The 57671-nt window shown below is 34.3% G+C and carries 54 protein-coding genes (1 of these 54 only partly in view); 21 read left to right on the top strand and 33 right to left on the bottom strand.

Annotation, left to right across the window (positions count from 1 at the left end; translation table 11 throughout):
* Nucleotides 1-284 precede the first annotated feature (284 nt).
* Both AC2CGN_RS15660 and AC2CGN_RS15665 read left to right on the top strand, forming a co-directional pair.
* Entirely contained in the window at nucleotides 285-2234 is a 1950-nt protein-coding gene (locus AC2CGN_RS15660; RefSeq protein ID WP_484514796.1) for a methyl-accepting chemotaxis protein, read from the top strand.
* A 624-nt stretch (nucleotides 2235-2858) separates the two neighbouring features.
* Entirely contained in the window at nucleotides 2859-3287 is a 429-nt protein-coding gene (locus AC2CGN_RS15665) for a hypothetical protein (protein ID WP_484514798.1), read from the top strand.
* Between the two features lie 264 nt (nucleotides 3288-3551).
* Here the strand turns inward: AC2CGN_RS15665 and AC2CGN_RS15670 are convergent, their stop codons facing one another.
* The gene (locus tag AC2CGN_RS15670) at nucleotides 3552-3971 is read right to left on the bottom strand and encodes a VOC family protein (RefSeq protein WP_054772434.1); all 420 of its coding nucleotides are present in this window, start codon (nucleotides 3969-3971) and stop codon (nucleotides 3552-3554) included.
* A gap of 256 nt (nucleotides 3972-4227) precedes the next feature.
* Between AC2CGN_RS15670 and guaC the strand changes: the two genes are divergently transcribed.
* Nucleotides 4228-5211 (top strand): GMP reductase, encoded by a 984-nt coding sequence (gene guaC / locus AC2CGN_RS15675; protein WP_429983509.1) that lies wholly within the window; start codon nucleotides 4228-4230, stop codon nucleotides 5209-5211.
* A 51-nt stretch (nucleotides 5212-5262) separates the two neighbouring features.
* Here guaC and AC2CGN_RS15680 read toward each other — a convergent pair whose 3' ends face one another.
* Nucleotides 5263-5664, bottom strand: coding sequence for a hypothetical protein (locus tag AC2CGN_RS15680; RefSeq protein ID WP_484514800.1), 402 nt, complete (start codon nucleotides 5662-5664; stop codon nucleotides 5263-5265).
* A gap of 623 nt (nucleotides 5665-6287) precedes the next feature.
* Here AC2CGN_RS15680 and AC2CGN_RS15685 point away from each other — a divergent pair.
* On the top strand, nucleotides 6288-8021 hold the full coding sequence (locus AC2CGN_RS15685; RefSeq protein ID WP_484514802.1) for a methyl-accepting chemotaxis protein: 1734 nt from the start codon (nucleotides 6288-6290) through the stop codon (nucleotides 8019-8021).
* A 77-nt stretch (nucleotides 8022-8098) separates the two neighbouring features.
* On the opposite strand, the gene AC2CGN_RS15690 is transcribed toward AC2CGN_RS15685, so the two are convergent.
* Complete coding sequence (locus AC2CGN_RS15690) at nucleotides 8099-8323, bottom strand: hypothetical protein (protein ID WP_054771635.1); 225 nt, start codon at nucleotides 8321-8323, stop codon at nucleotides 8099-8101.
* Between the two features lie 212 nt (nucleotides 8324-8535).
* On the opposite strand from AC2CGN_RS15690, the gene psiE reads away from it, so the two are divergent.
* Nucleotides 8536-8991 carry a phosphate-starvation-inducible protein PsiE gene (psiE, locus tag AC2CGN_RS15695; RefSeq protein WP_286925494.1) on the top strand — a complete coding sequence of 152 codons (456 nt, stop codon included), beginning with the start codon at nucleotides 8536-8538 and terminating at the stop codon, nucleotides 8989-8991.
* Between the two features lie 29 nt (nucleotides 8992-9020).
* Here psiE and AC2CGN_RS15700 read toward each other — a convergent pair whose 3' ends face one another.
* On the bottom strand, nucleotides 9021-10268 hold the full coding sequence (locus tag AC2CGN_RS15700) for a GNAT family N-acetyltransferase (RefSeq protein ID WP_484514804.1): 1248 nt from the start codon (nucleotides 10266-10268) through the stop codon (nucleotides 9021-9023).
* Between the two features lie 381 nt (nucleotides 10269-10649).
* Between AC2CGN_RS15700 and AC2CGN_RS15705 the strand changes: the two genes are divergently transcribed.
* Nucleotides 10650-11663: an HAAS signaling domain-containing protein gene (locus AC2CGN_RS15705; protein ID WP_484514806.1), complete on the top strand. Its 1014-nt coding sequence runs from the start codon at nucleotides 10650-10652 to the stop codon at nucleotides 11661-11663.
* 233 nt (nucleotides 11664-11896) lie between these two features.
* On the top strand, nucleotides 11897-13036 hold the full coding sequence (locus AC2CGN_RS15710) for a PP2C family protein-serine/threonine phosphatase (RefSeq protein WP_484514808.1): 1140 nt from the start codon (nucleotides 11897-11899) through the stop codon (nucleotides 13034-13036).
* Nucleotides 13037-13089: 53 nt separating this feature from the next.
* Here the strand turns inward: AC2CGN_RS15710 and AC2CGN_RS15715 are convergent, their stop codons facing one another.
* Both AC2CGN_RS15715 and AC2CGN_RS15720 read right to left on the bottom strand, forming a co-directional pair.
* Nucleotides 13090-13941 carry a CheR family methyltransferase gene (locus AC2CGN_RS15715; RefSeq protein WP_484514810.1) on the bottom strand — a complete coding sequence of 284 codons (852 nt, stop codon included), beginning with the start codon at nucleotides 13939-13941 and terminating at the stop codon, nucleotides 13090-13092.
* 2 nt (nucleotides 13942-13943) lie between these two features.
* Nucleotides 13944-16670 (bottom strand): ATP-binding protein, encoded by a 2727-nt coding sequence (locus AC2CGN_RS15720; protein WP_484514812.1) that lies wholly within the window; start codon nucleotides 16668-16670, stop codon nucleotides 13944-13946.
* Between the two features lie 248 nt (nucleotides 16671-16918).
* On the opposite strand from AC2CGN_RS15720, the gene AC2CGN_RS15725 reads away from it, so the two are divergent.
* Nucleotides 16919-18109 carry a M14 family metallopeptidase gene (locus AC2CGN_RS15725; RefSeq protein WP_484514814.1) on the top strand — a complete coding sequence of 397 codons (1191 nt, stop codon included), beginning with the start codon at nucleotides 16919-16921 and terminating at the stop codon, nucleotides 18107-18109.
* A gap of 648 nt (nucleotides 18110-18757) precedes the next feature.
* Here AC2CGN_RS15725 and AC2CGN_RS15730 read toward each other — a convergent pair.
* Entirely contained in the window at nucleotides 18758-19744 is a 987-nt protein-coding gene (locus AC2CGN_RS15730) for a hypothetical protein (protein ID WP_484514816.1), read from the bottom strand.
* A 173-nt stretch (nucleotides 19745-19917) separates the two neighbouring features.
* Between AC2CGN_RS15730 and AC2CGN_RS15735 the strand changes: the two genes are divergently transcribed.
* The 7 genes from AC2CGN_RS15735 (at nucleotide 19918) to rpoN (ending at nucleotide 25128) form a co-directional block, all read left to right on the top strand.
* Nucleotides 19918-20310, top strand: a complete 393-nt coding sequence (locus AC2CGN_RS15735; protein ID WP_484514818.1) for a helix-turn-helix domain-containing protein — start codon at nucleotides 19918-19920, stop codon at nucleotides 20308-20310.
* Between the two features lie 144 nt (nucleotides 20311-20454).
* Nucleotides 20455-20859 (top strand): hypothetical protein, encoded by a 405-nt coding sequence (locus AC2CGN_RS15740; protein WP_484514820.1) that lies wholly within the window; start codon nucleotides 20455-20457, stop codon nucleotides 20857-20859.
* 515 nt (nucleotides 20860-21374) lie between these two features.
* Nucleotides 21375-21704, top strand: coding sequence for a PadR family transcriptional regulator (locus AC2CGN_RS15745; protein ID WP_054771633.1), 330 nt, complete (start codon nucleotides 21375-21377; stop codon nucleotides 21702-21704).
* Nucleotides 21701-22108 (top strand): permease prefix domain 1-containing protein, encoded by a 408-nt coding sequence (locus tag AC2CGN_RS15750; protein WP_286923151.1) that lies wholly within the window; start codon nucleotides 21701-21703, stop codon nucleotides 22106-22108. Before AC2CGN_RS15745 ends, AC2CGN_RS15750 begins: the two co-directional genes overlap by 4 nt.
* A 2-nt stretch (nucleotides 22109-22110) precedes the next feature.
* Entirely contained in the window at nucleotides 22111-22770 is a 660-nt protein-coding gene (locus tag AC2CGN_RS15755; protein ID WP_484514822.1) for a hypothetical protein, read from the top strand.
* A 459-nt stretch (nucleotides 22771-23229) separates the two neighbouring features.
* Nucleotides 23230-23643: a MarR family winged helix-turn-helix transcriptional regulator gene (locus tag AC2CGN_RS15760; protein WP_484514824.1), complete on the top strand. Its 414-nt coding sequence runs from the start codon at nucleotides 23230-23232 to the stop codon at nucleotides 23641-23643.
* A 237-nt stretch (nucleotides 23644-23880) separates the two neighbouring features.
* Nucleotides 23881-25128 (top strand): RNA polymerase factor sigma-54, encoded by a 1248-nt coding sequence (gene rpoN, locus AC2CGN_RS15765; RefSeq protein ID WP_484514826.1) that lies wholly within the window; start codon nucleotides 23881-23883, stop codon nucleotides 25126-25128.
* Between the two features lie 79 nt (nucleotides 25129-25207).
* Here rpoN and aroE read toward each other — a convergent pair whose 3' ends face one another.
* Genes aroE through AC2CGN_RS15800 form a run of 7 tightly spaced genes read right to left on the bottom strand, consistent with a single transcriptional unit; the run spans nucleotide 25208 to nucleotide 32892 of the window.
* Nucleotides 25208-26053 (bottom strand): shikimate dehydrogenase, encoded by an 846-nt coding sequence (gene aroE, locus AC2CGN_RS15770; protein ID WP_484514828.1) that lies wholly within the window; start codon nucleotides 26051-26053, stop codon nucleotides 25208-25210.
* The gene (locus tag AC2CGN_RS15775) at nucleotides 26041-27459 is read right to left on the bottom strand and encodes an aldehyde dehydrogenase family protein (RefSeq protein WP_283870148.1); all 1419 of its coding nucleotides are present in this window, start codon (nucleotides 27457-27459) and stop codon (nucleotides 26041-26043) included. Before AC2CGN_RS15775 ends, aroE begins: the two co-directional genes overlap by 13 nt.
* Nucleotides 27456-28208, bottom strand: coding sequence for an SDR family oxidoreductase (locus AC2CGN_RS15780; RefSeq protein WP_484514830.1), 753 nt, complete (start codon nucleotides 28206-28208; stop codon nucleotides 27456-27458). Before AC2CGN_RS15780 ends, AC2CGN_RS15775 begins: the two co-directional genes overlap by 4 nt.
* 1 nt (nucleotide 28209) lies before the next feature.
* Nucleotides 28210-29589 carry a dihydrolipoyl dehydrogenase gene (lpdA, locus tag AC2CGN_RS15785; RefSeq protein WP_484514832.1) on the bottom strand — a complete coding sequence of 460 codons (1380 nt, stop codon included), beginning with the start codon at nucleotides 29587-29589 and terminating at the stop codon, nucleotides 28210-28212.
* Between the two features lie 14 nt (nucleotides 29590-29603).
* Nucleotides 29604-30890 (bottom strand): dihydrolipoamide acetyltransferase family protein, encoded by a 1287-nt coding sequence (locus AC2CGN_RS15790; protein ID WP_484514834.1) that lies wholly within the window; start codon nucleotides 30888-30890, stop codon nucleotides 29604-29606.
* A 12-nt stretch (nucleotides 30891-30902) separates the two neighbouring features.
* Complete coding sequence (locus AC2CGN_RS15795) at nucleotides 30903-31883, bottom strand: alpha-ketoacid dehydrogenase subunit beta (protein ID WP_429983519.1); 981 nt, start codon at nucleotides 31881-31883, stop codon at nucleotides 30903-30905.
* 19 nt (nucleotides 31884-31902) lie between these two features.
* Nucleotides 31903-32892 carry a thiamine pyrophosphate-dependent dehydrogenase E1 component subunit alpha gene (locus tag AC2CGN_RS15800; protein ID WP_429983520.1) on the bottom strand — a complete coding sequence of 330 codons (990 nt, stop codon included), beginning with the start codon at nucleotides 32890-32892 and terminating at the stop codon, nucleotides 31903-31905.
* Nucleotides 32893-33060: 168 nt separating this feature from the next.
* Between AC2CGN_RS15800 and AC2CGN_RS15805 the strand changes: the two genes are divergently transcribed.
* Nucleotides 33061-34722, top strand: coding sequence for a sigma-54 interaction domain-containing protein (locus AC2CGN_RS15805; protein ID WP_429983521.1), 1662 nt, complete (start codon nucleotides 33061-33063; stop codon nucleotides 34720-34722).
* 130 nt (nucleotides 34723-34852) lie between these two features.
* Here the strand turns inward: AC2CGN_RS15805 and AC2CGN_RS15810 are convergent, their stop codons facing one another.
* The 6 genes from AC2CGN_RS15810 to AC2CGN_RS15835 all read right to left on the bottom strand — a co-directional run bounded on the left by AC2CGN_RS15810 (nucleotide 34853) and on the right by AC2CGN_RS15835 (nucleotide 39874).
* Nucleotides 34853-36145 carry a TRAP transporter large permease gene (locus tag AC2CGN_RS15810; RefSeq protein WP_286923163.1) on the bottom strand — a complete coding sequence of 431 codons (1293 nt, stop codon included), beginning with the start codon at nucleotides 36143-36145 and terminating at the stop codon, nucleotides 34853-34855.
* Nucleotides 36145-36627, bottom strand: coding sequence for a TRAP transporter small permease (locus AC2CGN_RS15815; protein WP_429983522.1), 483 nt, complete (start codon nucleotides 36625-36627; stop codon nucleotides 36145-36147). Before AC2CGN_RS15815 ends, AC2CGN_RS15810 begins: the two co-directional genes overlap by 1 nt.
* Before the next feature lie 83 nt (nucleotides 36628-36710).
* The gene (locus AC2CGN_RS15820) at nucleotides 36711-37760 is read right to left on the bottom strand and encodes a TRAP transporter substrate-binding protein (RefSeq protein WP_484514837.1); all 1050 of its coding nucleotides are present in this window, start codon (nucleotides 37758-37760) and stop codon (nucleotides 36711-36713) included.
* A gap of 69 nt (nucleotides 37761-37829) precedes the next feature.
* The gene (locus AC2CGN_RS15825; RefSeq protein ID WP_286923167.1) at nucleotides 37830-38588 is read right to left on the bottom strand and encodes an SDR family NAD(P)-dependent oxidoreductase; all 759 of its coding nucleotides are present in this window, start codon (nucleotides 38586-38588) and stop codon (nucleotides 37830-37832) included.
* A gap of 44 nt (nucleotides 38589-38632) precedes the next feature.
* Nucleotides 38633-39385, bottom strand: a complete 753-nt coding sequence (locus tag AC2CGN_RS15830) for an SDR family NAD(P)-dependent oxidoreductase (protein ID WP_286923168.1) — start codon at nucleotides 39383-39385, stop codon at nucleotides 38633-38635.
* A gap of 30 nt (nucleotides 39386-39415) precedes the next feature.
* A complete protein-coding gene (locus tag AC2CGN_RS15835) occupies nucleotides 39416-39874 on the bottom strand; it encodes a VOC family protein (RefSeq protein ID WP_484514839.1) in 459 nt (152 codons plus the stop codon).
* Nucleotides 39875-40195: 321 nt separating this feature from the next.
* Here AC2CGN_RS15835 and AC2CGN_RS15840 point away from each other — a divergent pair, with 321 nt between their 5' ends.
* Nucleotides 40196-40855: a hypothetical protein gene (locus AC2CGN_RS15840; RefSeq protein ID WP_484514841.1), complete on the top strand. Its 660-nt coding sequence runs from the start codon at nucleotides 40196-40198 to the stop codon at nucleotides 40853-40855.
* Nucleotides 40852-41133 (top strand): hypothetical protein, encoded by a 282-nt coding sequence (locus AC2CGN_RS15845; RefSeq protein ID WP_429983527.1) that lies wholly within the window; start codon nucleotides 40852-40854, stop codon nucleotides 41131-41133. Before AC2CGN_RS15840 ends, AC2CGN_RS15845 begins: the two co-directional genes overlap by 4 nt.
* 59 nt (nucleotides 41134-41192) lie before the next feature.
* Here AC2CGN_RS15845 and AC2CGN_RS15850 read toward each other — a convergent pair whose 3' ends face one another.
* From AC2CGN_RS15850 to AC2CGN_RS15860, 3 genes are all read right to left on the bottom strand, one after another.
* Nucleotides 41193-42269 (bottom strand): ankyrin repeat domain-containing protein, encoded by a 1077-nt coding sequence (locus AC2CGN_RS15850; RefSeq protein WP_484514843.1) that lies wholly within the window; start codon nucleotides 42267-42269, stop codon nucleotides 41193-41195.
* 355 nt (nucleotides 42270-42624) lie between these two features.
* Complete coding sequence (locus AC2CGN_RS15855) at nucleotides 42625-44106, bottom strand: malate:quinone oxidoreductase (protein WP_283870163.1); 1482 nt, start codon at nucleotides 44104-44106, stop codon at nucleotides 42625-42627.
* A gap of 441 nt (nucleotides 44107-44547) precedes the next feature.
* Nucleotides 44548-44706, bottom strand: a complete 159-nt coding sequence (locus AC2CGN_RS15860) for a hypothetical protein (RefSeq protein WP_429983531.1) — start codon at nucleotides 44704-44706, stop codon at nucleotides 44548-44550.
* A 143-nt stretch (nucleotides 44707-44849) separates the two neighbouring features.
* Between AC2CGN_RS15860 and AC2CGN_RS15865 the strand changes: the two genes are divergently transcribed.
* Entirely contained in the window at nucleotides 44850-45341 is a 492-nt protein-coding gene (locus tag AC2CGN_RS15865) for a hypothetical protein (RefSeq protein ID WP_484514846.1), read from the top strand.
* 84 nt (nucleotides 45342-45425) lie between these two features.
* Here AC2CGN_RS15865 and AC2CGN_RS15870 read toward each other — a convergent pair whose 3' ends face one another.
* The 3 genes from AC2CGN_RS15870 to AC2CGN_RS15880 form a co-directional block, all read right to left on the bottom strand.
* Nucleotides 45426-45704, bottom strand: a complete 279-nt coding sequence (locus AC2CGN_RS15870) for a hypothetical protein (protein WP_283870165.1) — start codon at nucleotides 45702-45704, stop codon at nucleotides 45426-45428.
* A gap of 110 nt (nucleotides 45705-45814) precedes the next feature.
* On the bottom strand, nucleotides 45815-46480 hold the full coding sequence (locus tag AC2CGN_RS15875; protein WP_484514848.1) for a zf-HC2 domain-containing protein: 666 nt from the start codon (nucleotides 46478-46480) through the stop codon (nucleotides 45815-45817).
* Nucleotides 46467-46961: an RNA polymerase sigma factor gene (locus AC2CGN_RS15880; protein WP_484514850.1), complete on the bottom strand. Its 495-nt coding sequence runs from the start codon at nucleotides 46959-46961 to the stop codon at nucleotides 46467-46469. Before AC2CGN_RS15880 ends, AC2CGN_RS15875 begins: the two co-directional genes overlap by 14 nt.
* Nucleotides 46962-47121: 160 nt before the next feature.
* Here AC2CGN_RS15880 and AC2CGN_RS15885 point away from each other — a divergent pair, with 160 nt between their 5' ends.
* Together AC2CGN_RS15885 and AC2CGN_RS15890 are read left to right on the top strand one after the other, a co-directional pair.
* Nucleotides 47122-47676 (top strand): sigma-70 family RNA polymerase sigma factor, encoded by a 555-nt coding sequence (locus AC2CGN_RS15885; RefSeq protein WP_484514852.1) that lies wholly within the window; start codon nucleotides 47122-47124, stop codon nucleotides 47674-47676.
* Nucleotides 47669-49240 (top strand): hypothetical protein, encoded by a 1572-nt coding sequence (locus AC2CGN_RS15890; RefSeq protein ID WP_484514854.1) that lies wholly within the window; start codon nucleotides 47669-47671, stop codon nucleotides 49238-49240. Before AC2CGN_RS15885 ends, AC2CGN_RS15890 begins: the two co-directional genes overlap by 8 nt.
* 84 nt (nucleotides 49241-49324) lie before the next feature.
* Here AC2CGN_RS15890 and AC2CGN_RS15895 read toward each other — a convergent pair whose 3' ends face one another.
* From AC2CGN_RS15895 to AC2CGN_RS15925, 7 genes are all read right to left on the bottom strand, one after another.
* Nucleotides 49325-49516: a hypothetical protein gene (locus tag AC2CGN_RS15895; protein WP_286923182.1), complete on the bottom strand. Its 192-nt coding sequence runs from the start codon at nucleotides 49514-49516 to the stop codon at nucleotides 49325-49327.
* A gap of 288 nt (nucleotides 49517-49804) precedes the next feature.
* Nucleotides 49805-51673, bottom strand: a complete 1869-nt coding sequence (locus AC2CGN_RS15900; RefSeq protein ID WP_484514856.1) for a leucine-rich repeat domain-containing protein — start codon at nucleotides 51671-51673, stop codon at nucleotides 49805-49807.
* A 101-nt stretch (nucleotides 51674-51774) separates the two neighbouring features.
* Entirely contained in the window at nucleotides 51775-53025 is a 1251-nt protein-coding gene (locus AC2CGN_RS15905; RefSeq protein WP_484514858.1) for a vWA domain-containing protein, read from the bottom strand.
* Nucleotides 53026-53432: 407 nt separating this feature from the next.
* A complete protein-coding gene (locus AC2CGN_RS15910; protein WP_484514860.1) occupies nucleotides 53433-53771 on the bottom strand; it encodes a cupin domain-containing protein in 339 nt (112 codons plus the stop codon).
* A 37-nt stretch (nucleotides 53772-53808) separates the two neighbouring features.
* A complete protein-coding gene (locus AC2CGN_RS15915; RefSeq protein ID WP_484514862.1) occupies nucleotides 53809-54777 on the bottom strand; it encodes an iron-siderophore ABC transporter substrate-binding protein in 969 nt (322 codons plus the stop codon).
* An 86-nt stretch (nucleotides 54778-54863) separates the two neighbouring features.
* Complete coding sequence (locus AC2CGN_RS15920; RefSeq protein ID WP_484514864.1) at nucleotides 54864-55691, bottom strand: helix-turn-helix transcriptional regulator; 828 nt, start codon at nucleotides 55689-55691, stop codon at nucleotides 54864-54866.
* 913 nt (nucleotides 55692-56604) lie between these two features.
* Nucleotides 56605-57671, bottom strand: partial view of a nitrous oxide reductase accessory protein NosL gene (locus AC2CGN_RS15925; RefSeq protein ID WP_484514866.1) — the 3' portion only. 340 nt of this gene lie beyond the right edge of the window; 1067 of the gene's 1407 nt are visible here — the last part of the coding sequence; its start codon lies off the right edge, out of view; its stop codon occupies nucleotides 56605-56607.

Genomic DNA, 57671 nt, shown 5'->3' on the forward strand with positions numbered 1-57671 from the left:
CGATTGAGCTCAGATTTTTATTTTTGTATAGCCTACATTAATTTACACAGGAGTTTAAATTTTCTGATATTTTAGATAATTTCATTGATTTAAATTCATTTTACTTTTAGAATCAGATTAAAACATTTGAACTATCAGTGAAGCAATTTATAAGTGGAAAAACATTAACAAATTCCAATTTATTACATACAATTATACATTTTTCTGATAAAATAAGACAAATAACATTTTGGTAGTCCAATTTATTCATATATATAAATATTGTTATAAGGGGGAATTTATCTATGAAACGAATCAGCTTACGAAAAAAATTAATTTTTGCATTTTTAGCCATACTTCTCGTTCCAACTCTATTAATCGGATACACCTCCTTCAAAAGTACAAAAAGCCAAATTCTAAAGGAGCAACAAGCAAGTGCTACAGAAAGCGTACGCATGCTAAATACCAATATTACAAATACCATTTCTCCTAAAGTATTGGATATCGAATACTTTGCAAAAAAAGTAGATCAAACTTATCTATCGGGAGAAAAAAACAATGAACTAAAGGGTCTTTTCCAAGAATATATAAATACACACCCAGAGGTTGAATTACTTTATATAGGTACTTCGGATGGCAGAATAATAGATGAGCCTGTTCATGAGTATGAAAGTGACTATGATCCACGTGAACGATCTTGGTATAAAGAAGCAGTCGCTAACAAAGGACAAGTTACCATTACTTCACCCTATATATCAAAATCAACAAATAACATGGTTATTTCAGTTATGCAAACTCTTCCGGATGGATCTGGGGTAATTGCGTTAGATTTTAATATCTCTGTGCTAGGTGCAATTACAGAGGACGCTCGTATTGGAGAAACAGGATTTGCTTCCCTAATAGATAAGGATAAGCTATATGTTTCTCAGCGAGATAAAGAGAGCGGTTCTGAAGCAACAGAAAGCTATATTTCGAAGGTTTATGAGCAGGAGAAAGGAACAATAGTTGAAAATGACCGCCACTTACAGTTTGTCACAAATAAACTAACGGGCTGGAAGGTTATTGGTACGATGTTTACGGCTGAGGCTACAAATGCCGCTACTTCAACTTTTAAAATTATTTTAGTTATTACTTTCTTTTCAATAATTATAGGTCTAATATTCATGCTTTACATGATCAAGTCTATTGTTAAACCGCTTAAACTCCTTCAAAATAGCGCATTAAAAATTAGTGATGGCGATTTAACAGAGTATATTGAAGTACACACGAAAGATGAGATTGGTCAACTAGGTGAAGCCTTCATATCCATGAAGGTGAACTTAAAAAAATTAATCCGCAATGTCAATCAGAGTGCCGAGCATGTTCAAAAGTCAGCACAAGATCTATCTGCTAATTCGGAACAAAATATTGCTGCTTCAGAGCAGGTGACGGAAGCGATGCAACAGGTGGCTATTAGTACAGAAAAACAAACATCGAGTATTGATCAAAATGCAATTTCTATCGAGGAGATAGCTAAAGGAGTGGTCGAGGTTGCTGATAGCTCTATGCAGGTTCTAGACCTATCTAGCCATGCTATTAATTTGGCTGAAGAAGGCGGTCAATCAGTACAGCAAACGGTTAACCAAATGGTTTCTATTCACGAATCTGTTGCACAATCAGATGCTATGATTAAAACACTTTATGATCGAACAAAGGAAATTGGCTCTATTATTGAAATTATTAGTGCAATTTCAGACCAAACCAACCTACTTGCATTAAACGCAGCTATAGAAGCAGCACGTGCAGGTGAACACGGAAAAGGCTTTGCGGTAGTTGCTGATGAGGTTCGAAAACTAGCAGAGCAATCCCATCAATCGGCAGAGCAAATTTCTACGCTAATTACTGGTATTCAACAGGACACAGCGAATTCTGTTCAAACCATGACAAAGGCATCCGTAGACGTTCAGGATGGTTTAAAACTTTCCGAAGACACAAGTACGAAATTTGAGAGTATTATCGCAAGCCTAAGAAGTATTGCACCAAAAATGGAGGATATCTCTGCATCAACACAACAAATGTCTGCAGTGGTCGAAGAAGTTTCCGCTACTGCAATTGAGCTTTCTGATCATGCTAAGCTAAATGCAGCCGCGTCTGAGGAAGTCGCTGCATCTACTGAGCAAACATTATCCTCCATGCAGGATATCGCCTCTGCTGCAAAAGCACTACTCGATATGGCCGATGAGCTCCAAGGCTTTGTAAACCAATTTAAATATTAAAAAATAGAGGTTGGGACATAACTAGCTGCTCATATCTAAGAAAAGAGAAATCAATGTCATCCGATTTCTCTTTTTTCTTGGTGATTCTACTTTTTTAACATAAGGACACAGTTATTGTTTGGTGACTTTAATTTTATCAGAAGGTGTCCCTTCTTTTCATCTAAATTAAAGCACAGAAAATTTTACTGTATTGAGGTTTTGTCCCAGCTTCTATCCTAGCTTGATTAGTGAGGTATTCATGGTTTGTAGTACTGATACATATTATTATTTGAATTTTAGACTACTGAAGAACTATCACTCTCTATACATTAATTCAGTTATTTGATGTAAATCCTAATTCCCCTAATGGTTGTAATTCAATCAATTTCGGCAGCATTTTCCACAAGGCTACTGCAACTAAAAACTAAAAATAATGCAAAAATAAACTAAGTAATTTGTTACTAGTTAACGATATCACGTTTGACAACTTACCCCATATTTATAAGTGCATACTCCAGTGTATAGTGAATTACATTATTTGTATATAATGGTTTTATTTATTGTATAATTGTTTGAAGTAACCAAGAAAGAAGGTGAATTAAAGTGGTGAAAAAGAGGTTCATTTTTTGTGTGTTAATTGGACTATTGTTTACGCAAACAGCTTGTAGCAACGGTATAAGTATTGAACACGATGAGAGAAACCCTGAAATTATTATTTCAGAAAAAACGAAATTTGAAAATTTAAGAGTACTAGAACTGGATGTTAATCACAATGATAATAAAAAGGTTCTTAACGTCTTTGGAGATGAGTTAAAAGATGGTATTTATGCTTACAATAATAAGAATAAAACTTATATTCTGATAAATTCAAACACTAAGAATTACACTGATTATTCATTTAAATTTGATAAGAAAAAGAAAACTCTAACCCTTTCTTATACAACTACAGAAGGAAGTATTACCAATAAAAAAACGCTATTCCTTATAGAAAGTAAAAAAAAGAATCAATTTGAGGAATTAAAACTGGTTAATAACGGCAATGATGATGGTTTTGTAGGAGTGTTTACTAATTAAAAAGGCCAATTATTTCTGCAGAGTTTTACATAATTGTCATTTTTATAAGTTTTAAGGGACAGTTATTATTTTTAGAAAATAGAGGTTGTGAACTGAATAACGTTCTAGGAATTTTTGTATAAATGACTGGGACATAACAGGTTAAAATCTTAAAAAGCACGAGAAACAAATTTTAAAAACGTTGATTCTCGCGCTTTTCTGATTTGAAATATTTAAATTTTGCTTTGAAAGTTTACTTATGTCACAGCCTTTAATATTTTTTTACTATTTATTTTCCTCATGACTAAATTGCCATTCAATTCCGAATTTATCTGTAAGCGAGCCATAGCACTTACTCCAAAAAGTTTCTTGTAGCTCCATACTTACCTTGCCGCCATCCTTCAGATTTTCAAAGGCTTTACGCATCTTCTCTTCATCACTAGAAACAATAGCTAATGTTACATTGTTTCCACGTGTGAATGGCGATCCTGGGAATGTATCCGAGAACATTACTGTACTATCAAAAATCGAAAGTCGTGTATGCATGACAAGATCTTTGGCTTCCTCTGGTAATTGATAATTGGGATTTTGAGGTGAATCTCCAAAGGTCATAATTTCAGGCTTGTCCGTATTAAAAGCCTTCTCATAAAACGTTACAGCCTCTCGACAATTTCCATTAAAAATTAAATACACTTCTACTGCCATCTCCAACACTCCTTTGTCATTTTCTGAAACAATTCTATTGTACATGGATATCAAATAGTATGACAAATTTTAAATAAAATTGCTTATATAATAACATCCTTCTGCATGTATAGAATCGCTTTTATCACTTATTCTGCTGTTTTTCTATTTATTATGATAAAAGCTTTGACATTTACTCAAAAATCATGTAAATTACCAAATGACGAACGATTTAAATCAATTATTTAAAAATATTCGTATTTTAGGAGTGTATAGAATGGATAACGTATTTGACTATGAGGATATTCAATTAATTCCCGCAAAATGTATTGTAGAAAGTCGCTCTGAATGTGATACATCAGTTACTTTAGGTGGACATACATTCAAACTTCCTGTTGTTCCTGCAAACATGCAAACAATTATCGACGAAAGTCTTGCTGTGAAGCTTGCTGAAAACGGTTACTTTTATATCATGCATCGTTTCAACCCTGAAACTCGTGCGGATTTCATTAAAGATATGCAAGCACGTGGACTTATCGCGTCCATTAGTGTTGGAGTAAAAGATGAAGAGTATTCATTTATAGAAGAGTTAGCTGCTGTTAATCTAGTTCCCGATTTTATTACAATTGACATTGCTCACGGTCATTCTAATGCTGTCATTCGTATGATTCAACACATCAAAAAATACTTACCAAATAGTTTTGTCATTGCTGGTAATGTTGGTACGCCTGAAGCTGTACGTGAATTAGAAAATGCCGGCGCAGATGCAACAAAGGTTGGTATAGGACCAGGTAAAGTATGTATTACTAAAATTAAAACAGGCTTTGGTACAGGTGGCTGGCAGTTAGCTGCATTACGCTGGTGTGCGAAGGCTGCTACAAAGCCAATTATTGCGGATGGAGGAATCCGCACACATGGTGATATTGCAAAATCAGTTCGCTTCGGCGCATCCATGGTTATGATTGGATCATTATTTGCTGGCCATGAAGAATCACCTGGTGAAACAATCGAAATTGACGGTAAAATTGTCAAAGAATACTTCGGGTCTGCATCTGAATTCCAAAAAGGCGAACGCAAAAATGTGGAAGGCAAAAAAATGTACGTTGAACATAAGGGCAGCATCAAGGATACATTAATTGAAATGCAGCAGGACCTTCAATCCTCTATTTCCTATGCAGGTGGCAACAAGCTAGATGCCATTCGAAATGTAGATTATGTAATTGTGAAAAACTCTATTTTTAACGGCGATAAAGTATATTAATATTGCTAAAACCCAAACACTCTTGTTTGGGTTTTCGTAATTATAAAGCCTTTAGCCAGGCTGAATTTCCATTATTGCCTGAGCAATAATAGAGGCTACCAGAGCGGTTCCTTGAAGAACCTGAGCAGTTTTTTTGGGGAGACGAGCTGTTTTGGGTCTCACCTGAGCGCTTCTTTCGGGGAGATGAGCTAGTTTGGGGCCTACCTGAGCGCTTCTTCTGGGGAGACGAGCTAGTTTGGGCTCTACCTGAGCGCTTCTTCTGGGGAGACGAGCTAGTTTGAGCACTACCTGAGCGCTTCTTCCAGGCAGACGAGCAAATTTGGGCTCTACCTGAGCGCTTCTTCTGGGGAGACGAGCTAGTTTGGGCTCTACCTGAGCGCTTCTTCCAGGCAGACGAGCTAGTTTTAGCACTACCTGAGCGCTTCTTCCAGGCAGACGAGCTAGTTTTAGCACTACCTGAGCGCTTCTTCTGGCGAGCCGAGCTAGTTTGGGGCCTACCCGAGCGCTTCTTCTGGCGAGCCGAGCTTTTTTCAGCCTTACCTGAGCGCTTCTTCTGGCGAGCCGAGCTAGTTTGGGCACTACCTGAGCGCTTCTTCTGGGGAGACGAGCAAGTTTGGGGCCTACCCGAGCGCTTCTTCTGGCGAGCCGAGCTTTTTTCAGCCTTACCTGAGCGCTTCTTCTGGCGAGCCGAGCTAGTTTGGGCACTACCTGAGCGCTTCTTCTGGGGAGCCGAGCTATTTTCAGCCTTACCTGAGCGATTGATCTAGGGAACCAAGCTTTTTTGGGCCTTACCAAAGTGCTTCTTCTAGGGGAACCAAGTAGTTTTTCGCCTCACACGAATTGTTCTTCCTTAAACTGAGCAGTTTGTACCTCACCAATTATTTTTGACACTCAACTAAGCAATTTTCAGGGTCACAAATCCTCCATTCATCATAAAAGAATATAACATTGCCCTTATTTTAAAATATTATCGTTTAATTTTCGGAATTTTCTATTTTATTGAAATCCTTTGTATTATAATTAAATTAAGGATTTGTAAAACTTTGTATAATTAGACAGGAACGGAGGTTGTGCCCATGATGAAGTCAGTCCGTAACAAACTTGTCACATTAGCCATTATCGTCATTTTGATTCCTACAACTTTAGTTGGTACGGTAAATTACTTTGTGGCAAAAAGTGAAATTGATGAGGTAGGTAGACAAAGTCTAAAGAATGGGACATTGGGGATACTCGAAGTAATAGCTCAATTAGATGAGCAAGTTCAGCAAGGGAAGCTTACATTAGCCGAGGCTCAGGAGCGTGCTAGGACACAAATAGTAGGCAAGAAAACAGAGGATAATAAAAGATCTATTGATAACCCCATTAAATACGGTGAAAATTTCTATTTTTATGCCTTTAAAGCTGATGGAACAGTTGAAACTCACCCATCCCTTGAAGGGCAAAATATCTCAGACCTACAGACAACGGATGGTCGCTATTTTGTACGTGAAATGATTGATGAGGCTAAGGCAGGCGGGGGATATGTCCGTTATGACTGGGCATTGCCATCAAACCCTGATGTTGTTGCTCCTAAAATTACCTATGTAGCTACGGACAAGCATTGGGGATGGATTATCGCTGCTGGTACTTATGAAATGGATTTTAATGCAGGTACTAAAAATGTCCTTTACTACACAGTTGTTATGACTTTCCTTGCAACAATCATTGGCGTTGCCCTATATTGGTTCTTCTCTGGCAGAATGACTTCATACATACGCCGAATTATGGTGATGACCTCTGATATTGCTAAAGGGAAATTAACAGGCGAGGAAATTCCTATAACTACGAAAGATGAATTAGGAATACTGGCTAGCAATGTGAATAATATGAAACACAGCTTAAATGAAATGGTTGATAACACGAAAGACAGTGCAGGCAAAATGAGAATTTCCTCAGAAATGCTTAGCGCTATTACTGAAGAAACAACCGCTTCTGCCGATGAGATCCATCAGGCTATTACTGAAATATCGAAAGGAGCTGTCATTCAGGCAGAAGAAGCCGAAATGGCCATTACCAAGGTTGAAAATTTGTCTTCTCTTATTTCAAATGCAACAGAAAAATATGCTGAAATTACGGAGGATATGAATAACATTAATAGCTCACAGGAAAATGGTAGACAAAAGGTCGAAATATTACAGCAAAATTCACATGAATTTACACAAGTCATTGAAGAACTGAGATCAAACTTCTCGAGCTTAACAGGACAAATGGAGGAAATTCATAATGTTGTACAAACAATTACCTCCATCTCTGAACAGACTAATCTTTTAGCCTTAAATGCAAGTATTGAAGCAGCACGAGCAGGTGAACATGGAAAAGGTTTTGCCGTTGTAGCAGAAGAAGTTCGCAATTTATCAGAGGATACGAATGAGGCAACTAATCGTGTTAGAAATTTATTAAAACGTATCGAAATCGATACTGCTAGTTCAGACTCTAAGATGATGCACACCCTTCAGCTTTCACAGGGACAAGCTACTTCTATAAGTGAGGTAAAAAATGCTTTTACATTGTTAGCTGATTCCATCCAAGGCATTACTGCACATCTTGTGTCCCTTGATCAGGGTATGAGTGAAATGGCTGAAAATCGTTTAATTGTTATTAATGCTATTAATGAAATAGCAAGTGTTGCCACAGAATCTGCAGCAGCTACCGAGCAAATCAATGCTTCCATTGATGAACAGAAATCAGCGGTCACTTCTATTATGCATTCCTCAGTCGAGCTTCACTCAGAGGCAGAACGTATGCACGAATTAGTAGATCGTTTTACATGATATTAAAATCCCCTACAGTCTAAGCTATAGGGGATTTTATAATTACATTTAAGCATAATTATATAAATCTTAGAGAATTACAGTTTATTAATTACACCGTGTAAAGTTTCCTTTAATTCTGCATCATGGTCAGAAAGTTCTACAAGGTTTCCTAAACGTTCACGTAGCACAGGGCGTTCAATTACTAGCTTTTCATCAAGTACTTGTACTAGTAACTCAATAATAAGACGATCGCGAACATTTAACGCTTCTTCTAAACGTTCTGGTGTAATTTTTGCATTTGAATTTGCAGCTTTTGCCATTTTAAAAACCCCTTTTATAATTTATATTCATGCACATCTATTTTAGCATACCGCTAAATTAATTTGAAAACATTCTTTCAATAAAATATAACAAAACTTTACAAAAATGTATAAAAACATTAACGATTAAATGTTATATTCAAATCATAATCGCCAGACGATCAACCATATAATTATGTTATATCGACTCTTATAATGATTGGAGGAATTAGATGGATCAAAACAACTCAACCTATCAACAACTAATTAAGGCTGTGCCAAAGTCTTTACAATTGTTTCTTAATGTTTGTCTCATACTTCTTGCGCTTATATTATCCTTCCTACTTTTTAAAGAACTAGTCGAATTCCTTAAAATTATCATTTTCTCTAAGGATAAAGGCGACTATAAGCTTTTCCTTGCAAATATTCTTCTCTTCTTTTTATATTTTGAATTTATCACAATGATTGTAAAATATTTTAAGGAGGACTATCATTTCCCTCTACGATACTTTATATATATTGGTATTACAGCCATGATTCGATTAATTATTGTTGAGCATGACCACCCGATCAATACCTTAATTTACTCACTTATTATTTTAATATTAATTATAAGCTATTTTATTATTAACATTACACCACTGGAACGACCAGTACGTTCTTCCCTCTTTATAAAAAAAGAAAAATAGTTCGCATGGGGATGCCCACTATGGCTTCCCTAAAATGCTGTAATACACATCGGTTTATCATAGACATAGAAGAGTTGGTGTAATTTCTGAATATATCGCTCATCACTAATCTTTACCTTACTGAGCATAAATAGCTCTTGTACTGTAACAACTCCCATAGCTAGTGAGGAAAGCTCTGCAATATCTATTATCATCTCCACGTCGCATTTATGATTGTCTACTATTGTCATATTGCCATCAACTGTTTTCATAACGATTTGCTGATTATTTTCTGGGAGTAAAGAATCCTCTACAGTAAGCTTAAATGTTAAAGTTTGATTATTGAAATTATGTGTTTTTAACTCCTCAAAAAAGCCTTTGACATTGATAATACGATACATCAATCCAACTCCAGACACAGTACTTGCATGATAGACACTTGGAATTAAATGATTCGATCCATTTCTTACATCTCCTAAAAAGAAATGAACATTTTCTTCTTGGGTGTTCCATTCAATTCGAGCAACCTGATCGGCTTGGCTATTTAAAAATGTGCTAAGTTCTAATAATGCCTCTGGTGTTTCATAAATCCACTCTTTAATAACTAAATTGTTAAGCAGGAAATTCGTATCACTTTGTTTAGTAAAGGAAAATACTAAATAACCTTGAATGGTATCGCCTTGTTCAACAGCAATCACATAATTTTGAGGATTTTTAAATATGGCTGCGAGCTCCGATTCTGTTTTTAAAAACATACCATGCCTTTTCATTGTAACTCTTATATAGCAGTCTGCTAATTTATGCTGATCCTGCACTGTTAAATACTTAAGATGCTTTTTGGTTGGACCTTTCGGAAAGCTGGAAGGCTCTACTAAGTATTGATGTATTTTAGGTCCATAGCCAAAGCCCATTTTTTTATAAAAATCGGGTCTAAAAGGATATAATGCTACAAAGTGTACTTGTTTTTCTAAAAATACTTTTAAAAAGTGTTCTATTAATTCCTTAGCAACCCTCTCTTTTTTGCGAAGTAAATCAACCGCAACTAAACCAACCCCTCCAACCGGAATTATTTTAGAAAGTAAATTCATTTCAAAATTATGAAGTCTCATACCACCAACTAGTTTATTTTCTTCCCATAATCCATAATAATGAATAGCTTCATCATTGTTTTGAAAAAGTGCCTTCAATTGTTCTTTTGTAGGCTGTGAGCCGTCTAGCCTTCCCGGATAAGCACCAATAACAATGTCGACAAATTGCAAAAAATCTTCTTCATCCCATAATTTATCTACCACTCGCATATTCATCCCCCTGTTCATTTATTGCAATCTAAAAAATTGTTCAACATCATATTTTTCACATTAATTTTAACTTCCGATAATAACATATATTACCACGAGTTAAAATAATACTGTATGATGACAGTGAGATGATCTAAGCTGGGTATCCTGCCGGGGTCATTTCTCCTGAAGTCAACAATACATCCTGATTATTCACCTTCCTGAAAAAGTATATGCCCTTTTAGAGTCACACAATCGATTTGGCCTTGGCGAAATGTAGCTGGCGCTTTGCTTTCGCTACAGATAAACAATGCGTCCGGATTTTGAATTGTGCCTACACAATTCATTCCTTCTAAAATCTGTTGAATGAGATAAATAATTTATTGAAGGGAGACACTTAGAATGGATTTAATTGATGCCTATATTCATGAAGTTACAAAAAGGATAAGCAAAACGAAACGGGATGAAATTAGTTCTAAGCTAAAATCTACCATCGAGGAAATGTTACCTAAAGATTATACAGAATCAGATGTAAAAGAAGTTCTTATAAAGCTAGGAAATCCTATTGAGGTCGCAGCAAGTTACAGGGATTCACCAAACTTTTTAATTGGCCCACAAGTATTTGACACGTATATTCGGACAATAAAATTAATCGTCCCTTGGGCCATACTTATTACGGTAATCGTTCATGTGGTAGAAAATATTGTACGCTACAGCGGAGAAGATGCCCTTTTATCTACTGTGATTAATGCTTTTTCTATTACTATTGTAAATGTTATCACAGTGGTATTACACGTGCTGTTCTGGATTACAGTTTCTTTTATTATAATTGAACGCTCAGGTAGTGATGTTCCAATACCTTTTATAAAAAAACAAAAGCCTTGGACTCCAGATGATTTATTAAATAGTAAAGTTATCCCAAAAGATAAAACTATATCACTGCCTGATATTATTTTTAGCTTAATAGGTATTACCGTTTTTTCGTTTATCTATTTTAATGCAAATCACCTTTTAGGAATCTACTCTTCGCACGATAGAGGTGGATTGAAATTTGTTATGCCTATATTCAACCAAAATGTGTTACTGTCCTTTGCGCCGGTCGTTTTGATATGCATAGCTTTAAGTATAGCTTTAACATTATTTAAATTAAAAGCGGGTCAATGGACTTTTCTAATTGCTGTCCTAAATGCTGTCCTTCAATGTTTAGGGACCATTGTCTTTATTCTTATGGTTAATCGACCTGATTTCATACACAGTGCAGCTATACCCTATATTGCTGCAATTATAGATACAACCTCTGCTAAGGTTTTGTTTGCTATAGATCGCATATTACTAGTCACTGTTGCTATTACCATCATAGCCAATGTAGTTGATATTTATGGTGGTTTTAAAAAGGCACGAATTCAGCAGGATTAGACATATTGCTATTCAACGTCCATGAACTAGACACCTACTTATTCACTGAGGGCTTTTATACTTTCCCTTACAATATTTTACGAATACCCAATTCTAAATACCTAGTAAAATACTCCTTCAAAACACCAAAATACCATTATTCTCTAATGTTTTGTATAATAATGTAGTTGAGAGTTTTTAAATACACATATATTAATAATCTGCGCAACAGTACAGAATAAGGGGAAATAGTTATGACCATTCTTCTTGTAGATGATAATCAAGTAAATCTATTTGTAATTGAAAAAATTTTAAAAAATGCAGGTTATGATAGCTGTGTTTCATTAGCTTCTGCTTATGAGCTTTTTGACTATTTACAGCTTGATGTCCAAGATTCGACAGGAAATTCTGTAGATTTAATTTTATTAGATATTATGATGCCAGAGATAGATGGTATTGAAGCCTGTAAACGTATTAAGAAAAATGAAAGATTCAAAGACATTCAAATTATCTTTGTCACCGCTCTAGAAGATAAAAACAAACTTGCTGAGGCCCTGGATATCGGTGGGGTGGATTATATTACAAAGCCGATAAATAAAACAGAGCTTCTTGCTAGAATTCGTGTGGCTCTACGATTGAAGGCTGAATTAGATTGGCATACTCAGCAGGAAAAGAAAATACAATACGAATTAGATTTAGCAACACATGTCCAAAGGAGTCTACTGAGTCCACCATTAAATGAGAATAATATTCAAATAGCGGTATCCTACCTACCCTCCTCTAATTTGGCAGGGGATATGTATTATTGGCACAAAATAAATGATCATCGCTATGCTGTTATTTTACTTGATATGATGGGACATGGGATTTCGGCAGCACTTGTCTGTATGTTCATCTCTTCTGTTCTTAGAGAAGCTGTCAAACAATTGATAGAGCCTGAATTAGTCATAAAAGAATTGAACCGCTATATGACACTTTTAAGAAATGGGAAGGAAGACAACCTTTATTACTTTACGGCGATTTATTTAGTGATGGATACAGAACAAAAAACAATCGAATATGTAAATGCCGGCCATCCTTCTGGCTATGCCCTTATTGATGAAAAGACACTTGTTCCGTTAAATCAAGGTAGCTGTGCAGTCGGCTTTTTTGATGAAATTGAAGTAAAAAAACAAAGAATACAATACGAGCATGATATACAAATAATTCTCTTTACAGATGGTGTATTAGAGGCGATGGGACCTTGTGAGATAGAGTCTGAGAAATATCTGCAAACGCTAACATCTGCAAAGTGGGATTATACACAATGTCTGATTGATAATTTATTATCTAAAGAGAAGCAAGACAATCAGCCTGATGATATGTGTGTATTAATGATTCAAGCACATGCTTAAAAAATATAATCCGCCTATTTTTCTGTGAATCTAGAAAGATAAGCGGATTTTCATTAATTGATCTTTTGATATATTCTTTCATTGCCTACAACTTCTTTATATTTTTCCATAATATCATCAAAGCGTAGTGTCTCCTTATCGCCTAAGCATAAAAAACCCTTTTCACTAAGACTTTCATAAAATAACTGATGAACCTTGCTTTGTAGCACCTGTGAAAAATAGATTAAAACATTTCTGCACAAAATAATATGGAATTCATTAAATGATTGATCCGTAACTAAATTATGCTGTGCAAAAATAATATTTTTTAATAGGGAAGGATGGAAATACGCATACTGATAATCTGTTTTATAGTACTCAGAAAATGCATCATTACCACCTGCAAGCATATAATTTTTAGTATATGCTTGCATTTTGTGTATAGGGAAAGCACCTTTTTTTGCTTTTTCTAATACTTGTTCATTCATATCTGTTGCGTAAATAACTGCCTTATCAATGAGCTGCTCTTCCTTTAGCAAAATTGCCATGGAGTATACTTCCTCGCCCGTTGCACATCCTGCATGCCATATGCGTATTTCAGGATAATTACGTAAATATGGAATAACCTCCTGTCGAAATGCTTTAAAAAAACTTGGATTACGGAACATCTCAGTGACATTAATGGAAAAATCATTTAACAGCTGCTCTAGAAACTGTTGATCGTGTATCACCTTTTCAAGCACTCTAGAAACGGTTGGGATATTATTGATTCTCATTCTATTCAAGATTCTTCGCGTTATGGAAGAACGATTATAATCCCTGAAATCAAAGCCTGATAAACGATAAACTGCCTCCAGTAATAAATCAATTTCTAAATTTGTATGCTTATTTTGTAGTTTTTGCTCCAAGGGCTGAAATTGATCCATGCTTATGAACTCCCTTTAGAAACTAACCATACTCTTAAAACGGATAAAAGTTGATCTAAATTTAATGGCTTACTAATGTAATCTGAAGCTCCTGCCTTTAATGATTTATCACGATCGTTTTTCATGGCCTTTGCTGTTAAAGCAATAATCGGTAAATCCTTCAGCTTCATTTGTTGTCTAATAATAGACATCGTTTCGTAGCCATCCATATTAGGCATCATAATATCCATAAGAATAAGATCTACTTTCTGATTAGCTTGCATAATATCTAAGCACTCTATCCCATCTTTGGCAACTAAGATATTCATGCCTCTTTTTTCAAGCGCTGTTTTTAGTGCATAGATATTACGATAATCGTCATCTACTATTAATATAGTTTTCCCTTGAAATACCTCTACCTCTATAATTTCAGGCAACTCTTCTTCTATTCCATGTAACTCTGTTGTAGCTCCAACCTCATGAATAGCCAATTCAAGACATTGCTCCTCCTGAATTCCATTAGGCAGGCTTGGAATTGTTAGTGTGAAGCTACTACCATGCCCTTCTTCACTCTGTAAAGAAACCCAACCTCCAAGTAGTTTGGCAAATTCTTTACAAATTGATAGGCCAAGACCTGTACCGCCATATTTCCGTACCGTTGCACCGTCTGCCTGTTGGAATGATTCAAATATTAGTTGATGCTTGTCCTTAGGAATACCTATGCCAGTATCTGAAACTGTAATCTCTAACCAATCAGCACTTATATTCTGCATATTGTTTGTCAACTGCTCTTCTTTTAACTGTTTAATAGCAAGTGTTACGGAACCTTGCACTGTAAATTTGAAAGCATTTGATAATAAATTTTTTAGGATTTGCTGGAATCTCCTTTCATCCGTATAGAAAATATCCACTACATTTTCTGCTTTTGAAATATGGAACTGTAAATGCTTTTTCATTGCTACAGGTGCAAATGTCTGCTCAATTTGCAGAGGGATCTCACTCATATTTACTTCGTCAAACATTATGTCCAGCTTTCCTGCCTCTACCTTTGATAAATCTAAAATATCATTTATGAGTACAAGTAAATCCTCACCAGAGGAATGGATAACCTTCGCAAATTCAGCCTCCTCTTCCGTTAGATTGCTTTGACTATTTTCTGCCAGCATCTCTGATAAAATTAAGATACTATTTAATGGTGTTCGTAACTCATGTGACATATTGGCTAAAAACTCGGATTTATAATTGGAATTGAGTAATAGCTGTTCAGCACTCTTTTCTAATTCCTTTTTCGCTTTTGCTAGCTCTCTCGATTTGGATTCTGCCTCTTTCGTTCTTTCTTCCAACTGCTCATTAATCATTGTTAGCTCTTCTGTTTGCATTTGTAATTCTTCTGATTGTGTCTGTAGCTCCTCCGATTGTACTTGTAATTCTTCTGTCATCGCTCTGGATTCATTAAGCAAGCGTACAATTTCCATACGTCCTACGACACTATTCACTGTTAAGCCAAACGTTTCCACTACTTGCTTGACCAATTCCAGCTGAAGCTTACTGAAGTCCGTCATAGTCGCCAATTCAACAACTGCTATTACGTCCTTCTCAAATATAACTGGGATAATAAGAATACTTTTAGGTGGTACTTCTCCTAAGCCTGTTTCGATCAAACGAAATTCATCTGGAATATCCTTATAGATTAAAATCTTTTTTTCCAAGGCACATTGTCCAATTAAGCCCTGCCCAAGTTTAAAGCTATCCTTTCCTACATCAGTACTTGTACCAGCAAATGCAGCTTTTTTCACAAATTGAATATCATCTTCTGTTGTTTCACGAACATAAAAGGCACCAAGAGAGGATTGTGTCTTCTGTGCCATTTCAGAAAGGAAGGTTTCGGCTAATTTTGTAATGACCGAAATACCTTGATATTTAGTGACAATGTCCGCAATATTTGACTGTAGCCATTCTCTTTTTTCAATCGAATCTAAAAGCTCATTTGTAGCATCGGCAAGGGTATTTATTTCATCATTGGTTTTCACATAAATTCTGCCCTTTTGATTGCTTTTAGAAGCTGCAATTTCTTTAATTGTTTGAGTAACCTCTGTTATCGTTTTCACAATTGAGCGGGAAATTCCACTAGCGATTACAATAGCGATTACCGAAACAAGTACCAACAGCCCAAATAAAGCACTCGTTATATTGCTATTTCGCTTGTCTAATTGATTTGCCTTAGTTTGAGTAAATGCATTTTCAGCTAATCTAAATGCAGTAAATTGTTTCCGCATTGTTTCCATATCTTTGCGACCAACATCGACCTTAAAAAATTCCTTTAACGCAGCAGTGTTATTTTCCTTCTTCATCAAAAGTGTTGGATTACCAGACGTTGCAATCCAATGCTCTATCGTTACCTCTATTTCCTTGAGCTTCTCTTGTTGCTTAGGTTTATTATCTAAGAGCTGATAGAGATCATTAAAATCAATTTTCCAGTTTTCGGAAGCTCTATTATAAGGCTCTAAATAACTTTCATCTCCGGTAATGATAAATCCTCGTTGACTTGATTCCATATCCAAGATGTATTTCTCAATTCGGTTGGTTAACTCCTGAACTTGAGAATCATATTTTATAATAAAATTTCTTTCTTTTTGTAAAGCAGTAATTTGATTATTTAAGAAAACTACTGATGCAAGTAAACAAAGTATGATAACAATATAACCTAATGTAATTTTAGTTCGTATACCTAGCTTTAATTTATTGAGCATTGGTTTTCCTACCTTTACCTGTCATATTCATCTATTATTAGTATAATTGTATTATTAAAAATAACCAAGAATCCCCTCTTTTTTGCTCCTTGTTCATATAATGTTATCATGATGTACAAAGGGGTATGTATATAAGGAAGACTCTTCATCACAAAAATGATGTGAATTTCGCTTTCTTCTATTAATAAATCGTGTCATTTTTCATATACATTTTATATTGAAGTATTTTGACTAAGGAGAGAATATTTGTGGACATTTTCGTAAGACCTGGTGATTCACTTTGGCGTTATAGCGAAGTATTTAAAATCCCCCTCCAATTAATTATAGATTCGAATCGAAATATAAACCCCCAGTTTTTAAGGGTTGGACAGCGTATTCGAATTCCGGGTTATATTACTAACGACTATCAATTAAGGCAGGGAGATTCATTTTGGCAAATTGCCCAAAATAGAAATATCCCACTAACAGCCCTTTTACTTGCTAATCCTGATCTTAACCCAAATGCCCTTCAAATAGGTCAAACCATTCGAATTCCTCAACAAATTACTTGGAGGATTATCAATGGACAGCAAAGTTACGACTATAGCATCATGATGAATGATCTAAACAAACTCCTTGATGCTTATCCTTTTCTACAAAGCTCAACAATCGGCCATTCTGTGTTAGGACATGAAATTCCAGAGATTCAAATTGGTAACGGATTAAAACGAATTCATTATAACGGCTCCTTCCATGCAAATGAATGGATCACAACTCCCATTATTTTAACATTTTTAAATGACTACCTACTTTCACTCACCAATCAAAATACGATACGAGGTATCTCTACACTTCCACTTTATCAACAAACATCCCTTTCTATAGTTCCGATGGTCAATCCTGATGGTGTCAATTTAGTAATACAAGGGCCACCTGAAGACGAAGCATTAAGAAATCAGCTAATCAATTGGAACAATGGGAGCAACAATTTCTCAGGTTGGAAAGCCAATATACATGGCATTGATTTAAATGATCAGTTCCCTGCGAAATGGGAGCTAGAAAGTGCACGTAATCCTAAAACACCTGGGCCGAGGGATTATGGTGGAGAACGACCTTTATCGGAGCCAGAGGCCATTGCTATGGCTGATTTAACAAAGAAGCGAGATTTTGCAAGAGTTCTTGCCTTTCATACACAGGGAAGAGTGATTTATTGGGGCTTTGAAAACTTGGAGCCTCCTGAGTCTAAAATTCTTGTTACTGAATTTAGTCGAGTTAGTGGCTATGAGCCCATCAATTCAGCTGGAAGCTATGCAGGCTATAAGGATTGGTTTATTCAGGAATGGCGCAGACCAGGCTTCACCGTCGAGTTGGGAAGTGGGATTAACCCTCTACCAATCAACCAATTTAACGACATCTATGAAGAAGCATTAGGAATCTTCCTTGCTGCGCTATATATGTAAAGCTTTGAATTGACTAATGATTCCCTTTGCTTCAGGTACAGATAATAAGAGAACGTTGAAAAAATATAAAACAGCTTTTTCCAACTTGCCAGCTTTGAATTATGACAAATTCTCTATAATTTTGCCGTAATTCAAAGCGGTTTCTTCTACAATTATGGACTTCTAGTGAACATGCTAATTATAGAAAAGTCGATGGGCTAGGACCAAATTAAATGATTAATACTAGCCACCTTTAGTGAGGTTTATTCAAGTGGGTTCAGTAGTTGGAAGCGATCCACATAGACTATAGTGAATAAATTCAGTGCTTTCTCGGTATATACCTCTTAATTATGATTTTAGAGGAAAATATAGTAAGCAATCATTTTAAAAAAATCTCATGCCAAAAAAGGTTGTATGAGAACACAACATTATCTACCTCAAGACGAATTATAAGTTTAAAAAGATCGCTTCCTACACATTTTTCATATGTGAGAAACGATCTTATGTTATTTTTATCCAACATTCATCTGTATCTACCGTTTTTACCTTACAACAAGGGCTGTAGAAAGTCATTTAAAGCTTTTTAACATGGAGAAACTCTGGATTTTATTTTTTATAAAACATCCATTATTCTAGTTTCCTCTCATTAATTTAATGATGTACTTTTGGTTAAAATTCTGATGCTTTTGGATATGTGCTACGTTTACCTGTAATATACAGATACTGTTGATAAGCAACTTTGGCGACACTAGCATCTGACCAATCGTTGTAGAAAAAGGCAAATCCACCTGATTTATATTCTTCTCTAACAGTTTGATTGTTCGGACCCAAAATATTGACATATAAAGAATAAGATTTTGTTACTGTGGGGAATCCCTCGTGTTGAACATAAAAGCCCCTACCAATATCCACTTGTTCAGCCTTTACAAATATAGTTAAGTCAGACCCTAAATATCCTTGAACCAATGCAATACCAACGCCTCCTAGAGCAGCTAGAACAGATCCATATGTAAACCCATTCCAAAAAGCAAGAACTGCTGCAGTTACCACTGCAAATGCAGTACCTTTAGTAAATTCCATTTTCTTTACAGTTTTTGTATCACTCCAAACTACCCCTCGCATTGTATCAATAGTTTTACCACTGACAATGTTAGTACTATTTTTATACCAAGTTCCATATACCCCTGTTGCTTGTTGAATGTCCCCATAGTAATTTCTCGATGAATTACTATTTAGAGGCATTATTGAATTTTCTTCTACACTATAATTAAGATTATTAAAATTAATTTCTTCTCCTTCAATTGGTTCTTCTTTAATGCTATATTTTTCAACACGCTTAGCGTCTTCTTCAGTTAATTCAGATATAAAATCTTCGGCATTGTAGATAGTTTTATTTCCGTCCTCGTCCAAAATAGTAAAGCTCTTATTTATATAATCAATTTCCGCAATGTCTGTCATTCCTTCTGCTTTAATTTCCACTGAAAGAGAAGATTTAGTTTCTGATAAAAGCTTTACACTAACAGGTTCATTGTCTATAACTAGATTAATTGTATTTTGTGAACTTTCAAAATTTGTTGCTGCTTTAGCTGGCCCAATAGAACTTAGAATAGTAAAGCTTAACAACAGGCTAGATAAAAAAAGACTAGTTTTTTTCATCATTTTCTCCACCCCTTTTTTAAAATTAACTTCCAACAATAATCCAAACGTCTGCTTGTACTTTATTCAAATGTATTTCACCCCCTTTATTTACTTATTATAGGAGGTTTTATAAGTTTCATAACGAATTATTACATATCGAATATTTTATTATTATAGGGGGTTACTTTGATATGATGATAAATACAGGAAAATTGTTTAAGGCCATTAGGAAAAATCGAGCACTTACACAAGTAGAAGTGGCTAGAAATTTAATCTCCCAAAGTACTTATTCTAAATTTGAAAGTGGAAGTCAAGATATAAGTAGTGGAATTTTTTTAGAGTTACTAAATCGATTGAACCTTTCAGTTGATGAGTTCCAATATATTTCAAACAATTACAATTATGGAGTTAAAAATAACCTTATAAAAGAGTTTTTTACGCTAAATTACAATAATATTAGAAAAATAACAATATTAGAGAAGGAAATTAACAGTTTTTTGGAAAAACAATACGACGTAGAAATAGATGATATCAGACGCATTTGTAAAGCATTCATTCAAATGAATGATAATAATTTAGATTAATAACCTATAGAGATAATCGATTTTTATGCTTTAAATTTTATAATCATCTTCATGCTATGGGAGGAATAAGGTAAAGAAACAAAAATTTATTATTTGAAATTGAGGGGGAGAAATTAATTTATGACGAAGCATTACCTATATTTAATGAGTGGAATACAAACCTTTTTAGGTATCTATTTATTTTTTTTAAGTATGAAGTATGCATTTGTTGAAAGTATAATGTCACAATGTTTCTTTGTTATTATCGTGGGTTTGTTTATGATTTTTTCTATCTCCCGACAAGGGAATGAGAGTAAACTATTAATAAAAAAAAGTAATCTTTTATTATTTGGTTATCCAATCATTCTAGTTATCAGCAGTATATTAATTTTTACGTCTATTCCTGCTTATACTTATCAAGAAGCAACTCAAATTATAGAGAATCAAACAGGTAATAAAACAAACAAACCCAAAGATTACAAAGCTTCAAATGGACTTTATTATATATATACGAATGAAGGGACATATATATTTAATCCTTGGGATGGCAATTTCGCACTTTTAGATTGAGATGTTACTCAAAAGTTTTGATATTCCAAAATCCCTTTAAAACTAATTCGGTGATAGATTATAATATATCCAACTTTGGGATTTACTACTATTTTAATGGGTATAAAAATTTGTTGAATTACTTTCTTCTATGATATATCCCCTATCTCCTACTTTAACTTTACTTCTGCCTTATCATCACATGGGTAGACAGGTTTTATCCATAAAATAATAATCGCCATTAATAGATTTTGATAGGCGATTTTAGTAACTTTTTTATAATACACAGAATCCTAGTATTAGTGACCCCCCTTCTGTTTTTTAACATTCGATAATTAAATCGAAGCTTGATACATGCCTAACTGGACCATATCTCAAATCCACTTTAGGTAATTTTTCGAATAAAGTTGCTTATACTCCTCAAAAATCCCCTGCATAAAAGGGGATTTTTTATGTTTAAAATTACTTTGACAGGTAGAGTAATATTTGCTAATATTACTCTAACAGATAGAGCAATATATTGAAGTAGGTGACGTATGGTTCGAAGTGATATCATCCGCGGACACTTGGATTCCATTATTTTAAGACTCATTTTAGAGAAAGATCGTTATGGCTATGAGATTTCTCAGGAAATAAGTCTCCGCACAAATAATCGTTTTCAAATTAAAGAGGCAACTTTATACGCCGTTTTTCAACGTCTTGAAAAAAAGGAAGTTATTGAAGCCTACTTTGGAGATGTCTCCCACGGTGGCAAACGAAAATATTACCGAATTACCCCATTAGGAAAAGCTTATTTAAATGAGCTAGTGAAAGAGTGGTCGGAAGTTAAGGAAATTATCGACTTATTTATGGAGGGCTTAGAATGAAAAAAATTAAAAATCATATTGATGAGCTTTTTAAGGACTTTCCTCGTAACCACGAAACGGAAATGATCAAACAGGAAATCATTCAAAATCTTGAAGAAAAAGTATTTTACTTAATGGATCAAGGCAAAGAGGAAGAGGATGCTATTAATAAAGCAATCGTGGAGTTTGGGGATATTGAGGATTTAAAACAGGAATTAGGTGTAAAAGAGCCCGAAAAGAAAAACATGTCGAGATTAAATTTGGAATTTTCTCTATGGGGTAGTGGCTTAATTATTGCGTTTTTTATCTTTATAAACATTTACTATACTCCCCATATAATCTGGGCGATCTATCCCATTTTCGCTATTTTATGGTGGCCACTCGCAATGTACTTTGTTTGGTCACGGAAGAAATGGAGTGAATAAACATGAAGAATTTAATTAATTTTTCCATTGCTGGTAGTTTAATGACCATGATATTTTTAGGAATTGTCAATTATACAACATCACCACAAACAGCATGGTTTATTTATCCCTGTTTATTACTATTGCTATGGCCAATTACTTTATTTTTTATGATTAAAAAAATGTATAAACAATATTCAGTTATTTGCAGTGCCATAATTATTGCATTTCTTATCATTGAAAATTATTTATATTCACCTGAGCATTTATGGTTTATCTATGCGATTTATCCAATCGTCTGGTGGCCAATTCTTATGTACTTGGATGAAAAAGCAAAAACCTTAAAAATTGCGCTAGTAGGCTTTGCAACTACTATCATTTATTACTCCATTTTAAATATTATTTTATCCCACCCATATCCTTGGGCGATTTATCCAGCATTTTTAGTCACATGGTGGCCCTTAGCTTTATATCATGCACAAAGAAAAACATTTGTAGCATTCTCTGTTACTGCTTCAATGCTTATTAGTATCTTTTTTATTACAGTAAATATTGTCTCTACACCAAGAGTTATATGGGCAATCTACCCAATTTTTGTAGTCTTGTGGTGGCCCCTAAGCATGTATTTTTATGTTTATAAAAGGAAAATGTACAATTCAACAAATTTTACTAAGAGAATCTAAACAGTTTAACATCGAAATAGAAGTTTATCCTATATAGAGCAATAAAAAAGGAATTTATTGAATTTAATGAATGGATGGTCGAATCAAATAAATTCAATTTGAACGAGAGCATGTTTTGAATAATACCGAAGCACGCTCTTTAGATTTGTTCTTTTTTCAGTTATTAACATCATTCATTGCATCGTAGTTTTTAGACTCTCTTCTAAATGTAAAGGCTGCAGCAAATTATAAAAATTAGCAACGTAATAGTCATTGTATATAAAGACATTGCAAGCTTGCCACTGGAAATACTACCATCATAGATAATAAAAGTGCTTCCCCATCATTTACCTCCTCCCCGATAGTTTCTGCCCATTTTACTACCTTATTTAATTAAGGTCGATTATTCACTAATGTTAGCTCGTATTATATACTTACTATATAATTTAATTATTAAATAATTTAACAGGCTGTGATACTATGTCAAAAAACGATCAATTACCTTATGTAGAAGTCATTATGAGAGAAATGCTGGAAATACAGCAAAAGTCGAAAATGTTTGTCAACCTTCTATCTGAAGGAGAATCCTTATCTCAAAATCAACTAATTCTTTTGCTCCAGCTAAAAATAAATTCCGGTATGAAAGCAACCGAAATTGCTGATTTCTTCAGTGTGACTCCTGGTGCCGTTACATCAATGTGCGATAAGCTGGAAAAATTAGAATTAATACATCGTGTTAGAGAAAGTGGAGACCGACGTGTTGTGAAAATTGTATTAACGAATAATGGTGAAACTAAGGTTCAAAATTTATTTTTAAAGTTCTCTCAAGAAAAACTTACTGATATGGCTAAGGTTTTGAGTGATGTTAATCAGTTAATGAAAAAAATATTTTAGGATTTCATAAAGATGAAGTCCTTTTTTATTGCCTAGAAAATATGTAAGGTCATTCAAGAAATTCACATTATCTCATTGGTTCATTATTCACTTGCACAACTGATTTATATCATATAAACTACTAAAAAATTATTATTATTCATACCCTTCTTAATATAAATACTATTAAAAATATTCTGATTCGATTTAATATAAATATTATAATGGAATATAAGAGGTGAGTTCATGCGTTTAGAAGTGAATCAAAAATTAGATTTAAAATTAGCTATGACAAAACAACTGAGACAAGCAATAGAGCTATTACAAATGCCTTCAGATGAGCTTGAAACATTTCTTATAGAACAATCACTTTCAAACCCCTTAATTGAAGTGAAAGATAGCTTTCACTTTAAGGAAGGTTATCATACAAGCAAATATATGAATCTACCCGAAAACAATACGGAGTACAGGATATCAAATGTAGATCACCTTTTAAGTGAAATTCGTTTAACTTATCATTCATCTGAAGACTATCAGATTCTTCAACAGCTTATTCTAAACTTAAATGAGTTTGGCTATTTACCAAATGCAACTCAGTTATTTTCACAGTCACAATACAATCACGCTTTACAGCTTCTGAAAAATTTAGATTATGTAGGTGTGGGGGCTACAAATTTAAAGCATTGCCTACTATTACAACTAGAAGCTTTCTATCCGGATGAATTATTTGCAAAGGAAATTATTCAATATCATTTAGAAAAATTAGCTGATCGTAAATGGAATGATATAAAAAAATGTTTACAAATAGATGAAGAAGAATTGAAATATACTATAAATATTATAAAATCATTAAACCCAAAGCCTTTTATACCTGATTATTCTAGTATGTCTGAAGTTGTTCGTCCCGATATCATAATTGACATTAAAGATAATTTCATTACTTACGCTTTAAGTAATTGGTTCTCCCCTTCTATTACTATGACGAAAATAGAGTCGATGTACTTATCAGCAGAAGACCAGAAACAAATGAATAAATGGGAAAAGGATTACAACTGGTTATCTCAATCTCTTGAACAACGAAGAGAGACAATGATTGCTATAATGGAGTACTTAATACAAGAGCAATTGGAAGCCCTTAAAAATGGACTACAATTTATAAAACCAATGACTCTTAAGGATATATCCGTAGCTATTAATCGTCACGAATCTACTGTTAGTAGAGCAACGATGAACAAATATATTCAGGCTCCCTGGGGAACTTTCTTAATGAAAAATTTATTTTCATCTAAGGTAACAACTCATTCTGGGGAAGATATCTCTAAAGAAAAAATAAAAACACAAATTCTTGAACTTGTGAAAAATGAAAACAAGAAAAAACCATTATCCGACAACAAAATACTGGAACTCATTTGCAGCCAGGAAGAGGTTGAGCTATCTAGAAGAACTATCGCTAAATACCGAGATGAATTAAATATCCCTTCATCCTCTAAACGAAAGGAATTATAGAATGCAAAGAAAGGTGAAGAGAATAGCTAAGCTCTTCTTCACCTTTTGATATATTAAAGGGGAATTTTTTTAATGGTCGTCATTTTTTTCTTGTTAAGTTTTCCATCTGCTTGTAATTTACATCTTTCTCAAACCACATTTTTATTGCCTTGCGATTTTGCATAACTAGCATGGTCATGCCGTTTTGTATACGGGCTCCTAAATTTTTAGCTTGCTTAAGAAATGCTGTATATTGGGGATTATAAATGACATCCGAAACAATTACATTTTCTTTTAGCTGTACAATATTTAGAGGCATGGCATCTGTATGGGGCCACATACCTATAGGGGTAGTTTGAATGATAATATCGTATTTAACTATTTGCTGTTCAGCTTCTTCGTAGGATATGACCCTGACATTCGGCTTATCTATCGTATTTTTCACCTTATTTACGGTACGGTTTGTTATATCAATTTCAACATCTTCAAATTGCAGGAGCTCAAAGTAGATGGATTTAGCAACTCCTCCAAATCCAATCAAAAGAATTTTCAATCCATTCAAATCTGATAGGCTAAACTCTTGTAAAAGCCCTGCTAACCAGGCTTGACCATCAAAATTATATCCAATAAGCTTGCCGTTCACTGCTTGAATAATATTAACAACACCAGTATTTTTAGCAGTTATATCTAATTCATCTATATATGGAAGCACCTTCTCCTTATAGGGAATTGTAACAATTAATCCTCCTTCACGGCTGGATTTTAAGTGCATCATAAAATTTTTTAATCCATCATCCTCCACTTCAAATTTTTGAAACGAGGCTTGAATATTATTCTCTTTATAGGTTTCATTTTGCAGTAAAGGCGAAAGCGAGTGCTCTAAGGGGTTTCCCAAAATACCATAGACTTGAATAAATATCACCCTCTCTATTGTTATTGATTCCAAATAACTAGCTTTAACTCTGTCATTTCCTCTATAGCATATTTTACACCCTCTCGGCAGTTACCACTTTCTTTCACACCTCCATACGGCATATGGTCTACTCTAAATGTTGGTATGTCATTGATAACTACTCCACCTACTTCTAAAAGATGCATGGCTTTCGAAGCGTTTTGAATATCATTTGTAAAAATACCAGCTTGTAATCCAAACCGAGAATCATTTATTGCATCAATCGCTTCTTGAACAGCACTAATTTTATTTACTGTCACAATTGGCGCAAAGACCTCTTGGCATGATACTTTTGAAGTCGAAGGTACTTCAGCTAAAATAGTAGGCTTTAAAATATTTGCCTCTATTTGGCCTCCACTAATTAATTTTGCTCCGTCTGCTATTGCCTCATCAATCCAGCTTAGGGCACGATTATTGTCCTCTAAACTAATCAGCGTCGAAATATCAGTCGTTATATTCAACGGATCCCCCAATACCAATTTCTCAGCCTTTTCTTTAAACTTTTGCAAAAATTCTTCTGCTACACTTTCATGCACATAAATTCGTTGTAATGAAATGCAAATTTGCCCTTGATTTGAAAATGCCCCAACCACACATTTGTCAGTTATCATATCAATATCTGTATGTTGATCGATGATTAATCCTGCATTCGATCCTAGTTCCAAGGAGACTTTCTTTAGTCCAGCACGTTGTTTTATACCTAATCCAACACCTGGACTTCCAGTAAACGTAACCATCTTTACTTTTTCACTTTCTACTAAAACATCTCCAACTGTTCTTCCACTTCCAGTTATCAAATTAAATGCGCCTTTAGGTAAATCTGTTTGACTTAATAATTCCGCTAAAAATATGGATGATAACGGTGTTTGGGAAGCTGGTTTTAGAACAACTGTATTACCCGCCGCAATTGCTGGCCCTAATTTATGTGCGACTAAATTCATCGGGAAATTGAAGGGCGTAATAGCTGCCACCACTCCTAATGGTTCACGAATTGTTAATCCAATTTTATTTACACCATTTTTGGCAGCATCGATTGGTAGAACTTCACCGTAAATTCGTTTTGCCTCTTCTGCCGCAAATTTATAAGTTTCTATCGTTCGTTCTACTTCGCCTATTGCAAATTTCAAAGGCTTCGCAGATTCTAATGAAATAATCTCTGCAGCTTTTTCTTTATTAGCAATTAATAGATTTACCAACTGTTCTAATATATTTGAGCGCTCATACGCTGTTAGGTTTCTCATTACTTTAAATGCTTCCTGTGCTGCATCGATTGCCTCTTCCACCTGCTCAGTTGAAGCCTGGGCGATATTTGCAATCGTTTGTTGTGAATAAGGTGACTTTAAATCACTATATATTTCACTTTCTCTCCATTGTCCATCAATATATAAATTTTTTCTCATCGTGATAGAACACCTCCATCGACTGGGATTAAAATTCCTGTAACATAATCAGATGCTTTGGTAGCCAAAAACATTGCCGTCCCTACAATATCTTGAGGATCACCCCATTTTTTAGATGGAATCCGGTCCTCAAATTCTTTTTTACGTACTGGATCCTGTAAAATATCAGAATTCATATCTGTTAAAATATACCCTGGGGCAATAGCATTTACTTGAATTCCATATTGAGCCCATTCATTAGATAATGATTTTGTTAATTGTAGTACTGCACCCTTACTCGCTGAATAAGGTGAAGAATTGTACGCTCCAACAATGGATACGATTGAGCTTAGATTGATAATTTTACCCTGTCCAAATTTTTTCATTTCAACTGCAGCCAATCGACTTAATTCAAATAAAGATAGGACATTTAAGTTAAATATTTTTTGCCATGTATCTAATGGTACATCCACCGCTGGACTACGCTTAATAATACCAGCGCAGTTAATAAGAACATCTAATTTTCCATCTAATAGCTCTAAAGCTTGTTTAAAATATAGTTTTATTTTCTCGACTTCCATTAAGTCGCATTTAATATAGCCAACATTTAAAGAGCTAAGTGACGCTACTTTATCAGAAATATCTAAAACAACAATTTCAGCTCCAGCCTGCTTAAAGGCCTTAACAAATTCGTGTCCAATTCCTTGGGCCCCACCAGTTACAATTATTTTTTTTCCTTTTAGATTAAAAAGTTCAGTGAAGTCTGTCATGTTAATGAACCCCTTTACCAATACTTAAATTAGCTACTTCCATAAATATTTCAGACAGAGAAGGGTGTGGTTGAATCATTTCAGCCATTTCATACACGGTACCTTCAAGACTCATATACGCCAATCCTTGTCCAATTAATTCTGTTACATACGGACCTACCATACACATACCATAAATTTCACCATATTTAGAATCTGTAAATACTTTGACAAAGCCATCTTTTTTTCCTAAAGTCTGAGCTTTTCCATTTCCAAAAAGATTATATTTAGTAACTGTGTAATCAACACCCTTATTTTTCAAGTCATTTTCTGATTGGCCAATACTTGCAATTTGTAAATTTGTATAAATACATCTTGGCACGATAGAATAATCCATTTTCTTTTGATTGCCTAAAATATTCTCAATAACAGTTAACCCTTCTGCACTTGCAACGTGAGCAAGCTGGTATCCACCTATTACATCCCCGACCGCATAAATAGTTGAAATATTGGTTTGTAAATGATCATTAACTTTAATAAATGCTCCATTATATGCTAGATCTATGTGCTTAGTCGCAGAATCGTTTGGTGTCCGCCCTACTGCGATAAGTAGCTCTTCTGAAGAAATGACATCTTTCTCGCCCGATTTCTTCTCAACCACTAGCATCTTACATCCATTTTCTTCACTTACACTTGTCACAAGATGGTCTGTTAAAATATTAATTCCTTTGTCGTGAAGCTTTTTGTGTAAAGCTTTTGAGGCTTCTTCATCCTCCATAGCAATAATTCTGTTGCTATATTCAATAATCGTCACTTTCGATCCTAAACTGCTAAATACATCTGCTAGCTCTACGCCTATTACCCCACCACCAACAATCGTTAGAGACTTCGGTAATGTTTTAAGATCAAAAATTGTATCTGTTGTATGATATTGCACATTCTCTAAGCCTTCTACTTTCGGAATAAGTGGACGGCTTCCTGTTGCAATAATAATATTTTTTGTTGAAAGAGTAGTCTTTTCATTATTTGAAATGACTTCAACCTCTTGAGAATTTTTTATTAATCCTAATCCATTAAATACTTCTATTTTTCTAGCTTTTAATAAAGATTGAATACCCATTCTTAAATTTTTAAGAACGGAATTTTTGTAGGTAACCATACCCTCCATGGAAAATTCCACGTCCTTTACTAAAATCCCACGTTGCTTTCCTTGCTCAATTTCCTCTAGTATTTCTGCATTTTTTAGATAGGTTTTTGATGGGATACAGCCTTGATTCAGGCAAGTTCCACCAAGCTGCTCTGCCTCTATAAGCGCAACCCTTAGTCCTTCACTAGCTCCCCTCAACGCAGCAACATATCCGCCAGGGCCTCCGCCAATTATGATTACATCAAATGTTGTCATATTCTCACCTCAACTTAAACAAGCATTCTAAATGGATTTTCTAAATTTTCTTTCAAGTCTGTCATAAACTGAGCTGCCGGTGCTCCGTCAATTACTCGATGATCAAACGATAATGATAATTGCATCATTGAATTTATAACTACCTCGCCATTTTTTACAACTGGCTTTTCCACAATTCTTCCTACACCTAAAATCGCTGACTGTGGCTGATTAATAATTGGTGTAAATGAATCCACAGCATACATACCTAAATTACTAATCGTAAAAGTACCGTTTTCAAAATACTCTGGACTTAATTTTCCATTCTTTATGTTTGCAACTATTTCTTTACTTCTTTTTACAATCTCCGCTAAGCCTATTTGATCTGTATTTTCAATTACTGGTACTACTAAACCTTCATCTAGAGAAACAGCAAATCCAATATTGACCTCTTCATAAAAATGAATTTCGTTATTCTGTAATGAAATATTTAATGCTTTATTTTTAGATAATGTATGTGCAACTGCTTTAACAATTAAATCGTTATAGGATAATCGATACCCTGTTTCTTTCTCAATGACAGGTAGTAATTGTTTACGCAGAATTACACATTCCGTCATATTGATTTCTGTTGTCAATGTTACATGTGGTGCAGTGTAATAGCTTTCGCTCATTCGCTCTGCAATGACTTTTCTCATGCCTTTTAACGGTACTTTTTTGAGCTGTGAAGATTCTCTTTCTTGTGCTGATGTTGTCTTAGTAACAGCAGACAAGACATCCTTTTTCGTTATTTTACCGTGCTGTCCTGAGCCAATTAAATCTTTATCATCTATCTTTAGATCCTGAACCATCTTTTGTGCCAATGGCGTGATTTTAGATGTATCTTGTTGTAAGTAATTTTCGACATCCTGTTTTTGTACGCGACTGTTCGGACCTGTCCCAGATACAAGAGAAAGGCCAACCCCATTATCTTTTGCAAGCTTGTTGGCAGCAGGTGTTTTTCGCACTTTTTCTTGCTCATTGACTTCTTCCAATTTATTATCTCTTGATTCTGAGAAGTTTTCAGTTTGCTCTATTACCTCATTTTCTTCACCCATATAGGCAATAACTTCATGTACTTTTACCGTACTACCTGCATCATATACTTTTTTTAATAGATGTCCTGAAGATTCAGCTTCTACTTCTAGAACAATTTTATCTGTTTGAATTTCAGCAATGGGATCGCCTTCCTCGATAAACTCACCATCATTTACTAGCCAACTAACAATGATGCCCTCCTCCATCGTTGCTCCTAATTTGGGCATTACCACTTCTCTTGCCATTTTAGTTCACCTCTATTTGTTCATTAATTCTAAACATTTTTGATAAATATCTGATACTTGAGGGATTGCAGCCTTTTCAAGTTTTGGGTTGTATGGTATTGGTGCCTCTATTCCACCTAATCGTAAAATCGGTGCATCTAAGTAATCAAAGGCATCACTCTCTGCGATTAAACTAACAATTTCTGTACCAAATCCGCCTCTTTTCACTGCCTCATAAACGACTAGTACTCTTCCAGTTTTCTTGACAGATTCCAAAATTGCTTTTTCATCTAACGGAACAAGTGTCCTTGGGTCAATTACCTCCACATCAATTCCCTCTTGTTCTAGCTTTTGTGCAGCTTCTACCGCATGATTTACCATCATACCTGTAGCAATAATAGTAATGTCCTTCCCCTCTCGTTTAATATCTGCCACTCCAAGAGGAATTTCATAAGATTCTTCAGGAACATCTCCTTTTAGGTTATAAAGCATTTTATGCTCATAGAATAGAACTGGATTGTCATCTTTTATTGCAGCTTTTAGTAACCCCTTAGCATCGTAAGCATTGGAAGGTTGTACAACTTTTAGGCCTGGTATATGTGTCATCCAGGCTTCTAAGCTCTGTGAATGTTGTGCTGCAAATCCTGCACCAGAGCCAGCTGGTAATCTAACTACCATAGGAACCTTTGCTTTCCCTCCAAACATATAGCGCATTTTCGCCGCTTGGTTTACGATATTATCCATAGCAATTACAACAAAATCCGAAAATTGAATTTCTAAAATTGGGCGCATGCCTGTCATTGCTGAACCTACCGCACAGCCACTAATTGCTGCTTCTGAAATAGGAGTAATGCGAACTCGTTCAGGACCAAATTCATCAATCATTCCACTTGTGACACCAAAGGCACCACCATATACTCCGATGTCCTCACCCATAATAAATACGTCATTATCCTCACGCATTACCTGAGTCATTGCTTCTTTAATAGCTTCTGAATAACTAATTTCTCTCATCTTGATTTCTCCTTTTCCCCTAGGCATAAATATCTGTCATTAAAGTATCTAAACTTGGATCATCACTATTTTCAGCATATTCAACCGCTTCTTTCATCTGGTTTTGAGCTTTTTCGTTTAACTCTATGAATTCGTTTTCATTTATGACATTATTAGAAACTAGAATTTCCTTAAAAGCTTCGATTGGATCCTTAGCTTTCTTCCATTCCTTCTCCTCTTCGCGCGTTCTATATTTTCGAGCATCACTTCTTGAATGTCCTTCCCATCGGTAAGTTTCCGCTTCAATTAAAGTAGGACCCATACCCTGCTTCGCACGTTCGACTGCATCTTGTGTCGCTTTAATAACCTCTAAAATGTTATTACCGTTAATCGTTTCGCTAGGAATTCCGTAGCTCGATCCTCTGACAGCAATGGACTCTATATTTGTCATTTCCTTAATAGAACCTGACATTCCATATAAATTATTTTCACAGAAGAAAATTATAGGAAGCTTCCAAATTGAAGCAAGATTCAGGGATTCGTGGAACGCCCCTTCGTTTGTTGCACCATCTCCGAAGAAGCACAGTACTACATAGCCTAATTCCTTCATTTTAGATGTTAAAGCAGCGCCGACACCAAGCGGGAGACCAGCTGCTACAATACCGTTCGCACCAAGATTCCCAACTGTCATATCAGCGATATGCATTGAACCACCTTTACCCTTACAATGGCCTGTTACCTTTCCAAGTAGCTCTGCGACCATCTTATTAACATCTGTTCCTTTAGCAATACTATGTCCATGGCCGCGATGTGTGCTTGTAATCTTATCTTCGTTATTTAGTGGGAAACAAGCACCTACCGCTGTAGCCTCTTGACCAATACATAGATGCATAGTTCCATGAATTTTTCCTTGTTGATATAGTTGTTTCAATGTCTCTTCGAACTTTCTGATGAGAATCATGTCATACAACATTTTCTTTAAATCCTGATTGTCTAAGCCTAATTCCTGAAATAATAATTCATTTGACATATTTAGAACCTCCTAAAAATATTTACATTAATTATTAATGCAAAAAGCATGCCAACTTTTATTGATGCAAAAACCCAGTATTTTCTCATCGAACTGGAGAAAAAATGATGTATAATTGTGCCCAAGTGATGAATTATTACATCATGTCTACTTAAGGGGGGAGTATGAATGTTTTACAATCAATTAAAAATACTTGGGGTTATAGAGTGGGATCAAAATAGAGATGTTCTAGTATGTAATGAAACTGCCAAGACTTATGAAAAGTTTTTTGATGATATAAAAAAACAAATTTCTAATGGTTATAAGTATTTTTGTATGTTGAATTCTAACTTGGAAATAAATGTTCTAAACAATGTTGAGGATTTTTCTAAGCTAACAATTTTTTTATTACCTCTAGCAGAATCCGTTAACTTAAATCAGGAAATTGATAAATTGGATAATTTAAAAAAGGAACTTGATGAAGTTATTAATTCATCGTTTGACGGAATTGTTATTTCTGATGCCAAAGGGAAGATTATGTATCAGAATCCTGCTTATGAAAGAATTACAGAGCTTTCAACTGAATTTTGTATAGGAAAAAACCTACAATCATTAGTTGACAAAGGAATTATTGATGTTTCTGCATCATTGAAGGCTATCAAGGGGAATCGTGCTATTACAATAAGTCAGAAGATTAAAACAGGGAAAAGCGTTTTAGTTTCAGCCGTTCCAATCAGAAACAAGCAAGGCGAAATCATTAAAATTGTGAATAATGTTCGTGACTTAACCCAGCTAAATAATTTAGAGACAGAAATTCAACAATTAGAAATCAAAAATCAAAGAATCCATGAAGAATTACAACAATTAAAAGGGATTAGTGATCCGAAATATTCAATTATTGCACATTCTACACAAATGAAAGATGTCATTGACCGTGCTTTAAGAGTTGCACAAATTGATTCGGGCGTATTAATTCAAGGGCCGTCTGGTGTAGGTAAAGAAAAAATAGTAGATTTAATACACCGAAATAGTATTCGCAAGGACGGACCTTTGATTAAAATTAATTGTGGTGCAATCCCTGAATCTCTTCTTGAATCGGAATTATTTGGGTATGAATCGGGTTCTTTTACGGGTGCTACCAAAAAGGGCAAGGCTGGATTATTTGAGGCCGCTAATAATGGGACAATCTTTTTAGATGAAATTGGAGAAATGCCATTACAGCTTCAAGTAAAACTATTACGTATTCTTCAAGAGCGGGAAGTTGTGAGAATTGGCGGTACAACACCTATTCAAGTAGATGTCCGTGTCATTGCTGCAACAAACAGAAATTTATCGGATATGATTGAAGAGATGAAATTTAGAGAGGATTTATATTATCGACTTAATATTATTCCAATCAAAATTCCACCGCTTGAGCAAAGAGTAGAGGATATCATTCCTCTTATTTATCATTTTACGAATAATTTAAACATTAAATATGGATTAAACCGTTCTTTTTCATCTGAAGTGCTTGAAACATTTGCGAACTATAAATGGCCGGGGAATGTCAGAGAGTTACAGAACATCGTAGAACGAGTTGTTTTGATGAGTCAACATTCAGAGATTACGATGGATGATCTACAAAGGGAATTAAACTTAAACAGCGATAGCAGCATTCAAGTATCTAATAGCAATACTTTAATTACTCACCATTTACCGTTAAAGGATCAAGTTGAATCATTTGAGGAAAGTATTATTCGAGAAGCAATTAAAATTTATCCTAGTATAAGAAAAGCAGCAACTGCATTAAAAATTGATCAGTCTACACTTGTAAGAAAACTACAAAAATATAAAATAGAGAACCATTCTTAATAAAAAGTTGACCTCCTGTTTTTTATTATAGTAGAAATCTTCTTTTTTAGATTTGAAAAGTTAAAAAAGTCGATTTGCATCACATTTTTTGTGGCAAATCGACTTTTTCTTTTTTAGAGGTCAAACAACATTATTTACCAGATAATAAGTGTGGTAAAAATAACGTTAATTGAGGCACAAATGTAATGATGCCTAGTAATATTAGTAACGCTACTAAAATAGGTGTTAGATGTTTAAAGGTTTCTTCAAAACGTATATTTGCCACTTTTGCCCCAATAAACAGATTTAATCCCAATGGTGGTGTTAATAGGCCTAACGTCAAGTTAAAGCATACGATCATCCCAAAATGTAATGGATCTACTCCTAAAGGTATAACGATTGGTAATAGTAATGGGACGAATATTAATAATGCTGCAACAGTTTCAATAAACATTCCTACAACTAATAAGAAAAGGTTAATTAACACTAAAATGATAATCGGATTTGTTGTAAAGTCTGAAATACCATTAGCTATATATTGTGGCACTTGCTCTAATGTTAAAATTTTACCGAAGAACGTTGCAGTACCAACAAAAATCATAACAGATCCAGATGTAACAGCAGCGTTTAAAAATACATCCATTAAATCACTGAATCGTAATTCTTTATATATGAATATACTTACGATTAAACTGTAAACAACAGCAACTACTGCTGCTTCTGTAGGCGTGACAATACCACCATAGATTCCACCTAAAATAATAATAGGGGCTAATAATCCGAACTTTGCTTCATTTAATGATCGCCAAAAACCTATTTTTTCTTCCTCTGGTTGTTGGTCCACATAGCCTTCTTTTTTACATACAATATAGTTAATGATGACTAATATCACTGCAATTAATAAACCTGGGACAATACCAGCGATAAACAAATCACTAATTGATACCCCTGCCATGATCCCGTAGAAAATAAAGACAATACTTGGTGGTATGATAGGACCAAGGGCACCTGCACTTGCTGTTAATGCTGCGGCGTATGGTTTCTTATAACCACTGTTAATCATGTGTGGTATCATAATTCCGCCGATACTGGCAACCGTTGCTGCACCTGATCCAGAGATTGCTGCAAAAATCAAACTTGCAAGTATTGTAATTAAACCTAAGCTTCCTGTCCAGGATCCCACCATTGATTTGAAGAAATCAATAAGTCTTCTAGAAATCCCCCCTGTACTCATTAATTCTCCCGCTAAAATGAAAAATGGTACAGCTAATAATGAGAACGAATCATTCGATGTAAATGTCGCTTGAATAAGAAATGAAATAGGTATTGTTCCTTCAATTAGAACAACAGTTAACGCAGAAATAGCTAAAGAAATTGCAATTGGTATATTTATTAATAGACACAGAATAAATACAATTGTGAGAATTCCAATGGCCCCTAACATTATTTCTCACCCTCTTTTCTCTTTACAAAAACATCTAATATCTCCACTACAAAAATTCTTATAGCCATTAAAAAATACCCAATTGGAATCCCTAAATAGACTACCCCCATTGGTAAATTAAGTGCTGCTGAGGTTGCGTTTTGTTTATATAAATTAAATGCATATTGAAAGCCCAGATACGAAATATATAAACTGAACAGCATCCATATAAAACTACCTATCAAGTTCACATATGGACGAATTTTTTTGGGGATAATCATATTTAATGCTTCTACTCTAATATGCGCTTTCGTAATGACAGCATAGCTTGCACTAATAAAAACAAACCAAACAAACAAATATCTTGATAGTTCTTCTGCCCAAACAATTGAGGAGTTAAAAACATATCTTGAAACCACAGCTGCAAACATAACTAATGTCATAATTAATAGAATTGCAAAGCTAGCATAAGCTTCAATTGGTTTCTTCATAGGCTTCTCCATTGCTTGTCCCCTCCCTTTGTACCCTTGTAATTTCAATATGTTTCATTACAAGGGCAATATGTTGAATTTTATTTCTCAGGAAATTATTTCAATTCCCCTAGTAATTTAATAGCTAAATCATAATTTTCCTGACCAATTGCATCCATGTTCTCTTTGGCAACGTTTATTGTTGCATCTTTAAATTTCTTTCTCTCTTCTTCAGATAATTCAACTACATCTACACCTTTATCTTTTAAGCCTTCGATAGCATCTTTTTCAGCTTTGGTTACAAGGTCTATTGCATGTTTTGTATATGAAGCTACAGATTCATCTAACGTTTTTTTCATATCTTCGCTTAAACCATCATAGAAATCCTTATTTACTAGCACACCATGTAATAATAAAATGTGATTTGTCGCTGTAAAATGGTTATTTACTTCATAAAAGCGATCTCCGTAAATTAAAGGTGTTGTTGTAGAAACACCATCGATCGTCCCTTGCTGTAACCCTGTAAACACTTCACTATAAGCCATTGGTGTTGGATTTGCTTTCATTGACTTCAATGTACTTAAATGTAAATTCGCTGATGAGCTTCTAATCTTTAAACCTTTTAAATCTGATGGTGCCTTAACAGATGTTTTACCGTTTAAAATGCTATAGTAGCCTAAATCAATGAACCCAAGCAGATACATATTGGATTTATCAGCAACCTCTTTCTTTAATAAGTCACCATATTCTCCTTCTAGGAAAGTGTAAAACTGTTCACGGCTATCAAATAAAAAAGGTACATCGAAAATATTAAAAGCATTTGCACCAATTGAATTCGCAATACCGTATGCAGATGTTGTTGACAATTGAATCGTACCGTTTTGTAATAATTCTGCTGTTGTTTCATCAGAAGTAGTTAAAGTACCACCATTATAAATTTCAACTTTTACATCGCCATTGCTTTTCTCTTCAATGGTATCTTTAAAATTATCATATCCTAAATTTAAAAAGTTATTGGCATCGACTTGGTTTGCCATTTTTATCGTAATTGCTTTACCATTCGATGCTGATTCTTTTCCACCATTGCTTGAACACGCTGCTAAAAATATTAACGACAATGCCATTATTGAAAACATTAATTTCTTTAGTACTTTTTTATTTTTCATTGTATAAGCCTCCTATTTTTCACAAAATTAGTTCAATAGATTTGATAATTATTGTCCAATTCTACAGGTTTAAAAATTCATTTTAGATTGCCCACCATCTACATTGATGGTTGCACCAATAATCCAAGAAGCTTTTTCAGACGATAAATAAACGACTACATCTGCAATTTCTTCTGGTTTACCAAAGCGACCTGCTGGAATATCATTCTTTACAAACTCTTCAATTTTATAAGGATCCTCTCTTGTTAACCTTCCCCAAACGCCACTTTCATGATAAACGCTACCAGGCGCAATGCTATTAACCCTTACACCGTATTTAATGACTTCGTGTGCTAACGCTTTCGTGAAACTTATTAATGCTGCTTTTGCATTATTGTAGGTTGCCTTGCCTCCACTTTCCCTACCATAAATAGAAGAAATATTAATAATATTGCCGCTTCCTTGTTTCTTCATATGTTTAAGAACCAATTTGCTAAGATGTACACTCGAAAAGTAATTTAATTCAAATGCTTCATAGAAATTCTCCATGGGCGTTTCTAATATACTAGAGCCATTACTTCCCCCAGCATTATTTATCAATATATCGATATGATCATGATCTAATATGTATTTTTCAATTAGACCTTCACGCTCATAATTATTCGTAATATCAGATTGATAGGTTGTTACATTTTTTAACTGCAGTTTCGCTTCATTCAAATGCTCTATAGAACGACCAACAATTGAAACGTTTGCATTTTCTTCTATAAACCTTTTTGCTATTTCCAGTCCAATACCTTTTGAACCACCAATAATCAATACATTTTTTCTAGCTAGATTCAACTCCATATTATTGCTCACTTTCTTGGGATTATCGTTTAACCACCCAATTTTTATCTTCCTAAAAACCCACCGTCTACCGGTAAGAGGATCCCATTGATATAGTTTGATTTATCTGAGCATAAAAATTGTAAAGCACCTGCTAATTCATTCGGCTCGCCAAAGCGTCCAGCAGGTATACGGCTAATTAGTGATTGATATCTTGACTCATCTTCAAGAATAAATTGATTTAATGCTGTATTATAATATCCAGGAGCAATTGCATTTACATTAATACCCTTTTTGGCCCATTCATTGGATAATGATTTTGTCAGTTGGGCAACCGCTCCTTTACTTGCAGAATAGGCAGATGCATTATAACCCCCCTGTACAGCTAATACAGATGCAATATTAACTATTTTCCCAGCGCCCTTTTTCAACATTTCATGATATGCAAGTCTACTTAATTCGAATATTGCAGTAACATTAACGTCAATAATTTTTTGGAAGTCCTCAATCGGTAAATCAATCGCAGGCATCGGTTTATGGATTCCGGCATTATTTACAAGAATATCTAACTCCCCACCTAATAGTTGGACTGCTATATGGAATACTTCAGGAATTTTCTCTAAGTTCGATAGGTCAGCTCGTACTCCGTATACAGTAAATCCTTCATTCTGCATATCTTTAGCAATCTTCTCTACATCATTGGAGTAATCAATAATGCAAACCTCAACACCATATTCACAAAGCCCCTTTACCATTGCTAACCCGAGACCTTGAACGCCACCTGTAAGTATTGCTTTTTTACCTTGTAAACTTTGCATAGATTCCACCCTTTACTGAATTCGCTTTCATTAATTTGTACTCTTTTCCATCAGCTCAATAATATATCCATCGGGATCATACATATAAATAGCTTTTGATCCCTTATTTGCACCTAATGTAATATCTACAATTTTTTTAGATCTAAATTGAACTCCAGACAATTTTAGATACTCGTACATTTCTTCTATTCCTTCAACCATTAGACAAATATGTCCCGATCCATAATCGCATGGACGAACATTGCCTGGATATCTTTCCATGCCTACATACTCAAGTAACTCTATTTCATTCCCTCCTGGAATTCTAATAAATGCAATTTTGACCTCTTGTAAATTGACAAGTTCAACTATGTCTGAAATATATTCATTACTTGAAATTTGTCTCGAAATTAATTCTAAACCTAACTTATTTACATAAAAATCTAAAGAAATCTCTAAATCCTTTACTGTTATTCCACTATGGATAAAACCTGTGACATTCCCCTTCACATTTATCCCCCCTTTCGCTTCACTTTTATATCATGCAAAAATCGTGCCAATTTTAAACCGCGATGAATAGTTAGTAAATTTAGATTAATAACACAGATGTCCCATAAAAATATTTGCAAAAAATCATCACTTGATGATTTTTAACATCATTTCATTTTAGGGCTTTCCAATTTGTATTTCCTAGAAAATTTATAAGGACTCATTAGCGTAGATTTAGGTGAATTATTGGTTCTTGACAAAAGGGAGGTGCATGTATTTTAATTAATATATATTTTAATAATTAAAATATATATTAATTAAATTAAAATGAGGTGAATATTTTTGATTCAAAAACTCCGCACTGTAACCCTCACTAATGGCAACATTAAAGACTTAGCTACAGACTGTGAGCAATTAAATATTCGGGGAGCGGTTGCTTTACATCAAGAAATACGACTGAAAAAAATCTCAACACATGGACATAGTTCTTTTCAATCCCGTGTAACAGCACAGATTTTAAACAGTTCAGGATCATGCAGATTAAAGGATTATTGTGAAATAAACGAAATTACGAGTGCTGGTAGCTTTAAGCTGAACAATGGAAAAGTAATAAAGCTAAATAGCTCTGGAAAGTTAACCATTGAACAAAGTTTAGAGGCAGAATCCGTAGATGTAATTGGTATAGTGAAAGCAGCAAAAATAAATGCTAAAAGTTTTGCTTTAAAATTGTCTGGTGAAAGTGACATTAAAGAACTACATGCTGATGATATTTGGATAGAGAAGGATAAGATTACCATTCTTCCATTATTAAAGAAAAAGTTAAATTGTAATTGTCTAAAGGGGAAAGTTGTACGTCTGTCGTATACGAACGCAGAAATAGTGGATGGAGACGTTGTCAACGTAGGAAGGAATTGTAAAGTCAAAACGCTTTATTATACGGAAAGCTATTCCATTGCGCCAAATTCAAAAGTGCAAAAAATTATACGGAGGGAAAAAGAATGACAATCATAAAAATTATACAAAGCTTTTTTTGCTCATTAGCCCTCTTTGTATTAGTAATCCTCTATGCTGGCTTGATTTTAAGTGCATTATTATCAATAGTAGGTGGTCTCTTACGAACGGTTGGACTTGAGCAAATCAAGATGAGCCTTTGGAGTGGTGTTGACCTTCCAGTCGCTTACAGTATTCCCCTAGCCCTTCTCGTAGCTCTGCTGCTTTTCTTTTGTTCAATCTATGTCAAACGCTCTATCCAATTTTGTTTATCAAAGCTTAAATTTTAAAATATAGAAGCACATCTTTTGTTTGATAATAAAAGATGTGCTTCTAAGAATTTATAAATCTACAACTCTCCTTCAAGAAAATTGATTACGAATGTTTCAGGATTTACAAGAAATTCTTTAAAGCTACACAAATCAGCATATTCTTGATGCTCCACATCATAGCAGCCAATTTGCTTTTTCCTTGGATTCCATACGATTTGTAAATCAGAATAATTGTCTACATATGCAGACAAACGTAGTAGCTTTTGACGGCCAACCTTCATTTCAATGGTGTCTGTCAGGGTGAAAAAGTCGATATATCTGATGTCGTAATCATTGGTATCTAGCTCTAGTCGTAGCTCTTCTCCTGTAAGAAAGCTAATCAGTTCATCACTCAACTTATATTTCTTTACCTCATATTTTTTGTTCTCCAAATCATGAAGCATGGCTGGCTCCAATGCTTTCAAATAGTCAGCCAAAATAGTATTTTTAAGGCCCACCGCAATCGTATATGGGCGCTCGCCATCCTTTTCTGCTAAAGTAACGTTTGCGCCACGCTCAACCAAGTATTTCACCATTGTTAGATTCCCCATTCGTGTTGCCACAGTTAATGGGGTTGCTTGATAAGGATAAACCATATCTGGCTTATTATAATTAATGTCCACTCCTTGATCGAGTAAATATGTAACTGTCTTCATGTCATGATTCGACACAGCCTGACGCAATACTGGACCACCGTACTGTCTTATATCCAGACCTAGCTCATGAATGAGTGGAATATTATTTTTATTACCATAGTAGGCTTGTGAATAGGCGCCAGACCCGACCTGATTAAGCATGTCAAGCTTCGCTCCATGCTGTACAATATAACGCACTACATCTTCTTTACAATAACGAACAGCTAGCAAAAAGGCTGAATTATTTTTAACATTCAAATTGACACCGTGCTCTACTAGCAGCCTTATCACATTCAGTCTCTGTAACCTTAACGACAAATCTAATGGACTTAATGAGATATGTTGACTTAATATAATGTCCTCTTCAATATCCCAGCCCCCTCCAATGGCAAGTAATAAAGCTGGCACATTTCCGTTGTATATATGCATTGCCATTTCTGGTAGTTCATGAAATTTACCAATATTTTTTAGATTAATCATCTATCCCATTCCTTTCTTTATGAAAAGTTTAGATAACAACTTTAGCGAAAACAATCAGTCCATAAGCTGGCAAGTTCACGAAAGACTATAGAAGTATTAAGGTATTTTTCATCTTTAATTAGCACCCTAAGCGTTGAATGCTTCTCCGAAATAATGCTGCTCATTCAATTTTTGTATTAAATATTTGTAAATTTGTCATTATTTACAGCATATTCTAATATAATAGAATTAATTGATACTAACGGATAAAAAAATAGAATCCCCAATCCTTTATTTGATTGAAGATTCTATGCTATGGAAACGGTTGTCCAAATGTTGCTTAAATGCTAACATCTGCCGTCTCCACATTTAGTATTTATTTTAAAGCAAGTGCTTTATTAGTTGTTTCATTAATCTCTTTCAGAAGCTCTGGATTTTGTGCTAATGACAAGCCATAAGATGGAATCATTTCTTTAATTTTTGGCTCCCATTCTTTGATATGTTGAGGGAAACATTTATTGATTACCTCAAGCATAACGTGAACAGCCGTAGAAGCACCTGGTGAAGCTCCAAGTAAAGCTGCAATTGATCCATCAGAAGCGCTTACAACTTCTGTACCGAATTGAAGCGTTCCTTTTCCGCCAGCTTCTGTGTCTTTAATTACTTGTACACGTTGTCCAGCAACAATAATATCCCAATCATCGCTCTTCGCATTTGGAATGAATTCACGTAACTCATCCATGCGCTGCTCTTTTGAAAGCATAAGCTGTTGGATTAAATATTTTGTTAATCCCATCTCTTTAACGCCTGCCGCTAATAGAGTTGTGATATTATGCGGTTTTACAGAAGCAAATAAGTCCATATTTGAACCTGTTTTTAAGAACTTAGGTGAGAACCCTGCAAATGGTCCAAATAATAATGATTTTTTGTTATCAATATAACGTGTATCAAGATGTGGAACTGACATTGGTGGAGCACCAACTTTTGCTTTTCCGTACACTTTTGCATGATGCTTTTCAGCTACTTCTGGATTATTACATTGTAAGAATAAACCACTAATTGGGAATCCACCAATATGTTTTCCTTCAGGAATACCTGATTTTTGTAGCAATTCTAGGCTTCCTCCACCAGCGCCAAGGAAGACAAATTTTGCTGAATGATATTCCATTTTACATCCATCTAAATCATGTACACGTACTTCCCATGTTCCATCGCTTGCTTGTTTTAAACTTTCAACACTGTGATTGTAGTTAATATCTACATCCATTGTTTTTAAGTGATCAAATAACATACGTGTTAAAGCACCAAAGTTAACGTCAGTACCAGTGTCAATTTTTGTTGCAGCAATAGCTTCGTCTGCAGTACGGTCTTGCATGATAAGAGGAATCCATTCCTTTAGTTTTTCTGGATCATCAGAAAATTCCATACCTTGGAATAAAGGATTTTTCGTCATTGTTTCATGACGTTTTTTTAGGAACTCAACATTGTCTTTTCCTTGTACTAAGCTCATATGTGGTAAAGGCATAATGAAGTCTTGTGGGTTATTGATTAGTTTATTGTTTACAAGATGAGACCAAAACTGTTTTGAAACATGGAACTGCTCATTAACGTTAATCGCTTTGCTGATATCGATTGATCCGTCTTTTTTCTCTGAAGTGTAGTTAAGCTCACATAGTGCAGCATGCCCAGTTCCCGCATTGTTTAATTCATGAGAACTTTCTTCGCCAGCTTTATCGAGCTTCTCAAACACTGTAATTTTCCAATCTGGTGCTAATTCTTTGAGCAGTGTCCCCAAAGTCGCACTCATGATTCCGGCACCAATTAAGATAACATCTGATTTAATTTGTCTGTTACTCATTTTTACCTTCCTTATATATTAAGATTTGCAGAAAGGATGTAAGCACTCCGCTTAGATGTCAAAGCAAGCCATGGAGCGACCTAGGAGCACACCTTTTCTGTATCAATTATTACCTTATTGCAGTTTATCACAATTACTTGAAGATTAAAATATCAACTATTTATATGAGATTTAACGGCATATTTCGAGCCATTTCCTTCATAATTCAAGCGAAAAATGGACAAACACATAATTAAAAGTAACCATTGAAATTCATGTATTTTGGAATAATTGGCCTAAAAATGGTTAGCGCTTTCATATAAATGAATCAAGTTGATTATTATATCTATATAATAACATAAAAATAGGGAACCAGTCTTGTTTTTGTACTAGCCCCACTCCACATCTAAATATAGCGAATTTTCTCAAAATTTACTAGTGTTTTTTATTTTATGTCTATCTTTACTTGTTAAAAAAATTAGATAAATGTTGTTGTATTGATTCAGGTAATATACGGAAAAATAACCCCTCGTATTTGAGATCGAGTAAACCAGCGATGACAATTATAATAATGCTACCTAATAAAATTGGTTTTTTATTATTTTTAGAAATCCGCTTCATAAGCTTTCCCCCTATTTTGATTAAAACATTCTTTTCCTATAATAAAGGACAAGCTTATATAGATAAATAGATTTTTTCGAATTGTCATCTATATAAAGATTGTTACATAAGCTAATACAATTGTTAATTCGAAAGGAATGGTTATGGTAAATTTTAGGTCTTTCCGTGGAATTGTTACACAAATAAATGATTTTCCTGTTGGACAAAATAGGGATGCTGAGGGCTGCTATAAACTTTTGACTGTAGAAGATGGTGCTGGTGGCGTTGTAAATTTTGTCGTTTCTCCTTCCACTTACTTTGTTAATCAGGAAATAGTGAGACCTGGTGATTGGATTACAGGCTACTATGATGGGGACGCTCCTGTACCTATGATATACCCGCCACAATATAGAGCACTCATTATTGTAAAGGAAAGTAATTACCAAAATGTAAAAGTGGATTTTTTTGATAATCACTTATTGAGCAATGATGGCCAACTACAATTAAATCTCTCTCCATCTACAGTTATCTTGCTTAAAAATGGGCAACCTTTTTCAAGAAATCCAGCCAATCGAAACCTAATTGTCATTTATGGTGCTACAACAAGAAGTATTCCGGCTCAAACCACACCAAATGAGATAATTGTTTGGTGTTAAATGCGGAATAGGAAATGGCTTAAGTCTATTGTTCATAGAGCTTAAGCCATTTTTAATCTATCCGCAGATGAAGGTTCAAATGCTCTACTGCTTTTTTACATTATCTTTCATGTCGTGTAACTGCTGTTTAATTTGCTCTAGGTACTCTTTATTTTGCTGGACAGTATCCAAATGCTCACCATATTGCTGTGCATTCATGTACGCATTTTCTGCATGGTCTAGTTGATCAAAAGCATGTTCAATCGCAATTTCCTCGGGGTGTGATTTTGCATGCTTTAACAAACGTTCTGCCTTTTGGACAGAGTTGCTAAATAACGTACTTGGATGATCCTGTTTCCAGCTTGTATCTGAGTGCTTCGCCAATTTTTACCTCTCCCTTTCCTAACCATTCGATTAGTTACCTAGTCCTAGTATTTTTAAAAAGGTTAGAAAATATTCAGGAAGAAATAAAGTGAATTCTTACAATGGAATTTTTATTCCATCTTATTCCAAATTAAAACAGCATCTTTTAAAATATTACTCCAGGAATCCTTATTAGCTGCTATTTTTTTAACGTCATATTCCGCATAATACACAGCATCTATTTCTTTAGCTTCAGGGAATTCAAAAATAAAATCCTGCTCTTTGCGTGCTTTTCCATTATTAATTAGCTGTCGAGTAGGCGAATCTGCAATTGTTTTATTATAATAAATAAAGCTTATATTCTTTTTTTCGCCATCTACTTCAAGGAGCATAGGATGTGTGACGTTAACACTTGCATAGCTTTTACCATAGTAATGGGCAAATAATATTTTATCTTCGTTATTTTCAATTTTCACGATATCTTCTGAATATGGAATTATCGTCTCATAATGAAACACGTATTCAAATACACCTAATAAAATTAAAGTGGTGATGAAAGCTGAGATACATGAAATGATTATCTTTTTCTTGCGCCATTTTTTATTAATCGTTTTAAAGAGAGACGCTTTATTCTCTTCAGGAATATAAATTTCATGCTTCATTTGCTGGTGCTCGTGCTGACACTTTTCACAATGCTTTAAGTGCTCCTCAACCATTTCTTTTGTATCCTGACTAACTACCCCATCAATATAAAGAGGTAAAATATCTTGAATAATTGTACATTTAATCTCTTTCATGATTCATCGCCTCCATATATTCTAGTATTTGTTTTTTAGCCCTGTAAAAGGTCACCCTAGCCCATCCTGCACTTTTACCAAAAAGCCTCCCTATTTTATCAAAGGATAGCTCCCCAAAGGTTCGTAGTGAAAAGACCTCTTTGTATGGTTCCTTCATTGAATGAAGAAATTGATGAACTGCAAATGCATCTTCTTCATTCATTAAATGCTTCACAATATGGACGCCTATTTCTGATTCCTCACTTAAATCATAATCAATATGCCTTTTCCTCTTTTTGTAATAAGAGAAGTATGTATTTTTAGCTATGATAAAGAGCCAAGCTCGAATATCCCTGGAACCATCAAAGCTTTCAATGTTCTTTAATGCTTTAAAAAAAGTTTCCTGGGTCATTTCTTCAGCTATACTATCGTTATGACTCAATGATTTCAGATATAAATAAACGTCCTGAAAATATTTGTGATAGATTTCCTCAAACTCCATGTCTTTTCACCTCCTCACTTAAATAACTTCCGATATTTAATAATGTTACAAAAATTTTAACTATAAAAAATCCTGCCCCGTGCACATGAACTAATGAATAGAAAATATTTTTACAACCAAAATGTACCTACTCCGTCTAATATTTGAAAGGGTGTGGAGGATGCTTGAACAAGAAAGAAAGCCAGTAGAAATTGAGAGCAATTTAAGTAGAGAGGAGAGGCTTGAATGGTTAATGAAGGAATACGGAGATCAAGTTGCTCGTTTAGCTTTTACCTATTTGAAGCAGAAGCAATTATCAGAGGATATTGCCCAAGAGGTTTTTATAAAATGCTACGAGAACTTAGACAGCTTTCGACATGAATCTTCTTATAAAACATGGCTATATCGTATTACAGTGAACCTATGTAAAGACAAATTAAGAAGTTGGTCTTTTAGACATATTATACTTACAGAATTTTTCTCAAAAACAAAAAGTACTAATAAATCACCTGAAATGGAGTTGGTTGGACTAGAGAATAAGCAACTAATTGCTGAAAAGATTCTTTCCTTACCAGTGAAATATAGAGAGGTTATTATTTTATATTATTACGAAGAAATGTCATATAACCAAATATCGACTTTATTAGATTTAAGGTTACAAACGATTAAATCCAGACTGCATAGAGCTCGCCTTTTGTTAAAAAAGTCACTTGAAGGGGGCAAAATTAATGGATGACGTATTTAAAAAAATTGTACAGACAATGAATGAAACTGTTTTAAAGGACATCAATTTTAATGAGAAGAATCAAGAAAATGTTCGTCAGACTATACACAAAAGAAACAAGAAGTCGTTTCATGTAAAACACAAGCTAAATTATTTTTTACCTACCGTCATAACCCTTCTATTTTTCTTAGGAACAAGCTATTTCATTATAAACGAGTTGAAAATTCTATCAAGGGAAGAAAAAATCACAGGTTTAAATAAAAATAATGAGGCCATTCTCCAAGAGCCTAAAATCGATCCACACCTATATACACCTCCTGAACAAAAAGAATCTTATGAAGAGATGACAAAGAAGGATGTTGTTGCAAAGCTTTTAAATACGGTGGATTATTTTCACACTGCATCTGGGAAATTTGAAGAGTATTCACTATTTTATGATGACTCTGTTAGTACTTCTATTATTGAGTATAAATTAAGTTTAAAAAATGAAATTGGTGGATACGAGAAAGTAACAACTCTATTTGATGAAAAGGTGATGGGGTTTAAGGAAAGTATTCAAGAATATATTTATAATAATGAAAAGCTTTGGTCTAAAGAAAGTTTAAATAAAACATACCAAGTACAAGATTATCAATCGGAACCAACACGTGAAGTGGTTACTCCAGAGGAAGCATTTAGTATTAAGCTGAAAGATGTATATAAAGAAAACCCCAAGTTTAGGGAACAACCACAAATTACCGCTTCAGGAACATCTTTGTTCCCCTATGAAATAACCTCTAGGTATTTAAGAAATATGGAGCATTGGGAGATTGAAAAACAAAATGAAGAATTGTTAGGCCATAATACTATTGTTTTATTCGGAAAAATGGATGGGCAAGTAGTAGAGAGAATGAAGATGAAAGGAACAACTGATACATTTCGCTTTTGGGTGGACAAAGATACTGGAATCCTAATGAAATATGAAACGTATGATAAGGATGGTAAACTTACTAGTTATCTTCATCCTGAACGTTTGGATGTAAATATAGCGATTGATCCGCAGACATTTGTGCCAAACTTAGATGGCTATCACCTACCTATAAATACGCGAAAAAAAGTAAATATTGACCCAAGAGAAGTAGATATAGAAGTTGTAGACTATGCAGACGATATTAAGGAAGATACCGAGGATGTATTAGATCTACTTCGGAAGGACATACCATTCCTGTATGAATTTACGCATTCCAGGCTTTCATTATTCTCAGCTGGCTATGAAAAATATAAAACTTATAAACAAGCATATCTTACTTATATTTTCGAAAATGAAAGTCAGGTTATCTATGTACGTGCCTATCATAAAGATTCCGTAATACGAACTTTAAGTGATTTTAATAGGGAAAAGGGAGAGCAACTTGAAAAATTTACTTTAAACGGCATTGAGTGGTCAGGTTATGAAATAACAGATCTTTTAGGCGCTCATTTTATAGGCATGAAAGGTGATTATAAATATGAGGTTGTTAGCCAGGACATTTCTCTTCAAGATACTAAGGAATTATTAAAATCTTTTAAGCCTAATAATGACCACAAAAAACAATAATAATTTTTTCCTCATCAATATGAAGAACTAAGGCCAAAACCTTAGTTCTCCATCTCAATGTTTTGAATAGTTGTCAAATGAAAATTAATGCCATGCCGTACGCTCACTTACTGGCTGTTTGATATCTGTTTTTCCTTGTGCTTCGGCAAAGTTGTTAACTTGTGCTGAAGCTGCATCGATTTCAAACTCGGAACCAAATTCCTCCTGCTGCTGACGGTTTTGGTTTGCTTGTAATTTCTTTGCGTATTGCGTTGTATTGGTTTGCTTTGTTTTCATATTTGACTACCATCCTTCATTGATTTTTTGAAAAGTCATGATCATTTGTTTGGCGACTTTTCATCTAAAGTTTGCACTAGCAAATGCATTTTTATTTATAAACAACGAAGATTTATCATCAATATATTAAAGCCTGAAATGCTGTTACATTTCAGGCTTAATAGGCTCTTTATAAACATGTTCTCGATTACGTCCTTCTTGCTTTGGCACAATATAAAGCCGTATCAGCTTTATGGTTTCTAAAGCATATAGGAACGAATCTCATTAGCTATCGCTTCCAAGAACTTCTTAATAAATCAAAATTCCCTTGTCAAGAACTGACTTGTTTTGCACTTGATTCCCTAAAATGTATAGCCTTTTCAAATTAGGTAGGTTCACTAAAGGTTCTATATTTGTAATAGCATTATTTTCCAAATGAAGCATCTCAATTTGTTGCCAATTTTCCATAAAACTTATCGATTGTAGTGAACTATCCTGCATTGTGAATGAACGAAGTGCTGAAAAACCAGCAAAATAAGGCATAACCTTATCAACTTCATGCAACCAGTCACCATTACCTATTCGGAAGGATCCATCATTCAATGTTAAATGTTCCAGTATGTTGTTGTTAAAAGGATTATTACTATTAAATTGAAACGTACACTCATTACAATTTAACGTTTTTACATGCTGTAAATTAAATAACTCCCTCGTTTCATCGAAAAAATATGTCTCATTAAAATTTAACGTTTGTAGATTTGGTAGACGGTTTAATGCACTAATACCTTTAAAATCTCCACTCTCCATCGCGGTAAACTGTTCTAGCTGTGGGTATTTTAATAATTCTGCTCCATTAAAATACGACTCCGATCCTCTAATATAAACCGTTAAGTTTTTTAAAGTAGGTGCCTCTAACTTAGGTATGAAAGAACTTGTTAATTCCGCTTTTTTTAAATGAGGAGCTACAATCGATGATACATCGCCACTATAACCAATTATCGATAAATCAGTCAGTGAAGTCAGGCTGTTCACAATATCAAGTAATTCTAATTTATAAAGAGAAGATAAACGTAATTTAGTCAATGACGATTTATCTCTAAGGCGTTCTAAATTCGTAATATCCATATTTTCAAGATCAAGGGATTGCAGGTTGGGCATATTTTGTATAAAATCAATCGTTTTTAAATTTCTTACAGATGTAAGCTTCAATTCTTGTAGTTGATTTAGTGAATAGAACGAGCTAAAATCTGTCGCCTCACTCATATCTATTGCTAATGACTCCAAACCTGTTAATGAAGCCAACCACTTTAAATCATTGGTAGAACTTAAAGACAATGATTTTAATGATAGTTGATTCAGCAGATGGAAGTCTGTAACCGTCTCATTCAAATAAGAAATCTCAAGTGATCGAAGATTGGGAAACTTTAATAATAATGCAAGTTCATCATTACTTCGAATTTGGACAGAGAGCTCTACAACGCTAGACTTATCACTAAAATAGTCGGCAATTCTACTAAATGATTCATTAAAGCTGCCTGTATAGCTTTTTAAGTTTTTCAGATGTCGGAAGCTTACTTTTTCACTCTGCGATATCTCATAATTATTCATGAACTTCAATACAGTCAGTCCTGTAAAGGCTTCAAAGTCTTTTTGTTCGATTTTTTGTGTATTTAATACCTTATCCATAATGATATAGGTAGAAATTTCAGCCTGCTTATTCGTAAAAGGATCATCAAAGCTGTAATTAAAATGCCACTGATAATCAGTATAGTAGGTAGTTAAATAGCGAATACTTGCCAATTCTTCCTTAGTGGGCATCGCTTCACCTTTATTAAAAATATCTTTTAAAAAGAACAAAAGAACTTCGCTTTCCGGCATTGATCGAACAGGTATTTTATCACGGTTACCATATTCTGTTTGATTATAATTCAAAAGAAAATACCCTAAGAATGCACAAATCATTACGATTGGTATAATTAGAAGCGCTTTTAAATTTGGACGTGTGTTTGTTTTTGGAGGAGGTGTTCCATAATAATTATTGATCGTCTGGTCAACATAATAGACATTATTCTCCTTCAACATTAATTCAGTTTCACAAAAAGGGCATTTGAATGGCTGCCCTTCTTTATATTCTATTTTTCCATTACAATTTGGACAATTTAATTTAATAAGTCCCATTGGCTTCCCCCCCTAGTCAACCTTTTTTGTATAGCCAATAAATTGTCCTTAGCCAGCTCAATTCTCATTCCACAAATATGTTTTGGTCAACCTATACTGGTTCAATATAAAATTCCCTTTTCCCTTGCTTCCTTCAGCCATATTGGGAACTCATTTAGGAGACGGTTATATAATTCTTCATCTGATATTTTATCTAAATCATCTAAAGCAAAAAAATCGGCATTATCAATAAATCGTCCCGGTAAATTATCTAATTTCTCAAGAACTCCATAATTTGCATTTCCTAGCCCAACAAATTGCCAGAAAAGATTTTGTTTAGAGGCATCCACTAATATTTTTTCAATCTCTTTATCTTTATAAATTCCACCATCACTGAAAAATATTATATATGCTGGTATGTCTTTTCTAGGTTCATTTTTAACATAGTGATGGATGATATCCTTCATAACAGGTGGCTCATTATTTCCTATACCTAGACCACCGAACGTTTTAGGTATAGGATACGTTTGTTTAATATAATCCTCAAAATCTCTTTCTGTTACACTTCTCGTTTTCATAAATTTAGACCCAAAGAACCAAACATCTAATTCGCCATTATCGTCCATGCAGGCAGCGACGGCCAACACACGTTCAAAAGCACGTTGAATGGTCCCATTTCTGTATAGATGTGTCATAGACCCCGATGCATCAAAAACAACTGCTACACGTGATTTCTCTAATGCGATTTTCTTCTTTTCTAATGAAATTGAAACTTTTCTTTTCAGTAAATCAATTTTTGTTAAATTAACTTCTTGAACAGGTTCACTGTGAGGAACAGATGAAGCTTCAGGTACTTCAGGCTCTTCAACCTCTACACCGTACGATTCAGCTAATGGCTTTAACCCGCCATTAAATCCTCTGCCAATCGCTCGAAATTTAAATTTTGATTGGTGTCGATATACTTCTGCAAGAACTAATGCTTTTTCTTCAGTAGCATCATCGATTTGATAACAAACTTCCCCATGCGTTCCCTTTACTATGATACTTAACCCTTGAACTGAATCAAATGTTGAGTTTCCTTCCAATGTCGCTGTAAAGAAACACTGCTGTATAGTCGGTGAAAGCTTCTCTAGCTGAATAGTAAAAACCACTTTATTCATATCATTCGCTTTCAACCAAACACTTCGCTCTGGATCTGTTTCTTGGTTATAAAATATCATGTAATCATCTGATGGAACTTTGCCATCAGCAGCTACCAAAAAAGAACTAACATCTAAGACAGATGTAGAGTTCCATTGTACTTCCACTGTGACAATACCACTCTCTGAAAGAACCGTATTACCACCTTTTTGTAAAGAAACAATGTTAGCCATATCAAAACCCCTTTATACAATTAAATAGAACAGAAAATACGTAGAATTTTTATTTTTCCCTGCATTTTTCCGTATAGTTAATGACTTTAGAATAAATGCATTTAGCACAGAAATATATTTATATTTAAGAAAATTATAACATTTAAAATAGAAAATGTTCGAGTGCTAATTCACCTACATAAATCTGCCCAAACGAACAAAAGTCATCTACCCCAAAAATGGATAGATGACCGTTCTCTTGTACAAAAGAGCACTTTTTTATGTTAGATTCACCACAATATATCTAAGTGAATTACATCTAAAAAACTACAATACTTCCTTAATTCCAATTTTCCAACAAGTTTGATATACATACACCATAAGATGAGCCATTATTACGTAAATCACAAACACTAATCCAAGTAGATTTATTCAGACTCAGTACTGCCAGTGTTTATTGCACCTTTAGGCTCCACCAACATGATATGACATTCCTTTTCAGCGAAAGGCTTTTGATCGACTCCTCCTGGAACAATAAACATCTCCCCCTTGGAAATTTTCACCTGACCATCACGAAAAGCCATGAACATTTCTCCTTCGATTACAATGAATACCTTATCCGCGCCCTCATGATTGTGCCAGATAAAGTCCCCATCAATCTTAATCAACTTAAATAGAAAATCATTTATTTCACCAACGACTTTCGGTGACCAAAGCTCGTTGATTTGAGATAGCTCCTCATTCAGATTAATAGCTTGATATTGCATATTCATCTCTCCTTATTTTTTGATGCCTTTTCGACTTTTAGAATTTATGTAAGGCATTCGTTATATTTTGTAAAGCATATTCGATGGCTAATGGACCACCAGTAATAGCAGAACTATCCATTAAATAGATATTACCTTTCTTTACGGCATTCAGATTATTCCATACATTACTTTGTTTTAAGTCATTCATTAATTCTTCCTTCTTAGTAATGTCACCTATAAGGAAAATATGATCTGCTTGAATAGTTGAAATTCCTTCAAACGAAGTAAATTCATTATTAGTACCTTTAAATGTATCATCTGGTGTAAGCCCCAGTCCCATTTCTTTATCAAAAGCAAGTGTATAAACAGGGTTTTCTTCACCTAGAACATTAAAAGTTTTTCCATCCCAAGACAATATAAGTGCTATTGACTCCCCTTGAATCGACTTTAATGCTTCACGTCCAGTTGTAATTTCTTTCATCATTTTATCAATTACATTTTCTGCTTCGTCTTCTTTTCCAAGAATCTCGGCTACTGTACGAAGTCCATATTGCCAATTTTCATAGATATCCTTGAAATTTAATGTAATGACTGGTGCCACTTTTTCTAGTGAATCATACAATTTTTCATGATGTTCTGTTGCTAAAATATAATCAGGCTTGGTAGATAAAATTTTTTCAATACTAGGAGACAATTTATCGCCTAATTCTTCTATTGAATCCAATTTTCCTTGTAAATAAGCTAAAGAAGATAAATACTCTTTTTCAGTAGTGGCAGCAGGTGGCTCACCTAATGCAACTAATATTTCAGGGTAAAAATACCATAGTGAAACCATTTTTTCTGGTTTTTCCTCAATAACAATTTCTTTACCTAAGGCATCCTTAAATGTTCTAGGCCAATCCTTTGCATCTACATTAATTGCTTCTGTAGTTGAATCTTTATTTTTAGCAGGCGTTTCATTACAACCAGCTAGTATGCCTGCGAATAGTAGCATGGAGATTAGCAGACCTTTAATCTTTAGCATACGAAATTCCTCCACCATTTTATTTTCTTTGGTATGCCATTAGTATAGTAAAGGTATTTTTTGAATAGAATAGATGCCTGTTGAAATTAACATGGATTATTGATGAACTTCTCTCGGTGTTCACTGGGGGAAATACCTAATTGTTTCTTGAACACTCTACTAAAATAAAAGGGGTCAGCAATTCCAACCGTTTGGGCAATTTCCTGCACAGACGCATCACTTGTAAGTAGCATTTCTTGCGCCATGTTTATACGATATTTTAATAAGTATTCTGCAGGTCCCATCCCTGCATACCTTCTAAATACATAAGAAAGTCGATTTCGATTAACATTATTTTGTTCTGCAAGCGAGGCTATTGTAAGGCTTTGATAATAATTTTCATGAATATAATTAGATACCCGTTCGAATAGAGTATGTGATTCACAGCTATTTTGCCTATTAGCAACACATAATAAGGCTTCATTCAATACATCACGAAAAAGCATTTCGGTCTGAAACATTGAAATGCCTCCGCGCTGATTATAGACGTGCCAAAGACGCATAATTAATTCGATAAGACGAGGAGATTGTCCTGTTAATAATTCAAAATGCTGATGAGAAAAGCTTGACTCTTCTAGTTCTGACTTACATATCCTATATTGAACAAGAATATATTCCCAATTGATACTACCGAAATTTTCTTGATCTAGCTTCATATTTGCACCCCCATGCACAACTTTTCCTGGTGAAAAGATATAAGGCGTGCCATTAAATTGAAATTGTATCTTTCCTGCGATTGGAAATACAAATCCAGGAAAGGAATCTGTATAATCAGCGTAGGGAACACCTGAACTTTTAGAATATCTATATACTCCTTCTACTTGAAAAGGAGTATGTGCTAAATGCTCTGCTAGCTGTTGAACGTCGACTTTCACATTGCATACCTCATTTCAATAATAGTGAATCAATCAAAAATCTGCTGATAGAATACGGAAAGATAAGGCATAAGGACTCTTGTCTATTTTCACCTTATCGATAATGATTATCATTGTCAATATAGATAAATCAGAACTACTGGTTTAATGAAAAATTACAAGCTGTTTATGGTTATGCATGTATAACAATACAAAATGAAGAATTAAAGGAAAATTAAAAGGCATGAATCCGATACAATATCGAACTCATACCCAAATTTCTGGCTAATGGAATACCATGTATAACAATTGAGGGGAATTTCACTTGGAAGTGGTTTAAATATGTTGTAATTTATATCTTTATTTTTTCTTTTGATAAATAATCTTTCTTGTAATGCGTACATTGTAAGTTATAAAGATTATCGACTAAAGTTTATCTATTTCCACTGACATAAAAATCGTTTAAACTGATTTTAGAAGTAAACACATTACTCTACTTCTAAAACTGTTCTATAACTCTTTTCATGAAATCTACAGCTGCTTTACTCAAATATTTGTCGTTACGATAAAAGATATCAAGTTCTCTCGTAGGCGCATTTCAATTGGTTGGAATACCTAGCGATTGGAAGTTTTCAATAAGTTGCTAGGTTTGAATAGTAGCACCAATGTCTTTTTGAACGAGCTGAAATAATGAGGTTTCCGTAACACTATAAATCGTTAACCCCTGTCTTTATCGATTAAGTCACGACCACATTTCCCTTGAGGATACATGTATTTCTATCAACTCTTCTGGTTTGATGCTCTTCCTCTGAGATAAGTCATGATTTTTATTCACAAATAAACTGTAGCTCTCCGTATAGAATGGAATACGCTCTAAATAAGGATTTGCTTCTATCTTTAACCAATGCCAATATCAAATTGTAAATATTTAAAATTACTGTGCTGCTTTATCAACCTCGTATTGATAATTCATTCCCTTATTATTCGTTTTCGCATATTCAATGATATTTTCTAATTTTTCAGCTACTACTTTTTCTTTACTCACACTTAGGTAGTTTGCTGCACTTGGTAAATCTGTAAAGTGGAAAAGTTTCCAGCCCATGATTCCTTTGGCTGTTTCATCATTATTAAATTTTACAGTTACTGCATTTTCAACTGCAATCCAGTTATTTAAGCGTGGCGCTGTGGCACTATAATCACGAACATATTTATTAGTAAATGCTATACCATTTGCATGTTCTTGATGATACATACATCCAATTCTACAAAAATAATGAGTATTTCCTTCTTGGTCAATCGCTTTGGCAGAATACACTTTATTTGGGTCAGTGTTATGAAGATCCATACGACATACTTCACAGTGTACACCCGTTTGTGTTACTTCTGTAAATTCTGAGATTCCGTCTATAGTAATTGTTTTTACGGATTTATTCCCCGCTTTGTCCTCAGCATAAAATGTATACACACCATTTTTTAGTGCGATAATTTTATCTTTTTGATTCGCATTTTGTAATGGCGCTTTTCTTGAACCTTTATCAACGAAGTATTCTACACTTTTATCTCCATATGCCCATTTTAGATCTTGAATCCCAGTATCATCAGTAGTTGAAACTTGTATTTTTTTACTTACTGCTGTTGTATCACTTTCAGGTATTGAAAGTGTTATTGCTGGTGCCGTTTTATCAATATTTGATATTGTAATTGATTTTGTTCTTTTATTACCATTATTGTCTAAAGCATAAACTGTGTATGTTCCATTTTTACTTACTGTAAATGAGTTATCTGTTAAGGTTGTCCCTGCAATTGAAAATTTATTTGCTGGCTTTGTACCAATTGCCCATTTTTTCAAGGTCACTTTCTTATTATCTGTAATATCTACATTAACTGTGACATTTGTATTTGTTGGCTCGGTTGTGCTCGCATTTAATACAATACTTGGTGCTTCTTTTTTATATTTTTCCTGGGCACTAGTCTCAATTGTATTTAAATTAACCTTTTTTA

The organism is Lysinibacillus sp. DFXJR4, assembly GCF_057196045.1.

Excerpts from the sequence above, each read along its gene's own strand:
- AC2CGN_RS15780 (WP_484514830.1), bottom strand. The coding sequence starts at position 28,208 with ATGACAGACTTCACTGAACTTTTTAATCTAAAAGGAAAAAAAATAATT.
- AC2CGN_RS15795 (WP_429983519.1), bottom strand. The coding sequence starts at position 31,883 with ATGAGAGAAATTAGTTATTCAGAAGCTATTAAAGAAGCAATGACTCAG.
- AC2CGN_RS15815 (WP_429983522.1), bottom strand. The coding sequence starts at position 36,627 with ATGGAGAAGCCTATGAAGAAACCAATTGAAGCTTATGCTAGCTTTGCA.
- AC2CGN_RS15690 (WP_054771635.1), bottom strand. The coding sequence starts at position 8,323 with ATGGCAAAAGCTGCAAATTCAAATGCAAAAATTACACCAGAACGTTTA.
- AC2CGN_RS15805 (WP_429983521.1), top strand. The coding sequence starts at position 33,061 with ATGTTTTACAATCAATTAAAAATACTTGGGGTTATAGAGTGGGATCAA.
- AC2CGN_RS15875 (WP_484514848.1), bottom strand. The coding sequence starts at position 46,480 with ATGAAAGAGATTAAATGTACAATTATTCAAGATATTTTACCTCTTTAT.
- AC2CGN_RS15890 (WP_484514854.1), top strand. The coding sequence starts at position 47,669 with ATGGATGACGTATTTAAAAAAATTGTACAGACAATGAATGAAACTGTT.
- AC2CGN_RS15855 (WP_283870163.1), bottom strand. The coding sequence starts at position 44,106 with ATGAGTAACAGACAAATTAAATCAGATGTTATCTTAATTGGTGCCGGA.
- AC2CGN_RS15760 (WP_484514824.1), top strand. The coding sequence starts at position 23,230 with ATGTCAAAAAACGATCAATTACCTTATGTAGAAGTCATTATGAGAGAA.
- AC2CGN_RS15825 (WP_286923167.1), bottom strand. The coding sequence starts at position 38,588 with ATGGAGTTGAATCTAGCTAGAAAAAATGTATTGATTATTGGTGGTTCA.
- AC2CGN_RS15860 (WP_429983531.1), bottom strand. The coding sequence starts at position 44,706 with ATGAAGCGGATTTCTAAAAATAATAAAAAACCAATTTTATTAGGTAGC.
- AC2CGN_RS15865 (WP_484514846.1), top strand. The coding sequence starts at position 44,850 with ATGGTAAATTTTAGGTCTTTCCGTGGAATTGTTACACAAATAAATGAT.
- AC2CGN_RS15905 (WP_484514858.1), bottom strand. The coding sequence starts at position 53,025 with ATGGCTAACATTGTTTCTTTACAAAAAGGTGGTAATACGGTTCTTTCA.
- AC2CGN_RS15740 (WP_484514820.1), top strand. The coding sequence starts at position 20,455 with ATGAGTGGAATACAAACCTTTTTAGGTATCTATTTATTTTTTTTAAGT.
- AC2CGN_RS15745 (WP_054771633.1), top strand. The coding sequence starts at position 21,375 with ATGGTTCGAAGTGATATCATCCGCGGACACTTGGATTCCATTATTTTA.
- AC2CGN_RS15750 (WP_286923151.1), top strand. The coding sequence starts at position 21,701 with ATGAAAAAAATTAAAAATCATATTGATGAGCTTTTTAAGGACTTTCCT.
- AC2CGN_RS15910 (WP_484514860.1), bottom strand. The coding sequence starts at position 53,771 with ATGCAATATCAAGCTATTAATCTGAATGAGGAGCTATCTCAAATCAAC.
- AC2CGN_RS15830 (WP_286923168.1), bottom strand. The coding sequence starts at position 39,385 with ATGCAAAGTTTACAAGGTAAAAAAGCAATACTTACAGGTGGCGTTCAA.
- AC2CGN_RS15810 (WP_286923163.1), bottom strand. The coding sequence starts at position 36,145 with ATGTTAGGGGCCATTGGAATTCTCACAATTGTATTTATTCTGTGTCTA.
- AC2CGN_RS15845 (WP_429983527.1), top strand. The coding sequence starts at position 40,852 with ATGACAATCATAAAAATTATACAAAGCTTTTTTTGCTCATTAGCCCTC.
- AC2CGN_RS15895 (WP_286923182.1), bottom strand. The coding sequence starts at position 49,516 with ATGAAAACAAAGCAAACCAATACAACGCAATACGCAAAGAAATTACAA.
- psiE (WP_286925494.1), top strand. The coding sequence starts at position 8,536 with ATGGATCAAAACAACTCAACCTATCAACAACTAATTAAGGCTGTGCCA.
- AC2CGN_RS15735 (WP_484514818.1), top strand. The coding sequence starts at position 19,918 with ATGATGATAAATACAGGAAAATTGTTTAAGGCCATTAGGAAAAATCGA.
- AC2CGN_RS15775 (WP_283870148.1), bottom strand. The coding sequence starts at position 27,459 with ATGAGAAAAAATTTATATATTGATGGACAATGGAGAGAAAGTGAAATA.
- AC2CGN_RS15900 (WP_484514856.1), bottom strand. The coding sequence starts at position 51,673 with ATGGGACTTATTAAATTAAATTGTCCAAATTGTAATGGAAAAATAGAA.
- AC2CGN_RS15710 (WP_484514808.1), top strand. The coding sequence starts at position 11,897 with ATGACCATTCTTCTTGTAGATGATAATCAAGTAAATCTATTTGTAATT.
- AC2CGN_RS15730 (WP_484514816.1), bottom strand. The coding sequence starts at position 19,744 with ATGAAAAAAACTAGTCTTTTTTTATCTAGCCTGTTGTTAAGCTTTACT.
- AC2CGN_RS15700 (WP_484514804.1), bottom strand. The coding sequence starts at position 10,268 with ATGCGAGTGGTAGATAAATTATGGGATGAAGAAGATTTTTTGCAATTT.
- AC2CGN_RS15685 (WP_484514802.1), top strand. The coding sequence starts at position 6,288 with ATGATGAAGTCAGTCCGTAACAAACTTGTCACATTAGCCATTATCGTC.
- AC2CGN_RS15820 (WP_484514837.1), bottom strand. The coding sequence starts at position 37,760 with ATGAAAAATAAAAAAGTACTAAAGAAATTAATGTTTTCAATAATGGCA.
- AC2CGN_RS15660 (WP_484514796.1), top strand. The coding sequence starts at position 285 with ATGAAACGAATCAGCTTACGAAAAAAATTAATTTTTGCATTTTTAGCC.
- lpdA (WP_484514832.1), bottom strand. The coding sequence starts at position 29,589 with ATGACAACATTTGATGTAATCATAATTGGCGGAGGCCCTGGCGGATAT.
- AC2CGN_RS15915 (WP_484514862.1), bottom strand. The coding sequence starts at position 54,777 with ATGCTAAAGATTAAAGGTCTGCTAATCTCCATGCTACTATTCGCAGGC.
- AC2CGN_RS15885 (WP_484514852.1), top strand. The coding sequence starts at position 47,122 with ATGCTTGAACAAGAAAGAAAGCCAGTAGAAATTGAGAGCAATTTAAGT.
- AC2CGN_RS15880 (WP_484514850.1), bottom strand. The coding sequence starts at position 46,961 with ATGGAGTTTGAGGAAATCTATCACAAATATTTTCAGGACGTTTATTTA.
- AC2CGN_RS15715 (WP_484514810.1), bottom strand. The coding sequence starts at position 13,941 with ATGGATCAATTTCAGCCCTTGGAGCAAAAACTACAAAATAAGCATACA.
- AC2CGN_RS15800 (WP_429983520.1), bottom strand. The coding sequence starts at position 32,892 with ATGTCAAATGAATTATTATTTCAGGAATTAGGCTTAGACAATCAGGAT.
- AC2CGN_RS15720 (WP_484514812.1), bottom strand. The coding sequence starts at position 16,670 with ATGCTCAATAAATTAAAGCTAGGTATACGAACTAAAATTACATTAGGT.
- AC2CGN_RS15670 (WP_054772434.1), bottom strand. The coding sequence starts at position 3,971 with ATGGCAGTAGAAGTGTATTTAATTTTTAATGGAAATTGTCGAGAGGCT.
- AC2CGN_RS15790 (WP_484514834.1), bottom strand. The coding sequence starts at position 30,890 with ATGGCAAGAGAAGTGGTAATGCCCAAATTAGGAGCAACGATGGAGGAG.
- guaC (WP_429983509.1), top strand. The coding sequence starts at position 4,228 with ATGGATAACGTATTTGACTATGAGGATATTCAATTAATTCCCGCAAAA.
- AC2CGN_RS15850 (WP_484514843.1), bottom strand. The coding sequence starts at position 42,269 with ATGATTAATCTAAAAAATATTGGTAAATTTCATGAACTACCAGAAATG.
- AC2CGN_RS15705 (WP_484514806.1), top strand. The coding sequence starts at position 10,650 with ATGGATTTAATTGATGCCTATATTCATGAAGTTACAAAAAGGATAAGC.
- AC2CGN_RS15755 (WP_484514822.1), top strand. The coding sequence starts at position 22,111 with ATGAAGAATTTAATTAATTTTTCCATTGCTGGTAGTTTAATGACCATG.